This is a genomic window from Nostoc sp., assembly GCF_036916575.1.
Classification (GTDB): Bacteria; Cyanobacteriota; Cyanobacteriia; order Cyanobacteriales; family Nostocaceae; genus Nostoc.
Map to the genome: position 1 here is coordinate 1 of NZ_JBALGC010000075.1, position 57,124 is coordinate 57,124.

Sequence of the window (57,124 nt, forward strand, 5' to 3'; positions counted from 1 at the left end):
AACGGAGTTCTGAGGTGGATGAACGAGTATCAAAGACTCGTTAACGGAGTTCTGAGGTGGATGAACGAGTATCAAAGACTCGTTAACGGAGTTCTAAGGTGGATAAACGAGTATCAAAGACTCATTGTTGCATTCTCAAATATATCTCCTCTACCCCCCTGCCCCCCTGCTTCCCTGCTCCCCTGCTCCCCATCTCCCCCTCCTACTTCGCCGTGGGGCAGATAGTAGCAGCAACATCTACCCTTTTCGGTAGAATCTTTTGCTCCAGCATCCAGTCAGCAGTCTTCTGAAGTTTTGCAACATCATCAGCATTAGGTGTGGCAAGTAGCTGTGGCCCTTGATTCTCAGTTACCCGCTTGGCTACGGCTGGGGAGATTTTGATGTCCTTGACCAGAAATTCCGCTGATTTTGCCGTATTTGCATTCAACCAATCGTATTCCTCGCTTAAACCCCTGAAAGCTGCTTTTACCACTTCTGGAGATTTAGCCGCAGCCTGATTACGCACAAGCATTACACTGTAGGTGGGCGCTGGATGGGTTGTGGTGATTCTTCTAGCACCATGCTCTAATTCGGCAATTGAGATATAAGGTTCCCAAACTGCCCAAGCGTCCACAGTTCCTTGGTAGAGGGCGGGTGCAGCATCATTTGGAGCTAAGAAGACACGCTGAACTTTCTCTTTAGAAATGTTCTCTTTTTCCAATACTTTTAATAACAGGTACTTACCTGCACCAGCCTGATTGACAGCAACTTTTTTACCTACAAGGTCAGCAGGCTTACGGATAGGAGAATCGCCACGCACTACGATCGCACTGCTTAATGATTCAGGTCTGGGACGCTGGACAGCCCCAATGCAAAGCTCCTGACCGGCGGCGATCGCTGACAATCCGGGAATGTCTCCGCACCCACCTATATCAGCTTGATTAGCGCTAATTGCTTGGAGTAAGGTAGCACATCGGTCAAAGGGGCCAGCCCATTCAGCTTTGATATTTTGAGCCGCAAGCCTTTTTTCTAACTCTCCTCGTTGACGTGCAATTGGCACCACACCTCCCTTTTGGTATCCCAGGCGAATCAAACTGGTTTTCTCTTGAGTTTGGTTACTGACATTTTGGGCAGTGTTCGTATTTGCAGAGTTACTGGGAGCGCAGCCATAAATCGCCAAACCTAGCCAGGAACTAGCAACCAATAGGGCACTAAGGGACTGGACTAAGCGTTGTGGCAATAAAAATAAAAACTTTTTGAACTGATTCAACAACTTTTTTATTACTCCTTTTATTAAAGAAAAGATCAGAATGAGAGTCTAGAGATCAACTCCAAGACTCTCGTCTTTTCCGCTAATTAAGATTTTTTAAGAAATAAATCATCTAATTTTGTGGGGTGGTCTTCACAATCAGTAGTTGGATATTTTTTATTGGGAAGTCTTTTCGCTGTGATGTTGATTCTTGAATGTACGGCAAATCGGTCGAATAACCGTAGATAAACTACAAGCAGAAAGTATCACATCCAAATTTAAAAAGCAAGTCGATTCTCATAGTTCTCGATGGGAGCAACGCGAATATGGCAGATCACCCCGATCGCAAGATTACCTGCATCAAAAAAAGGACGTTCTTAATAACTAGAACTTACACACTGTACAAATCGACCATAATATGCATCACACAAAATGTACATTTCCGGTGCTGACTGCAACTCTGATTTGCTCGCATATTTACTGTTTTGGGTGTTAGACATGGCTCAAAAACCCAAGTTTGGTATAGTACATATGTATAGTTTTGACTTAAAAAAGCGCATTATCTTGAGAAATTTCGATTAATTACTTCGCTGTAGATTGATTACATCTTTGTTAAGCAAAGATAAGTTGCCAGCCAATCAGGAAAATTGCTATATCTGCAAAAATGTGGCTGATGTATCCAGGCCAGATTGAGCAATAAGTTAAGTAGCACCATGACCAAATCGCCCCTGCTAGGAACACGCCCAATGAGCATAATGTTGTCGCACGCCAGTCGAAGTAAGCTGCCAAACCAACAATGTGATGAATCGTAAAAAACAGTGCAGACAGTACTACAGCTAAAGGACTGGATACCAATATTTCACATTTGCGATAGACAAACCAACGCCAGACAAATTCCTCAAGTAAAGAGTTGACAAATATCCAGTACGCTGAACCTACTAAGTAAATCACAAAACTGCTCAATCCAACTTGCGTTGCTCTATCACGAACATATTCAACATCTATCCACTTTGGGCCTAGCAGCCAATAAACAATCAAGATGATGCATAGCATCAATAGCCCTAATCCGACTCCAGCTAACAAATCGCGTCCTTTAGGATATTGAACTTTTAAATTCTCTTTATCGACAAATAACAACCAAATAATGGGTAGTACCAACAACCAGATTTTAGATAATAAAGCTACTAAATGTCCTTTAGAGCCAGGGAGCATATACAGTTGAATTGCAATACCAATGCTCGCCACTGGCACAAGCAACAACAGAGCTAGTAGTGCATTTCGATTTGAGTTAAGTTTGAACATGCGAAAGTTTTATTGTATTTTGATGGTTTGAACTTTTACTATTACTTTTTATAGGCGAACTATAAAACCTTAGTATTGTAATCAGACTTGAATAAAGTGACACTTTGTACGTTGTCACAGAAATTTAATACTAAAATTAGTATGAAGTTGTGTGTAATATTCTATCGATAGCAGCATTTACAGCGTATTTCAGGTAAATGAAGTACACGGGTAGGGGCACAGCCATGTTCCCTACAATTATCTGTACCTCACCTTGGCGTAGCCCAAGGTAGAGAAGTTGCAATTTGCTGTATATAATGATTTTTTGTATCGATCTACTTACACATAATTAAAATGCACAACGTCTTGCAACGTTGTAAAGGATCTGGGATTTGAGGCGGACACAGCAAAATAAGCGCAACGCTATGCAAACAGGGAATTCAAAATGTACACAAAATAATGTATATCTAATTTGACGTGTATTGCTAAAATCGCGATTGCAGCATGTCAAAGCGGCTATGCACACACTTGGCAACACAACTCCATCATCGGGCTACATCTTAGCACTGGACTTAGGTACGACAGGCAACCGCGCCTTTGTGTTTAATGCAGACGGCAAGATTGTTGGGCAGGCATACAAAGAACTAACTCAGTATTATCCTCAGCCAGGATGGTTAGAGCATGATCCTCAACAAATTTGGCAGGATACCTGTTGGGTGATGCAAACTGCAATTGGGAATGCCCAGATTGCTCCATCAGCGATCGCAGCCTTGGGACTAACTGTGCAGCGTGAAACCTGCTTGATTTGGGACAAAACTACTGGAAAACCACTCCATAGAGCAATCGTCTGGCAAGATCGCCGCACTGCTCCCCTTTGCCACCAGTTGCAAGAGCAAGGCTATGCTGAAGAAATTTCCGATCGCACCGGCTTGATTATCGATGCCTACTTTTCTGCTACTAAACTTAGGTGGCTATTAGACCAATTTACTAATATTGACCTGAACAATGTCTTAGCAGGCACCATTGATAGCTGGGTGCTGTGGAACCTCACAGGTGGGAAAATCCATGCTACTGACCACAGCAACGCCAGTCGTACAATGTTAATGAATCTCAAAACCTGTGAGTGGGATGAGATTTTACTGGATCTGTTTCAAATTCCGGCTCATATTTTGCCCCAGATTCAGCCTAGTTTAGGAGTTTTTGGAGTTACTGATAAGACTTTGTTAGGCGCTAAAATTCCGATCACTGCCATCTTAGGGGATCAGCAAGCTGCTCTATTTGGTCATGGCTGCGATCGCCCTGGTTTGATGAAATGTACTTACGGTACTGGTAGCTTTTTGGTGGCTCATACAGGTGATCAAATTGTGCGATCGCCGCATCAACTCCTTTCCACAGTGGCATGGACACAAGGCAATACAAGGGAAACTATAGATGTAAGCTATGCTCTTGAAGGCAGTATGTTTACTAGTGGTGCTTGTATTCAATGGTTGCGCGATCGCCTGAAGCTGATTAAAACTGCTGCTGAAACTGAAGCGATGGCAAATCAGGTAAAAGATAATGGTGGAGTATACTTTGTGCCTGCATTTAGTGGACTGGGCGCACCTTATTGGGATATGAGTGCTAGGGGAGCCTTTTTCGGCATTACCGCCAGTGTACAACCAGAGCATCTAGTTCGCGCTGTACTGGAAGCGATCGCCTATCAAGTTCTGGAAGTCGTGCAAGCGATTAATGCATCTAACAGTATCCCTGTTGGTCAATTAACTGTAGATGGTGGTGCTTGCGAGAATAATTTCCTAATGCAGTTCCAGGCTGATGTGTTGGGTATTCCAGTTGAACGTCCAATAATGCGCGATACGACCGTTCAGGGTGCAGCATTTGCAGCAGGTTTAGCTGTAGGATTTTGGGAGAGCTATGAAGCATTGGTGCAGCAACGGCAAATTGAACGTGTGTTTGAGCCGAGGAACAATTCCCCATTCTCCAACTTTACTACTTGGCAAAAGGCAGTGAAACGCACTCTCGCTTGGACGGAATAGCCCTTCATCAAAAACCAGTTGAAGCGAAATATTCATAGCATGTTAATTGTTTTGCTCCATCATCAATGTATTTGGTTGTCTACAAATGTATTTTCCACTTTCAGATACTCAGTAAGCATGACTATCTGAAAGTGGAAAAATCTACGTTCTACTATTAGACCTTGAAGTTATGGTGTAAATGTAAACACGGTTCCTTGTCCAGAAGTGCCACCAGTAGAAGCGGTACCGTAAAATGCACCATTAGCAAGTTGAATTAGCGTAGACTCCGGTGTTGCCCCATTTGTGCCATTAAAACTAAACAACAAAGTGATGGTTCCTCCAGCCAACCGATAGACGGCTCCTTTATTATTTGCACCACCTGTAGAAGTTGTGCCATAGAAGTTACCGTCCTTTCCTTTTGTAACTGCGGCTGTGGGGTTGGCCCCATTGCTGCCATTAAAACTGGCAACTAAAACCGGTGTACCGCCACCGAGCGGAACCTTGAATATAGCTCCTTTATTACTGGTTCCACCCAGATAAGTTGTGCCATAGAGAAATCCATCAGATTCAGTTAATCCAGACCGGGGACTTTGCCCATTAGCACCACTAAAGCTGTATGAAGTTATTGCTCCTGCAGGAGTTAATTTGTATGCCACACCCTTATTACTTGCTCCACCTGCTGAGGCGGTGCCATAGTAGTTTTTGTCACTAGCTAATTGCAACCTTGCTAATGGAGTTGCTCCATTAATACCGTTGAAGTTAACTAAGACAGTAGGGACACCACCAGTCACCGGAATCTTGAATACAGTTCCTTTACTGTTGACCCCACCGGCAGAAGTTATCCCCACTAAGCTGCCATCGCTACCTGAAATCAATCGGCCTGCTGGGTTGGCTCCATTAGTGCCATTGAAATTTAAAAGAGTTGTCAGGGTTGTAAAAGTTGTTTTTCCCAACTTAAACAACGTACCGAGGTTGTTTGTACCACCTGTAAAGGTTGCACCATATAGATTGTCATCACTTGCCTGGAATAATCTAGCAACTGGGTTAGTTCCATTGGTTCCAGTGAAGTTAACTAGTGTAGTCAGAGTACTTAAAGTAGAACCAGTTAATTTGAATGCTGTTCCTTTATTTTGCGAACCACCTGCGGAAGTGGTTCCATAAAGATTGCCATCTTTCCCTGCAAACACACCTGCTCTTGGGGCCGCTCCATTAGTACCGTTGAAATTTACAACAGTCGTTAATGTTTGTGCAGAGGCTTGTTGTAAAGGCAATACTAATGGAGACGCCAACACAGCCAGAGAAGTTAAAATCAATACGCTATTTTTACTTTGACGTTGTTTGCACAGATTCATCTTGTTCACTTAACTCCTACAAAAATTTGCTCACACACAAATCCGAAATAAATCTCCAGCCTACCCTTCTGGTGAACGAGACCCTACGCGTAGCTTGCTTCCACGTTTGCGGAGCGTTCCGTAGGGAAGTGGTACGGGAACTGCTTTGCAGAACCTGGTTTCACTGTGGGTGTAGTCGGTTATTCGTTTTAATCAGGCTGGAGATTTATTTTTATGAATCTCCCTGAGACTGGGTATAGCGATTTTCGTATGGATGCAATACACTATGGGGCGCAAAACTTTGCACTCCTCAACAGATATGTATTCCATACAATTGAAAATAGCTACAATAGATTGACCGAACGGATTTTGTAACACGTGATCTCACAACTAATTTGTGACATCAGGTACTATAAATTCGTTATTTAAACCAGATTTTAGTGAGAACTCAGCAGGAATTTTGGTATAGTCTTGGTCAGAAAGAATTCAGAAATCCTCTGGCTGCCTATACCGCAACGGCTGTATTCACACTTAAGTTAATTGCTGAAAATGAGATCATTTATGATTTCGTTTAGTAACATAACATACTCATTATTTTTTAGATGTCGTGAGCAACACAAAAAATTTTAATTTAATTTTTAGATTTGCTATAGGAATTTGATTTGATTTTTGAAAAAACTAAGGGAGAATACCAGAGCGAACGCACGTAATTTGTATAATCCTTGCTGCATAAGGATATTTATGAAAAAATAGCCTCAATTATCAAACGCTCAAACCCATGCTATTAAAGGATTATTATCCTTTAGATGTAAATAATACTACTTAAAGATCAGGATGCTAAACGCATGATTACTAAACCTAAAGTTTTTATTGATGGGGAATCGGGAACCACAGGCTTACAGATTTACTCACGCCTCAGCCAACGGGATGACGTCGAGTTAGTTAGCATTGAGGCATCTAAACATAGAGATGCAACTGAGCGAGCCAAACTAATCAATGCCGTCGATGTTGTGATTCTCTGCCTACCTGATGACGCAGCCCGCGAAGCTGTTAGCTTAGTCAGTAGTAGTACGGTTAAGATCCTTGATGCTAGTAGTGCCCACCGCACAGCTAAAGGCTGGGTATATGGCTTTCCTGAACTAAATCCAGGACAGCGAGAGAAAATCGCCAGCGCCCAGTTTGTCAGCAATCCAGGCTGTTATCCTACAGGATTTTTAGCCTGTATCCGTCCGTTGATTGCCAAGGGACTCCTGAAGAGTAATTTTCCGATCACCGTTAATGCAGTATCAGGTTACTCTGGTGGCGGAAAGAATCTGATCAAACAGTACCATACCTTCCACGAACAGCAAGCTGGGGCAGAGTCGCTCTATCCTTATGGCATCTACGGTTTGCAGTTTGGGCATAAGCACGTTAAGGAAATGCATTACTTTTCGGGGTTAGCATCGCCGCCGCTGTTCGTACCAGCAGTGGGAGATTTTGAGCAGGGGATGCTGGTGCAGGTGCCTTTGCCGCTAGGGATTTTGGATAATCCACCATCAGGTGAGGTGATTTATCAAGCAATTGCTGACTACTACCAAAGTGAAAAGTTCGTGCAGGTTGCTCCATTCCAAGATTCTACTCTGCTGCGAGACGGAACGTTTCTAGATGCGATGTCTACGACGGGCTACGCCTACGCAATCAACGGCACTAATATTGTTCAGGTTTTTGTATTCGCCAATGACACTACCAAAGAAGCGTTGCTAGTTGCTCGTCTTGACAACTTGGGTAAGGGCGCATCGGGAGCCGCAATCCAAAACCTAAACATCATGCTCGGTTTTCCAGAAGAGTTGGGATTGTTATGAAAGAGCATTAGGCATAAAAAAAAGGGAGTATGACTTTTACTCCATGCTCAATGACTAATGGCTTGTGCTAGACAGCGATAACTATATATTAGTGCGTAAATTACTCATTTGAAAAAGCAAAAAGGCAAATTGAGAAAACAATCTGCCTTTTTGCTTGCTGAATCTACCGAAATGAGAAAGCATTCAAGCCTTTTGAGAAAGCAATATGCCTTTTTGCTTGCTGAATCTACCGAAATGAGAAAGCATTCAAGCATTTTGAGAAAGCAATATGCCTTTTTGCTTGCTGAATCTACCGAAATGAGAAAGCATTCAAGCCTTTTGAGAAAGCAATATGTCCTTTTGCTTGCTAAATTTACCGAAATGAGAAAGCAATATGCTTGAATGCTTATTGAAATCCAATACGCTTGGGTTAAAGCCAAGCGTATTGTATTGAAATCGACTTCAGCAAAATACAATAAAGGCATCAGGGGAAACTGCCGTTAAGAATTCAGCTTGGGAAACCGCAAGGGCATGGTGGGGTTATTGGCTGTGGTTAGCATAACTACTTATGCGAACCTAATATTATTGACTTAATAATTTTGGAACTTTCAGTACTTTTCTTAGGTGATTCTTTTTTCAGTTCCTCAAGCAATTGAATTACATAATGCTCAAAGCCTCTCTTTCGCTCTTCAACTGATTCAATCAAAGGTTTATCAAAAAGATTAATCACATACTTGCCTAGTTGAATACCTAAAGGTTTTAAATGTCCGCCCTCTAAAGATTTAAGAAACTCTTTGGGTGGTTTTTTTAGAGTTTTTCTAAACCATTCACAGGTTAATTTAGCAATATTATCAGACTGAAAACAGACTAAACCCATAATATTAAATAGCCCACTATCCTTGATTAAGTTCTTGGTTTCTTCAGGGGTTGGTTTTACACCCCAGCCAAGATTATCGATGATATCTGCTAAAAATTGCGGACGAATTGCACTAGCTGTATCGCTAATATCAGGTGCTAATAGGATAGAAACTTGCCCCTTAATAAAGATACTGTTAATTTTTATTTTTCGACCTACATAACTACAAATTAGGTTTTGAACTTCTACAATTTTTAGTTTCAGTTCTTCAACAAGAATGTTAATCTCTGCAATGACACTTTCTATCTGTGACTCATCTGAAGTATGAGATAGCAGATTCCGAATAAACTTTTGCCTATCTTGAGGATCATCTGGCAAAGCAGTAAATCCTTCTAACAGGGAGATATATTTACAGCCAAGGCTATGTCCAATCCAAGAAAAGTTTTTATCATCTAGATAAGCTTCATAATCATATCCTGCAACACTTGCCATCCTCACAAGCTCTGGCAGAATTTCATACTGCTCTCTCATGAGAAAACCCGCTTCTACATAATGGTTAAAACTAAAATTAAACGGCAGAAGAATAATCGTATATCCCTGCTCGAATAGAGATTGAAGCAAATAGCGATAGAAAAGCATGGGGCCAAAAGTACCAAAGAAAGCCCCTGCAATAAATTGAATTACCCCTTTAGGCTGTGGATGTAGAGCAACCCAACTGTGAGAAACGGGTTTAAATCTCAGTTTTAAATTTGCATTTACCATGACTTAGCAATGAGTGCATCTCATTTTGGTAGGTGTATACTTAATCTCCAAACTGAGGTTGCTGCTTTTCGGATTTTTTTAATTGAATCTGCGATCGCACCAACTCGCAAAGCATTAGGCAAGTCCTAAATAATTCCATATTTGGACGAGAAATGGCTCTCGTCGCTTACGCTCAAATATATCGGGTATTGAATGTGTACAGAAGGTAGCCAAATCACGAGATAGGTTTAATTGGATAATCGCTGGTTTTCCAGGTAATTCCAATAAAACTTTAGATTCTCCAGTCGCTAAGTCAAGAGACTTGATCTTGCCCTCTAGTCCACAAGAAAGTAAAATATTGCGCTGCCAGTCAAAAGCAATATCATAGGTTCTTGCCATTCGACTAGCGCGATCGCCAACAGTGATAACATCACTAGAAGAAGCGACGAAATTCAATGGAGGGATCTGGAATATGAACAAATTCTTTCCATCGTTCAATTTCTTCATCCTCGTCATCTTGAAGATATTCATAGCAAGTTGAAGCATTACTGATGTTAAAAAGTTTAGCAAAGCGATAAAACTGGCTAGCAGCTATAAACACTTGATCATCAGGCAATTCGTTGATATCAGCAGGGTTTGTACCTGCTTCTAATTGTTGCAATCTTTCTACGCTTTTTAGAGAAAGTTCTTCGCGTTTCTCTGGAGATGAAACTGCCAATACTTCAGCAATCTCTTCAATGGTTGTTTGATTGTTTGGTAGTTCAGATAGTAAATCAGCAAATACTTCGGGCTTGCCAGTTAATCTTGATTTTTCTTCTCTAGATATAGTCCCAAAATATTCTGGATCTGAACTATAGGCATTAATTAATTGATGACCTCTGTAATATTCGTAATAAAAAAAATCGTCATGATAAAGAATAAGATTAATCAAATGACCGGAAAATTGCTGTGCTATCACCGTAATAGCTGTAGGATTTTGCCCTCTTTCTGAAGAATAAACACTAATCCAACCATTAATACATGGAGAAATTAAAAATTTTAGTTTTTCTTGTGCAGCAAGCCTTTTTACGATCTCTACAATTTCTTCAGTGTCAGTTGAGCAAATGTGAATAGAACCGTAATAAGCGCCCATAGAAATTTTCAAAGATATGTGACTATTTGAGTGTACCCATCATTTTCACTTTAGCTAGCTAACTGATATCTTTACCAGATTGAGACGCTTCTTCAGCTTGTCGTCAGACATCGCTCGTCAAATTGTGGTAGGAAAATATGGTGGAGCGATGCCTACGACAGCAAGCTACGCAGTTAACTCAATCTCAGGTGAAGGGACTGAGTTTGTGATTACCCTACCAGTCAAAGTTAATTAGCGAATAGCCTGTTATTTCCTTGTTTCCACTTACAGCATTTCTTGCCTACTTTGTCAATATGGAAATCTTAGCACTGTCAGTTTGATAGGCTGCGGTTTTGGCAGCATTTTGAAGATATCGGCACAAGTCCAGTGAACTTTATCCGCTTCAGTTTAGCTAAAAGCTTTTTTGTAACATCAAATTTATCAGTAAATGAAGCCAAGCATTGCTCGATTTAGGCATTGTAGGCAGCGATTTGTGCATAATAAAGCTTGTACAATTGTCAAGGCGGTTTTTACTGCCAGAATACTTCTCAGGTGTAAGATTTATCGACAGCAAAATTTTTCTACTTTGTGTTTTTCCATCCTTCACTTGTGGCAAAAATGCCCCAAGCTAGGCGCTCATATCTTGCAATAGATAACTTTTACCCTTATGACTGGAGAGCAAAATCTTGGGAATAGAGCTACGCAGTTTCGTATTTCTCGACAGCCTGCAACCTCAACATGCAGCATATATGGGAACAGTAGCCCAAGGCTTCTTACCATTACCAGGGGATACATCACTGTGGATTGAAATCTCTCCTGGTATCGAAATTAATAAAATTACGGATATAGCCCTGAAATCTGCCTCTGTCCGTCCGGGAGTACAGATAGTTGAACGACTATACGGACTATTGGAAGTTCATTCTGGCTCCCAGGGCGAAACGCGAGCTGCTGGTCAAGCCATTTTGGCGGCATTGGGAGTCCGAAGAGAGGAATGTCTCAAACCGCGGGTTATTTCTAGCCAGATTATCCGCAACATCGATGCTTACCAAACACAACTTATTAATCGCACACGCCGGGGACAGCTACTACTAGCAGGACAAACGCTGTATGTATTAGAAGTTGAGCCTGCTGCTTACGCCGCACTGGCTGCGAATGAAGCTGAGAAAGCAGCGGCGATTAACATTCTTGAGGTTCTAGCTGTAGGTAGTTTTGGACGGCTTTACTTAGGTGGACAAGAACAAGATATTCTAGCAGGTGCGGCAGGAGCGTTAGCGGCGATTGAAAGTGTAGCTGGTCGGGCAAATCCTCTGGGTGGGCGTCAGGAGTAAAGGAGAGAAAATGGCAAATCGAGAGCATCTAGCTTTACTGAAAGCAGGTGCAGTTACATGGATTGAGTGGAGAAAGAAAAATCCTGAGATTGAACCAGACCTCAGCGCCGCAAACCTGCAAGGGGATAACCTCAGAGGCGCAAACCTCCAGGGGGTAAACTTGAGCAAGGTGGATTTGGGTAATGCTTTACTGGTGCGAGCAAATCTCAGTGGTGCTGACCTGAGTAGTGCCAACCTCTACAAAGCCTTCCTCGTTGAAGCTAACCTGAGTGATGCTAACTTAAGTGTTGCTAACTTGAGTGGTGCTATACTTACGCAGGCAGATTTGAGTCATGCCAATTTGATTGGAGCTGACTTGAGTGAGGCGAATCTTAGAGGCGCTGCGATCGCTGATGCTAATCTAATTGGAACTGACTTAAGAGGCGCTAACTTGAGAGATGCCGATTTAGGTGCAGCGAAGTTAATACGGACTAATCTCTCTTTTGCCAACCTTACTGAAGCTAACTTGATTACGGCTGACCTTAGAGAAGCATGTTTGTACGAGGCGGAAATGTTGGGGGCTTATCTTTATAAAACTAACCTTTACAAAGCTAATCTGAACAAGGCTCACCTCAGTGGTGCTTACCTGCTGCGGGCTAACCTAAGTGAAGCTGATTTGAGTCAAGCTGATTTGAGTTGGACTAACCTTAGAGGCGCGAATTTGGCAGGGGCGAATCTCAGAGGAGCTAACCTTAGAGGAGCTGACCTTAGGTTAGCTCACCTCGGCGGCGTAAATCTTCAGGAGGCAATTATGCCTGACGCTTCAAAGCACAATTAGTTTATAAAAAAAAGTAATTGACGTTTAGATTCATTTTCTGGAAGACCTGGAAACGCACAACTCCAATGCTGTTTCACTTGATTCAAACAAAAATGTTTGAAATTACGGTAGTGATTTTGATGAAAAGCGATGAGAATTGTCATTATTTCACTTAAACACAAGCATTTAGCACGAACACGTTTTATTCCTCCATGATTGAACAGTTTTTTGTGCCATTGTGCTTCAAACGCTTTACAGAAATCATCTACATGACAGAACAAAGCATCTAAACTAAACATAGGACAGGTTGCTGGATTTGTTGTTATTTACAGCTTACTACCTGTCCTTTTCTTTATCCCGAACTCAGGTTAATTAGGTTCATTAAGCTTGAATTTAGCACCATGCTTTTTGGGGCATCCTTTCCTAGAATAAGCTTTAGTACTTAAAATAAGCATATAAAATTTCTGTAAAGCTTAAGTGTTATTAAGCTAAAAAATGCTCTGGATAATCTATCAATTTAACTTATGTTTTTTCAAATGTATGTTTGTAACATAAAACTCTGTTTTTTGCAATTAAAAATACATTTTGAAATATAAGTTAACTACAATCCTGTATTCATCTGAAACATTTTGCATATTTTACCAAAAAAATAGTATTTTATAAGAAATAATTCATGAAAGTTTATAAAAACTTTTAACACTATCAAAAATCATAAATTTTACATTTTTAAGATTTGGTAAAGAATTTGACGTAACCTTTCGCTCATGATAATTAAATAATTACAGGTGAGTTTAAAAATATGAGGAAAACAAATAATTAAAAAAAATAAATTTTGACCCAATTACTTACGATTTGGATAATCAACTAACCAAATCAATAATTAGTATTTTCAAATATACTTTGGCTGCTGGTTATAAGGACACAACAGCATATATTTTTGTATTCGACAATAGACTATTTACAAGTTATTACCCATTCATTATTTCAGGCCGTAATCTCTAAAGATTTTTCCCTTATCAAGAAGATTTCCCAACAAAATCACCTAACTATTTTATGAACAAAATAATGAATAGCACTAAATCATCCAAGCCAGAACAGCGCAGATTTATCGGTAATTTACCTTTAAAAAGGTGCTTTTTTGCTGCCAAGATTCTATTATTTGCAATAATCATATTAAATTATGGCACTACTGGAGTAAATGCTGCACCTGAAGCCCTGCGTTCTGATATTAAGATTCGCAATATTCTCAATACGTTATCGGTTTCTCCTTCTGTTCGGATTGCAAAAGATCCACGAAACAATATCCTCTATTACCTCAAACGAAATGGTGAGATTTATCAAGTCAATTTAGCCTCCTCTACTAAGACACTTGTCTACAACTCTAGTAATCATAATCTAGCTGAGACTGAAGGTATGGCCATTGGTCCTAACGGTACAATTTATTTGGTTGGCAATGCAGACCTTGTGAATGACCAGACCAAAGGAATTATTGTTAAAGGCGTAATTAATTCGAGTACAGGAAAGCGCATCTGGTCTATCTTAGCTCAGAGTGCAGGCTATCCCAAAAGCAAAACAGCCTATGACCATCGCTTCAACGGCGTGGTTGTTAGCCCGGATGGTAACTTTATCTATGTAAATAGCGGTTCTCGTACCGATCACGGTGAGGTTCAGTCTGATGATGGTAAATATCCCAATACTCGCGAAGTAGGATTAACCGCCTGTATACTCCGCCTCCCTAGTAATGGCAATAATCTCTTTCTTGTAAACAATCGAGCAACCTTAAAGACAGCTGGCTATATTTTTGCAGAAGGAACACGTAATACTTTTGATATGGCTTTTGCACCCAATGGGGATTTATTTGGCACAGAAAATGGCCCCGATCGCGACATGTCAGAAGAATTAAATTGGCTACGTCTAGATGGTAATTACGGCTTTCCCTGGCGTATTGGTGGGACAGACAACCCACAACAATTCCCCAATTATAATCCTGCCAAAGACCGTTTATTAAACCCAAAATTTGGCGCAGTTCAAAAGGGCTACTTTCGTAACGATCCAACCTTTCCTATTCGGCCTGGAAACTTAATTGAACCAATTCCTAATTTTGGCCCGGACGCAGACAGTTACCGTGATCCTGTAGATGGCAAAGTCAAAGATGCAAGTGTTCTGGGGCAAAGTGTGAGCACTTTTACATCACACCGTTCTCCTTTGGGCTTAGTTTTTGATACAAAAGGAGTAATGAGTCCAGAATTCAACCAAGATGGATTCATGTTGAGTTGGACACCAGGCGACCCCACTGGCGAAACACTAGCAGGTCCTTTTAAAGATGCCGGCCAAGACCTACTGCATTTAAAGTTAACTAAAGTGGGAACTACCAACTATAAACTTAACGCCACCCGCATTGTCAAAGGTTTTAGTAATCCCATTGATTCTGAGATTATCGGCAATAAGATTTATGTTCTGGAATATGGTGGAAATGAAGGAATTTGGGAAATCACTATGCCCACTAAATAAAGCACAATACGCTTGGGTTAAGAAAATTCTTCAGTGTAGGGAGGCAGGGGAAGAAAAATAGGCTTATCCCAAGCGTATTGAGATAAAGCAGACTGGATATTTTTGGATTACTTAGTCGAAATTCCAGTCATTTGAAGGCATGGCTAAAACTTCAGGAAATTTTGAACATTTTCAATAAACTCAATGGCTGCACTTCTAATTGCCTTTTGGGCGTCAGGCTTGGTGAAACAAGGGGCTTAAGCCCCTTGTTCTATGCAACTTCACAGGTAATCGCATCTAAACCATCTCGATTGAAATCAGTGTAATTAAAATATCTGCAAATATTAAAGTACTTTAAAACTAACTTGCCATATCGTGGTAAAGATTCGTCCTTATCAATTAAATGATTTAGAAGACACCGTTCATCTGTGGTATTGAACTTGGCATCAGACATTTCCTGACATTCAACATCCACAACCGTATTTCACATGGAAAGTTCGATTTCGTGATGACCTTGCTGCACGCGGGGATGTTTGGCTGGCTGAAGTTGAAAATCAAATTGTAGGTTTTCTCGTAGTCATTAAAGAGAAACAATGGTTGAGCCAGCTGTTTGTAGATACAACGTACCAAAATCAGGGTATCGGTTCAACACTACTTGATAAAGCTAAAGCAATTTGTCCCCAAGGTCTAGGGCTTGACACATTACAAGCGAATATACGAGCTTGTGCATTTTACGAACACCACGGTTTTAAAGTGGGCAAGCTATCAACAAACAAAATCAACGGTCAACCGAATGTGGAATATTACTGGATGCCTGAGTAATATCATGTCCGCTTGACTACTTATTTAAACCCGAAGAACCCCAAAGAGCCAAAGCTACGCTTTGTCTCCCCTCCCGAAGAGCGGGGAGGGGATTAAGGGGAGCCAGTGCAGTCTTCTCCCAAAGGGAGAGGCTAGCGCCTTCTCTACAAGACACTACGTGAACGCGGAGCGTCTCGTAGAGAAGGGGTCTCCCCAAGTGGAGCATCTGGCGTGTGGGGTGCAATGACTGTGGGAATCATAACTAATTACCCGGACTTGATATAAGATGTTTGACTAAACGCGTCATTTTGTCCAGATAACACCCATACAGTCCTAGAAAGGGGAGGAATGCAACCAACAAAATGAGCGCCTTGCTGGCATGGTCGAATCGAATCATGTTTGATTCCTGCACTCCGATACTTTTATGATTCCTGTTTTGTATGCTGGCCCCAAGGTTCACGAGCGAAGATCCGGTGTACCATCGGCTCAAAGAAAGTCAGCGGCAAAGTATCATAGTTTGGATCAAATGATTCTTGATCCCACTTATGGCAGAACTCAGCGGTGCGGTCAAAGTAAGGATGACCTCGAAACTTTTCTCGCGCATGGCGATCGCCTCCTGTATGATGCCAGAAATAATAGCCTTGGAAAATCCCATGATGTTCAACTATCCAATGGGTAGCTGGACTCACATAAGGTTTGAGGATGGCTGCTGCTAGCTGTGCGTGATTTACTGGTGCTAGTAAATCACCAATATCATGCAGCAACGCAGCCACCACGACCTCTTCTTCTGCCTCATCCCAAAAAGCCCGTGTTGCCGTTTGTAGCGAATGCTGATAACGATCAATCAGATTTCCTGGATAACTCTCTTGTAAGCCAACTAAAAGTGTTAGTGCGTGATCGGCAACCTGATTCAACAAAGGCTTAGAGTGTTCCCGTAACAGCAGATAATCCTCTTTTGTTCCATCTGCCATTCTTGTATAGGTGGCAATAGATCTTTTTGTAGATGATGACATTACATTCCTCCTGGTGTAAACCTCAAAATTCTCTGTTTATCCAATGCGAGTTATTTTTTGTAACTTAGTACAGCATTTAATTAATTTGTAGCGAATTAAATTTGGCAATACCTTACAATGTCAATGCATCTTGATGCAATGCCAATGCGTCCCCCGACAATGCCAATGCTTCGCCCGACAATACCAATGCATCTTGATGCAATGTTAATGCGTCCCCCGACAATACCAATGCATCTTTATACAATGTTAATGCGTCCCCCTGCATTAAAAACGCTACGCTTTTACGCAAAAGTGTACTCAGTTAAGTGATCTGGGTTAAACTTTGAATTTTCCCCTTGCTTAGCAGGAAAGAGGGCTAGGGGGTTAGGTCACTTGATGATTTATTCCAGATGAGGTGAAAAATAAGCCAGTACTAGATATTGCTATGGGCAACTGGTAGAGGCGGTTGGCTACTGATGTCCTAAGATAGGATGCGGTGTGTAAGGTTCTTTAAGGAATTTGCGTTCTTCATCGGAAAGCTTCAAATCCACAGCCTCCACTGCTTCTTTAAGATGCTCTATTTTACTAGCACCAACAATCGGAGCCGTCACACCCGGTTGATGCAACAACCAAGCTAAGGCAATTTGTGTTGGTTTAACACCGCGTTTTTGGGCTAACTCTACGACGCGATCAACTATTTGGAAATCCGAATCTTGATAGTAGAGATTGTGAGCAAATTCATCGGTTTTCGCCCGTAGTGTTTCGCCATAGCTTTGTTTGCTGCGATTCCCTGCTAGAAAGCCCCGCGCCAGAGGACTCCAGGGAATGATCCCAATTCCTTGATCTAGAGATAAAGGTATCACCTCTCTCTCTTCTTCTCGATAAACTAAGTTGTAATGGTTTTGAATAGATACAAAGCGAGTCCAACCGTGTTTGTCAGCCGTGTAAAGGGCTTTGGCGAATTGCCATGCGTAAACACTTGAGATACCCAAGTAACGAACTTTACCTGATTTGACTACATCATGTAGTGCCTCTAGGGTTTCCTCAATTGGTGTTTCATAGTCCCAACGGTGAATTTGGTACAAATCGACGTAATCTGTCTGTAAACGTTGTAATGAGGCATCAATGCTATCAAAAATATGTTTGCGAGACAGTCCCCGGTCATTAGGGCCATCACCGATTTTACTAAAGACTTTGGTAGCAATGACGACCTGATCTCTTTTGGCAAAATCCTTAAGCGCCCGTCCCAGGATTTCTTCGCTGACACCTAAGGAGTAAACATCGGCGGTGTCAAAGAAGTTTATCCCCAATTCCAAAGCTATTTTAATAAACGGGCGACTTTCTTCTTCTTCCAATACCCATTCTCGCCATTTTCGAGAACCATAAGTCATAGTACCCAAAACCAGGCGTGATACTTTCAGTCCACTTTTTCCGAGATTTACGTATGTCGTCATACTGTTTGCTCTACTTTTTGATAACGTTGTGAAAGTTCTGAAGCAAGTTGAGAGGCTCGATGTGCTTCATCAATGTGTCCTAGCTGGCTGTAAGTATTAGCTAATTCCCGCTGAATCACTGGAATATTGCCACGGGCCGTATTGCGCTTTTCCAGGACATTCAAGGCTTTGTGATACTGCCGATCGCGAATCAGTGCATCAAGATAAATTTGCTCAAATAAATCTCGTTGAGCATGAGATCCACCTGTGGAGTATAAATCGGGTAACACTGGCTCTAGTTGAGCGATCACCTTCTCCCAATCCCCACGAGCATGAGCAATCATCCCCCTAGCAGCCGGTACTGCCACCTCTACCCAAGTCCGACGCGCATAGGGTAAGACTTTCTCTCCATGAGTTTGCATACTCTCTAACATCTGTGCCGCCCAGTCATCTTTGCCGCCCCGCACAAGTGCATAAATATATTGCAAATCCAGGAAAGCAAGGACGTGTTCGTGTAGCCGTGGTTGCAGGTAAGCAGCAAGTTCCTGCCAGCGCGAACCGACATCTACACCGCGTAACTCCAGCCGCAACAATAATGCGATCGCATTAATCTGCTCGCGTCCATTGTCTTTTTTGGCACGTCCCCAAATGCGCGTATCATATATTTCTAGTACTTTAGCAAAATTTTCAATATCCAAGTAGTAAAGAGATGTGTGCCACCAAAGGTGTCCATAAAAAGCCGAGCTACCATATTCCCAAGTATCGCTAAGACTCTCCATTAAGCTAATCCCCTCTTTTAGGCGTCCTTGAGTTTCTAAAACATGGGCAACTGCATGGTGTGCCCAACGGTTATCTCGTTTCAGGGCGATCGCTTGTCGCCCATATTCTTCTGCTTCCTCTAAACGATGACACTCTTCTAACCCGAAGGCTAGCATCCCATACATATAAGGGTTGTCACGATTCGCAGGGAAAACTTTTTCGGCAATTCGCAACATTCCCTGACTGTTACCAGAATTTCTATAGTGGTATTGGCACAGATGAACTGAGGCTAAATCGCGGGGAAATGATTCAGCGATCGCTTCATGGTGAGCGATCGCTTGAGCAATGTCTCGGTTTGCCCAAGCTTCAATTGCGGCGAGATAAAGTTTTTCGCGATCATTGGCTTTTTTCAGGTTTGCTTTCGCCACATTCAGATAAGATGTTGCTTCGGTTAAGGCAACAGAGCCACCAGCAAACAGATAAAAGGCGGCAACTTGAGCATTAGCAATTGCACAAGCCGGATCAGCCTCAACTGCTTTGAGAACAACTTGGCCATTGTTACCAACACACAGTAATTGATCAACAAAGCTATCGATGGCATTTACCGCTGCTGATGAGTCGGTAGTAATTTCGAGTCCAGATAAATCTTTTACCATTGGTTTGGCAGAGCATTGCACTGCTACAAACATTACTTTGCAAAAGCTAGGCTATAAACTACTGTATCTCAATCGCGTTAACGGAGTTAAAAATGATTAGATTAAGAATTTCGTACAAAATATACTGTCATAGCGATCGCTTTTCTCAAAATTAAGCAGTTTAGGAGTTGCGATCGCCTTTGAAAACACCAAGATACACAACTACTTTTGTTGATACAGCGTATTGCAGGTAAATGAAGTACACGGGTAGGGGCACAGCCATGTTCCCTACGATAATCTGTACCTCACCTTGGCGTAGCCCAAGGTAGAGAAGTTGCAATCTGCTGTATTAGTTTTTTCCAGAAGTTATTTTTTCACCTTCATAAGCGAGAGCCTGATCACCTGCTACAGCAAATGTCTGGGCGAGTTCAATTAGGTGTTGTCGCTCTTGATCATCAAAAATACCAGCTGGAGGAGGCATCCGTTTCTCTTTGATTTGGCGCACAGTTTCGTGCCGTAAAGAGAGTGCAGATTGGGATGACTCAGAATTAATAAGGGATTCTGCTTACTGGCGTTGTCAGGACTATGGCGTGTTGCCACGATTCAAGAATCGCTATGTTAGCCGTACTTTCTTCCAGTCAGACTGCTAAAGCTCTGTAAGTATATCGACTTTACGTATTTTTAGATGTTAAATCAGACTTTCTCACAAACGGTGATGAAAATAAATTTTTATGCCCTCGTTATGGGCGAACCGTCCGTGGGGGTCTAGCTTGAAAAGACCTTGTTTTTTGCTGCTAGCTGTGTGATACTTTCGTTGAATTTAGAAAATTACATAAATCTCTTACAAGAGGAAAAAAATGATGATATTCAAGAGATTTAGAACGTGGGGTTTCTTGATTGGATTAGCACTATTGACGTTTGTATTTGTCGCTTGTGCTTCCAGTAATCAAACAGCTTCACAAGCACCAGAAAAAATAACAATTGCCTATCAACCTGGAATTAATTACGCTAATTTACTGATTGTCAAGCAGCAGCAAATTTTAGAAAAACAATTTCCAAAGACACAATTTGAATGGAAAGAATTATCAAATGGAGCAGCTATTAGGGATGGAATTATCGCTAATCAAATACAAGTTGGTGCAAGTGGCCCTGGAGCGTTTCTCATTGGTTGGGATAAAGGCGTGGGCTGGAAAATCTTAACTTCACTTAACTATAGTGAGTTTTGGCTAATCACGAAAAACCCCAATATCAAAAGTCTCAAAGATTTTAAGCCAGGAATGAAAATTGGTTTACCATCTTTAGATGGGGTACAGGCAATTGTACTGCGGAAGGTGGCACAAAAAGACTTAGGGAATCCCACAGCACTCGATCAGAACCTGCAAGTAATTGCTCACCCTTTAGGGTTGCAGTCTCTGTTAAACGGTCAAATTGATGCACATTTTACAACGCCTCCTTTTGAATTTCAGGAAGTTGAAAAAGGTGGTAGGGTAATTATTAAAAGTTCTGATATTTTTGGTAAGACTAGCATAGCAAGTCTATTTGCGACTGAAAAATTTTACAATCGATATCCGGAGTTTGGTAAAGCTTTGTATACTGCAATTGTAGATGCTACTAAACTGATAAATCAAAAACCTAATGAAGCGGCCAAAATCCTCTCAAAGATGGATAGTGGAAAAGTCTCACAGGAGCAATATAAAAAATGGCTCACAAATCAGGCAGTGGCATACGGAATTGAGCCAAAAGCCTTCCTCAAATGTGGAGCATTTATGCATGAAATCGGTATGTTAAACAAGCAGCCAAAATCGATTGATGAATTGATTTTACCACCGCTTAAAGGTGTTGGGGGAGATTAAATTGATGGTTAATTTAGAATCGTTAATAGTAGCAAAAAATGTACACGTTAGCTACAGCGAAGGTAAGAAGAAATTTCTGGCTGTGGAAAATGTTAGCTTTGCTGTCAAACCAGGAGAAAAGTTTGTAATTATTGGGCCATCGGGTTGTGGAAAGAGTACGCTGTTAAAGGCGATCGCTGGTTTTGAGTCTATCAGTAGCGGAGAATTACTGATGGCAGGTAAACACATCTCTGTTCCTAGCCCAGATCGGATCGTTGTCTTTCAGGATTTTGAACAACTCCTACCTTGGCAGACTGTGCTGCAAAATGTTGTTTATGCCCTTGAGACTACAGGTAAAGCTGCTGGTAAAGTTGCCATTGCTGAAGCTATAAGATATCTCGACTTGGTGGGAGTCTCAGCAGCGATCAATAAGTATCCCCATCAGTTATCAGGAGGGATGAAACAACGGGTAGCGATCGCTCGTGCTTTGGCTGTAAAACCTCAAGTTCTCTTGATGGATGAACCTTTCGGCGCTTTGGATGCGTTGACGCGGACTCAACTGCAATATGAACTCAATACTATTTGGCAGAATACAGGGTTGACAATTATTTTAATCACCCATTCCATACAAGAAGCTGTTTACCTGGGACATCGAGTTTTAGTGATGACAGCAGTACCTGGAACTGTCAAAGAAATTGTTGATACCGCACAGATTAATGACATCAACACTAAAAAGTTTGTCGAAGTCGCTGCCTATTTAGAAAGTTTACTGGGCAATGATTCCCGTCGTGAGGCTTTTCGAGTATGAAATTTGTGAGAACAACAGCAAATTCCAATAAATTTGAGAAGTTATATACTTCACTCAAAGCCAGTAGTACTTTCAGGCGCGGAGCAATTTTTTGCGGTCTATTGATTTTTTGGCAATTGTATGTATGGGTTACCCAAGTTCCCGCCTTACTGATTCCTGGCCCAATAGCAGTCCTAGAAGTACTGTGGCAAGACTTATTGAGTCAAAAACTGCTGCAAGCAACACTCAGTACTTTGTCCGTGTTATGCATTGGTATGGTCTTGGGTGTGATTGTGGGTACGGCTTTAGCAGCTTTCGCCAAAGTTTCTCGTTTTGGTCAAGATTTGCTAATTGTAATGAGTTCGATGCTGAATCCCTTACCTGCGATCGCTATTTTACCCCTAGTGATCATTTGGTTTGGGTTCACTTCTGTTTCTATAATCGTAGTTACTGCCCATGCTACAACTTGGCCTATTGCCCTAAATACAGAAATGGGACTCAGTACAATCAACCCAACGGTTCTGATGGTGGGGAAAAACCTCGGTCTAGATGGTTTCAGGCTGATTCGAGAAATTATGCTTCCTGCTGCATTACCTCACATCTTAACAGGCTTGAGAACTGCTTGGGCTTTCGGTTGGCGCACCGTGATTGCATCTGAGTTAGTCTTTGGCTCAGGGGGTGCTACTAGCGGTTTGGGATGGCAGATTAATAACAGTCGCTACTTCCTGCAAACTGATCGCGTATTTGCCGGATTAGTGGTGATTGCAATTTTGGGTTTAGCTGTCGATTATATTTTTCGATTAATTGAAATTAAAACAGTGCAAAAATGGGGTATGAAACGTAGTTAAACTTGAGTTTTGATGAAGTTTCAAAGGCAATTGTTGTTGAAAGGTCGAGTTGAGAGAATTAGGCGTAGGCGTAGCCCGTCGTAGCAAAAAGTCGAGCCAGTGCGCCCTTGTGGTTTCCCAACTTGTTCGCTCTTAGCGTTCTCGCAGGGTAGCAACTGGCGTCGGAGCGGCGGCTTTTGCCGATAGCGCAGCCTCTTCTCTACGAGAGGCTACGCCAACGAGTCCGCGTTCGCGTAGCGTCTCGTAGAGAGCGTCTGCCTGCGGCAACGCCAAAGGCAAACTGAACTTTTCAAGACAGACATCGCTTCCAGACAAGATCCAATAAAAGCGGATTTAGCCTTTACTTGACTGTGGAAGTAAGCCCAACTCTGCGTAAATTGGATGCACTATCTTTATGATTTGGGGTAGTTGTCTACTAAAGAAATATGCTCCTAAAATACAACAAATACCGCCAAATAATAAAGCATTGGTAACACCCAGATGACCTGCTAATGCTCCAAAAAATAAATTACCAAAAGGCAAGATTCCTAAGAAACCAGTTGTAAATATACTAGTTACTCTACCTCTTTTATGTTCATCAAGAATAATGGATTGCATAAAGTTATTAATAGAAGCCAGAGTTAGAGTATTATTCATGCCGATGATAAACATGAATACTAGACAAATCTCTAAATTGGTTGAGCGAGAAAAAACTATTAAACCTAAACCGAGAATTGCGGCAGAACTTGCTATAATCTTTCCCAATCCTATGACATTCTTTCTGGAAATCAGATAAATATCTGAAATTATAGAACCAAGTGCCGAAGCTATCATCAAAAAGCCCATAGTTTCAGCGTTACCTTTCAAAACTTCTTGAGCAAAAATAGGCACTAAATTGACATGGGTCATTCCCATAAAACAGATAACGAATTGTAACAGCAATAAAAATTTAATCGGCAAAAATTCATATGCGTAAACAAACCCTTCTTTGAGATTTTGCCAAATTTTGGATTTTTGAGTAGATGAATTATTTATAATTGGGTTGACTTTGAGAGTTAAGATTGCAGATACAAAGGGTAGATAACTAATACTATCTACTAAAAAACAGGAAGCTGCACCAGACCTAGCAATCAGTAAACCTGCAATCATTGGACTAACAAACTTCGCTGTATTAATCAAGAATGAATGGGAAGCCATCGCACTATAAGTATCTGATTTTTTATCTAAAAGTCTAGGAATAATTACCTGACGTGCTGGCAGATCGAAAGCTTTTACTATACCCTGAAGCGTGCCAATGACAATAATCCATGCAACATTGATGTTATCGCTAAGAGTTAGAAAGGTTAAAGTAGAAGATAGCACAATAGATACTAGCTGAGTAGTTAATAGGACATATCGTAAGTTCCAGCGATCTAGCAAGACTCCTACCAAAGGAGTAATAATCAAGCCCATAGCTTGATTTGTAAATCCAGCCACACCCACTAATACAGCTGAATTAGTTAATTGATAAACTAGCCATACCAACGCAATTTGAGTCATCCAAGACCAAAAAAAGATAAGCTTTCTCCGATAACGAAACAAGAGAAATTCACTGATTTAAGCGCAGACGGAAGCTCAAAATAAACAACCTTTAATTTGTATTTTTGGAAGTTTTCTCTATTACTTGGTAGCATGAGCGTTTCCCCGTTTGAAAATTGTTGCAGCCCTGTTTTGTCAAAATAGACTTAACTTGAAAATATGAACTAGTGGTTCGTAGTGAGCAATTTATCGCTCAATTTTGAGGGCTAGAGCTACTGACTACAAACTTTTGTAACCCCTCAAAATTAATCAGACAGACTAGTAGAGCCTAAAAGTTTTCATTTTTCCTTAGTTGGTTATATTCGCGTTGCGTTCACTCTGTTCATGGTGCTTTTTCCTTTAACCCATTACGTTTGGATAAAATAATTTGCACGGACGAAGACATTAGTAGAGACATTGCATTACAACGTCTCTACTAATTTTTTTGATGAAGTTTTAGTAGACTTGCATATCACTAGCCCTGAAAGAGTATTAGTAAAGCTTAATGTTAGTAAAACAGAAAGTTTGTATACTTAGTATTGAAGCAAAAAAATAGCGGCACTATGACTAGAGTACGTATCATACCATGTCTGGTCAAATACCCACAACCCCTACCGCCAAGCAGCAAGGGTTTGAGGTGGTTGATGCTCAATTAAGCACAGGTAACATCACAGCCAAGCTCGGTCGTATTGAACAGGCCAGAGTTTATCGTGTCCTAACTGTTTGGCTGCCAGATGCGACCAGTAAGGATTGCGGAGTAGTTCACGTCCCAACAATACTATATCGGCTGCTTCTTTGCGAATAATCTCGTCAGCTTGCTCAGGAGATGTAATTAAGCCTACGGCTCCTGTATGAATATCGGCTTCGCGGCGGATGCGTTCGGCAAACTGAGTCTGATAACCAGGTTTAACTGGTATATTGATGCCCGGTATAATGCCGCCCGATGAACTATCGATGAGATCAACTCCTAGAGACTTAAGTTTGTCACTTAAAGCGATACTTTGCTCAATGTCCCAGCCATTGTCTACCCAATCGGTGGCGGAGATGCGTACCCAGAGTGGATGTGTCTGCGGCCAAACCTCTCGGACTGCTTGAACTACTTCTCTGAGGAGACGAGTCCGATTTTCAAAGCTGCCACCATAATCATCTTGCCGTTGGTTAGAAAGGGGTGAGAGAAACTGGTGCAGTAGGTAACCGTGAGCAGCATGGATTTCCACTATCTTGAAACCAGCTTGCAGAGAACGTTTGGCAGCTTGGGTAAAGGTGTCAATAACTTGTTGAATTCCCTCAAGACTGAGGGCTTCTGGAACTGGGCTATCTTTGCTAAAAGCGATCGCACTACTCGAAACCAAGGGACGCCAGCCTTCCTGAGATTCATCCAGGACTTTCCCTCCTTTACTTGGTTTGGCAGTACTAGCTTTTCTACCTGCATGAGCAAGTTGAATACCTGCAACAGCGCCAAAGTTATGAATTAATCCTACAGTTTTGGCCAAAGTTTCTATGTGTGCATCTGACCAGATTCCCAAATCTTGCGGGCTAATGCGCCCACGCGGCTCTACAGCTGCTGCTTCTGTTAGCACTATACCTGCACCGCCAACTGCGCGAGAAGCTAGATGAATAACGTGCCAATCATTAGCATATCCATTTGTACTGGAATATTGACACATCGGTGAAACGGCAATGCGGTTGCGAAAAGTAACTTCACGAATCTTGAATGGTTCAAACAGATGTGCCATTGGAATTGATTCCTTCTCTTGTTAGGTAAAAAAAATTGGGCATAGATTTGCAGCATGAACTCAAATTTGCATTAAACGGCTGGAGATTTTCTCTTACGTACACTGAAATGAGCGATAAACGCCACAGCCAACAAAAAGAATCCCAAGCCACAAACGCCGTTCCACTGCCACAATCCCCAGGTATAAGTACCAAGAAAAGAGCCAAGTGCGCCACCAGTGTAGTTAGTAACCATGTACACCGTATTCAAACGGCTCTCAGCATTTGGAACTAAGTTGTAGACGCGGATTTGGTTTAAAACGTAACCAGTGTGCATTCCCAAGTCAAGAATAAGCATCCCTAATATAAGACCCATCAAATGAGTTCCACCAGCTATCCAAAGGATGACAAAAGCTGATAGAGATAGTAGCGTGAAGGAGGCAGGAGGCAAAAGGTAGAAATTTATCTGTTCCTCTCAATCCCATCTAATTCCAAGCCACCAAATCATTCGCGCAGCGTCTGCCAGAGAAGATTTTGGTAGGGGACTTAAACCGCAAGCTTGTTAGCGTAGTTTACCGCCGTAGGCATCGCAGCAGTTCTTGCTCAGGGTAGGAGGCAGGAGGAATACTGCCCTCAGCAAGGACTGCTTTTCTTGTTAAATACTTGTTGAATGACTAGAATCCTGATCAGGACTTGGATGAATAGGCTGCTCATCAGGCTTTTGGGTCTGCAATTCCCAGATATCGCGTTTTCCTAGTTCTTGATCCACTAATAACTGTAGATGATCTGGTAATTTATTGTTTTGCCAGATTGACCAAATTTCTCCACAAAATAATTCTTTTTCAACTTGTCCAAAAAGCATTGCTTTATTCTCCAGTCATGTCACAATTTAAGTTTAGTAACTCCTAATTTAGGAGAGACGAAGTAGCAAAATTTTCATCCTTCATTCTTTCACCACCTTTAAAATACAGGTACTATTCGCCCCTGATACTGGTTGTTAATAAAATCTCTAACTTGTGGATCGTTAAGCAGCTTGTTTAGCTTCTGAATTTTGGGTTCATTTTCTCGACCCTGTAATGTGACTAATGCCAGCACATACTTTTTATCCTTAGCTGTCTCCTGTCCCATAGATTGCGGTGTTATTCCTGCTAGAGCAACAATTTGAGCCGAGAAAACAATGAAGTCTACATCATTAATAGCTCGAACTACTTGGACTCCTTCTACTTCCTTGATTCGCAAGTTTTTGGGATTCTCGGCTATGTCTCTTTAAGTTACAAATTCTTTGGTATTTTTCTTAAGTTTTATTAACCCATTACTTGCCAGTAATCTCAGTCCTCGGTCATTATTAATCACATCATTGACAATTGTGACAGTGGCATTTTGGGGAACCTCATTCACCGATTTGAGCCGTTTTGAGAAAAGACCGAGTGTGCTTAAGGAAACTAGATTTAATGGGATTAAATTGATTTTGAGTTTTTTAACAGCATTATTCATGAAAGGTCTGTGTTGAAAAAAATTGGCATCGATTACTTTGTCTCTTAAGGCTGTATTCGGTTGTATCCAGTCATTAAAAGTAACAACTTTTACTTCTAATCCTTCCTGAGGTGCCAGCTTGGTATTTACAAACTTCAAAATATCTTCAGATATGATTCCCGTCACTCCGACTTGAATAACTTCTTTTTGTGCAGTTGCTTGGGCTGTATTTGAAGATACTTGAGCTTGTTGTTGGCTACAGCTAGCAAAGAATATGGAGACACTAAATGAGGTTAAGGCTTGCAGGAAAAATCGGCAGTTAATTTTTAGATGTTGTATATTCATTAGCAATATTCTTGGTTAAACTTAAACGAATCGTAAAAAAGAGGCAGTGCGGTCTTCTCCAAAAGGGAGAGGCTAGCGCCTGCCGCGTAGGATGCCCGTTCGCGGAGCGTTTGGTAGAGAAGGGCTGTAGGGGGTTTCCACGCCACTTGCTTCACTTGGGGAGACCCCAAGACTGCAGTGGCTCCCCATGAGCGACTGCCGTCGCAAAGGACACAGAGAGAAAATTCAATAGTTTACGAATCCTGGCAAAATGGCGATTTATCGTTTTCGCATCCGTTGCGCCAGTAAATCGCCTAAAAACTGTACGATTTGCACTAGGGCAATCAGAACCACAATCGTAGAAATCATGACGCCAACATCGAATCGTTGGTAGCCGTATTGAATTGCCAAATTACCTAAGCCGCCGCCACCAACAGCCCCAGCCATTGCTGAAGAGTTCAGTAGACTCACAACCAGAATTGTCATACCCAACAACAGGGATGGTAAAGCCTCTGGAATCAATACTTTGAGGACGATTTGCCAATGGTTGCAACCCATTGCTTGGGCGGCTTCTATTAGTCCTTTATCAACTTCGAGAATGCTGGTTTCAGCGATGCGGCCGAAAAACGGGATGGCGGCGAGAGTTAGGGGAACCAGCGCCGCTGTGCTACCAATGGAAGTACCGACGATCAATCGCGTCAGTGGTGTCAAGACAACTAACAAAATAATAAAGGGAAACGATCGCCCAGTATTAACGATCGCACCCAACGCTTTATCCACCTGTGGAAAATCTAGCAGGTTCCCTGGTCCTGTCATCACTAAGATTAAGCCCAAAGGCAAACCTAAAAGTATCGCTACTACTACTGATATACTCACCATGTAAAAAGTTTCACCAGTAGCCAGCCATAAACTTTGCAGCAATTCTTGCGCTTGCATCAATGCACCTCCACTTTCAACTCTGATTTGGGTAAATATTTCAAGCCTTGGGTTACTTTTAATCCTTCTAGTTTGATGTGAAACTGACCAACGCGGCACTCGCTTACTGTTTCGACACTATGGGCTTTTCTAATTGATTGACACTACGAATTAAGCTACTTTTTCCTGCATTACTTTGTCCTAAACCTGGTTTAAAAAACTGCTGTGCCACTAATTACCTGCTATTGGGCAATTTATTTATATACTACGGCAAATCTATAGAATTAAAGTAGTATTAACTATAAGATTTGTATAGATGAGGATAAAAAACAAGGGACTATTTCACTACTGGCACTGTTTGCGTCTTCAGGGTAATTGACTTTTTGGCTCAATGCACCTCCACTTCAAACTCTGATTCGTGTAAATATTTCAAAGCTTGAGTTACCTTTGATCCTTCTAGTTCAATGTGAAAATGACCAACGCAGCGATCGCCTACGGTTTCGACGCTACCGCTGAGGATATTAATATCAACATCAAAACGACGTGCTAAAGTGGCGAAAATGGGCTGAGTGGCTTGTTCTTTAGCAAAGGCAATCGTTGCTAGCACCGCGCCAGGACGTGCTATATGTCCATTCCAACGCGGGAAAACTTCTTGGGCCAAAAGCGATGTCTGTCTTGAAAAGTTCTGATGCCTGCGGCGGGCTGCGCCAACAGCGGAAGCCGCCGCTCCGACGCCAGTTGAAGAGCGAACAAGTCGGGAAACCGCAAGGGCGCACTGGCTCGACTTTTCGCTACGACGGGCTATGCCTACGCCCCAAAATTAACATTCATTGATGATGTCCTCACTAGCACCCTATTGGCGTAATACACTGAAAGTAAGAAGTGGGATAGTTGACTGTGAAATTATCAACACTACAAGGACAACCAGCAAGTATTCTCGGTTTGGCAGGGCAACAGTCGATGGATGCTGTAACTGTTGCATTTGCATTTGAGGCGGCAATCAATTACTTTTTCTTTTACAATTTAGAATCTGAAAACTTTTTGGATGGATTAAAACTTCTGTTGGCTGTAAAGCGTGAGCAGGTCTTAGTCGCAACGGGGAGTGAAGACCGAGATATAAGCTCTTTACGTCATTATCTCGACTCTGTGCGCCATCACCTAGATGTCGATAGGGTGGACGTATTCTTTGCTGAATATGTCTCTTTTGCTGACGACATGACCCAGGTTCAGGTGTTGCTTGATGAACTTTGTTCATGGAAAGATAAAGGACTTGTGCGCTACGTGGGAGTTACCACACACAATCGAGCCATAGCTTCAGAAATGATAGAGCGTCATCAGTGTGATGTGTTGATGCACCGTTACAATATGGCACATCGTCAGGCTGAACAAAACGTTTTACCTGCTGCTCAAAAAGCTGGTATTCCCGTGGTGGCATTCACTTGCACGCGCTGGGTAACTCTTCTTAAAGGACATCCCAACTGGAAAAAAGAACCACCCACAGCAGCAGATTGTTACCGCTATGTGCTGCATCATCCAGGGATATCTCTGGCACTTACTGCCCCAAAAACTAGGCAACAATTAGAGGCAAACCTCTCTGTTTTGCACGCGCCTCAACTCCAAGCGCAAGAAATAGCCAATTGGCGGAAATATGGGAACTTAATTTATGGAACTGGGCAAGATACGTTTGATACTCAGTGGATTTGAGGACGGGTTGAAAGCGTATACAAAGACCGCTGGTTGCGATGGCGTACCCGCCCACCGTAGGTGATCGCCATCAGGCGGCTTTAAAGTAGCATCGCAATTTTCTATTCAGTTTTCATCAATACTTCCAACTGTGCCAACAACTTCTCTACTTTATCTTTTTTTTAGGATCATCCTATACTTTAGCTTTCTTGAAGCGTTGGAACGTATCATCAACGCGGTCTTTTATGGATGCTGATTCTGGTTGAGATGACGAATTCGATTGAGCAGCAAGCTCAATTTCTTTAATCTTGCGCTTGATTTGGTTCAATGAGAAATTATAGGCGATCGCATCTTCTAGGAGTTGTTTTCGTGTTGACTCATCTTTAACTCCTGCGAACAACTTGTTGAGTTTTATATTTAGTTATTGAATTTATTTCATCAGTCTCTCTGCTTTTCTAAAAAGTTTTACTTCACTCTCTTGAGTAGAAGCTTTATCTAAGTCAGCCTCTACTTTTGCTAACTCTTCTTTCTTGGCTGCTATACGTTTTTTGTAATGTTCAATTTCCACATTTTAAACAGCTTCCTGTGAGGATATTTTTGAAGTATTTTCTGATCGTCGTTCTGTAGGGAAGGATTGACTCACGGGATCAAACTGAACAGGGACATCCTTAAATAACTGTCCTCCCTGGTTATACTCCCAACGCAGATATAACACAGGACGATACCACTGATTACCTTCAATCCCCATTGCACTCTGTCCTCGCCGTAGTGCGATCGCCAAACTAGATGATGACATGCTCAATGAACTTTACGGTGCAGCAGGAAAAAGGGTTTGAGCCTTGTTTACTTTTCTTTACACAGTTGGGTTTTATTCTGCCAACTTACTTACTCAACGAGGTTATGGCAGAAACCATCCTTTTGCTAGAGAAATTCGCATGGAGGAAGTGGAGGTGGTGATTTGCCCGGAAGAGTTGGGATTTGAAATTGCGATCGCTAATATAGCAATCGAAGTATAGGAGGAATTAATGCTGATCGCATCGCACTTTTCTCCGTTATCCCGGAAAATAAAAAATCCGACATAAAGACACAAAGCTACAACCCAGAGGGATTGGTACAGCAAACCGTCAAAGCCATTAAACAAGCAGTCCCAGATATTGTTGTCATTACCGATGTTGCCCTTGACCCTTTCACCACTCATGATCACGATGGTTTAGTTGATCAAAAAAAGTTGACTCGTTCGTATTTTGTGAAAAACGTCAGGATAATATATCTATTGAGTATTCCTCACTAGTTTCACTGCGAGAAAAAACCAACAACCAGCAGAGGCAAGAGTATTAGGACAGACATAATCAAAACGAGGGTTGCCGACTCGATTTTAATGTAGTTCTTTTCTGGATCGCGCATTTGGCACTCTCTCGAACAAAAAGTATATGAAATTAGCCTAAAGGATGTTTATTCCTTTTTCAAAGCCCAATCAGGTTGAAAAATGTAAATTTTTTAGGGATTCCAGCCCATTCAACTTGCAGATTTTTAATTCTAGCAATTTTATCCCCTCATCAGCTTATTTTTTCCAAGGTAGTTTAGTCCCCATTTCAGTCAATGCAGAAAAGATGAGATAGAGAATGAGTAACCCAGCACCCGCAAAAAAAGCTAGTAAATCGTTATCCATAAGTGCTATTTGCTAAAACTTCGCTAATCATAGCGGAATCAACTAATATTTAGCATTTTTCTGAGCTTGCAATCTTTGGTCTTCTGGATGCATGTACCAGCCATACCAGTGACGAACTGTTAGCCAAACGGCTGAAAGAAAACCCGCTAAACTAAGGGTTAGTCCACTGAACGGTACTAATAATCCAAAGATGGGTAATACTGCTCCAGTAATTGTGGCGACGATCGCAGCCAGGGAAGCACTGCGGCTGGCTCCCAATCCCCATGTCAAAATTAGTAAGATGATGGAAATTAAAGTCCAAGCCAACTGAGCATTTATAACGCGAGCCAGATAGGTCAAAGTCAACAGACAAGCAAAGAAAATACTAGCAGCGATCGCTATATTTTTAAAATTCATTGGCAGTGACAAATATAACAATAATATCCACCACAGAAATATTGCTGGTGCTAGCAATAAAAGACGCGGAATTACCCCCGTGTGACGAATAGGTTCGGTATTGGTAAAGACTCCAAATGGATTTTTTACTGAAACATTATCATCAAATTTCCAAGTAAATCGCGTACTGCGTCCGTCAACTTTAATCTCATTAGGTACAATACCACTGGCAAAATCAGCCGGAGCAAAGTTGGCAGTTGCTGTGAGGCAAAAGTTGGAAAGCAACTGTCCCGTTGCACTATAAACCCAGCGCGGCCCTCCTTGAGCCTCATAGGTGACTCGAAAGGTGGTTTCTTCTCCTGGTTGTAAGCTAAAGGGAAAATTATAATCACCGGTATTGGTTGGTTGTAGCCTAGTCCCGTCACGCTCGATTTTGTATCTAGCAAGCAGCGTGTAACCGTTGGGTGGCGGTGCTTCAAAGAAAAAATTATTAATATCCTTGAGTTGGTTAATTACTTTATAGTCAGCAGTATAATTTACCTGATAAATTGAACTGCGACCTGGAACATCTACGCTTTGGTCAAGCTTGACTTGAATTTGCGAACCAGCCAGCATTAAGAAGCGGTTGATCTCTCGTGTCTGGTTTACCTTAACTATCTTGCCATTGACTTGAGTGGTATAGGAGTATGGCTCTCGAATAGAGTAGCGCACTTGGGGCGCAAACTGTTCGAGCTTCTCACCTGCAACAGTTTGAGCCACTTGAGCCACTTTTGCTTGTTCCCAGTGGTGATAGCGATTGCTCAAAGTTGAACACAGAAAAAATCCCGGCACTAACAGAACTAATACCAGAGTTAAATGCTGTAATCCTCGCAGCAGTTGAGAATAACCAACAGCCCATTCGCCAATGAATATTAGTTGTTCCGGCTGGCTTCGACGCAGAGAAAAACTCACCAGAGCGATCGCAACTCCCAAAGCTATAACCAAAAATACTAATAACAGTGAAGCTTTGAGCGCCTGGGTTCCAAATTGGACAAGCTCAATCGGATGCGTCAAATCGGGTAATCCGGGAATACCTTGAGCAGAAGATGACATTGGCAGATTTTTGCAGAATTTGGAGAACCAGACTGATAAAATCTCTCAAAGGTTTCTGGAAAAATGTTTTATTTAATACGCAGATAGTTGAAATAAGTGCTGCGTAGGCGTAGCCAGCCGTAGGCATCGCTCTGACTCGGAATTGCTCAACTGCAATTTGGTATAAACATCAAAAACCCGGTCTTCATGACCGGGCTTTTGAGCGGAAACAATGGGGCTATATTCCCCGAAGGTTAGTTATAGAGGTTCAGTATAATTTTGATACTCTGATATGTACTACCACCCCGTTGTTATCGATTCCGGAAAATTCGCGAAGAATTTTTGAGTAATCTTTTTTTATCTGCCAAAATACAGCAACCTTACTGGTAGCATCAGCGTATAGGATTAAGAAATATTAATTTTCCGGCTTTTGCTGATGAATAATGCATTTGGTAGCTGGCAAGAATGGCTAACAGTATTCGTCTATCTAGGTTTCACCGTCTTTATTGTCTGGCGCGTGTTTACCGCCGAGAAGAATTAAAAAAGCTGCATATCATCTCACCAGGGTCTTTTTGCTCAAAGGGCAAAACAGTCCCACCTCGTTGAACCTTGACTCGTTCACGACAATTGTAGACCTCGGTGGGTCTTTTTACTCCATCCACACTAACGGTTGCCCTGTATTCCCAATAATTTTTAGCACTTCGGTTGATACTAAGAATGCAAATCTGGTGGCGTAGCCCGTCGTAGACATCGTAATTGCGGCATACAGATGCAAAAGCCGGATGTGCTACGGTGAAAAACAGTATCAATAACAACGCAAGTATTACGTATTTAATCCTGTTCATAAAAAATTATTTGACATTATATTATTTGGAGCAGCAGCTAAAAAGCTCACAATACCATAGGTGTTATTTTTCGCTAAAGTTTACTAACGGGACTTAAACATTTTTTCGGGACAAACAAGCCTCAAACCCTTACAGGGTAAGGGGAATACACCAAATACTCAAAAATGACCCAAACCCAGATATATCAATCAACTAAGCCTAACGATGTCAAAGTCTTTCTGTATATAGATTTGAGGCTCTTTTTTGGGTGTTTTTTGTCTAAGTCCCACTAAGGAAGTAGGAGAATCGGCAACAAAAGCAGTTGTTACTAGTTGGGTATCAATTTTTCTCATGGATTTTTTCCTCTCTCTACTGCTGTTTGAACAGCCTGAATTTTGAACCCAAGCAAGTATTGAAAAAGATTCCTGACTTCTTAAAACAGTCAGGAATTTGAGCCAAAAAGAAATCTTTAGGTAAGCAATATTGGTTCTGAAGCGTTGGCGCAACCCGCACTTCGGCAAAGCTACTTCTCTGCGAAAGGCTGCGCCCTAAGTGTAGCTATGCCGCAGGCTTTACGACTGCGCTCAGTACAAGTCAGTGACCACCGCAAGTATCGCTAGCTTTTTTGGGTATACTTCATAACGTTAGCGGAATTTGGGAATATATTAACTTGTAAATTAGCGCACCCAAAGCTAAACCTCCCAATGAAAAGATAGACGCAGTTAAAAAGGCTAGCCCTTCCCTAAGACTTGCTCTTTGAAAGTCTATCCTGACTAATATAGTCGCTGAAATGATCAGTAAGGTATCAAGAAATACCCCAAACCAGGCAATCATAATAAAAAACAAGAAAGCTGCTAAGACGGCAACGCCGAAAGTCCTGGTATTTGATTTAAGCAAAACACTGTAGGAATACGTCATTTTCGACCAAGGAGCAGTCAACGTTACTATTAAAAGCAAGATAGCAACTACAGTTACTAGCCACACAAACAGAGGAGCATGTGTTTCAGATATTACCCAGCCCAATGTACTGTAACTAAGCAGTACTAACGCTAGGGACATCCAAGGAACTCTTTTCAAAATTGACATGAGTTGATATTCCTAGTACAGGGTCAAGGTATTATTCCATTACTGAATGTTATAACTCACCGTTCGCACCCATAGGATTTGACTAAGAAGAATTGGCTCAATTGTCTCGTCGCGATGAAATTGAAGTTACGCCTGATTTGGTCGAGAAGGATAACGACGGCTGGTATCCAAAATTAAGGATGCACTAATATTTGAGACTGAGGCGGAAATTTTTCACAAACCGTGATTTTAAACGAGCTAAGGCGCAGTTAGAGGCTGAGGAGAATTCGATATGGAAACCAGATTTTAATAAAGGGCAGCTATTGCCAGGAAGTTATCAGTTATCAGTGGGGAGTCAGAGTTTGAGACTTTGTGTAGATTCTCAATAAAAACAGCTATTTCACTGTGATGCCTGCGGTGGTCACTGACTTGTACTGAGCGCGGTCGTAAAGCCTGCGGCATAGCTACGTTTAGGGCGGGACGCTCCACGAATGTGGAAGCAAGCTAGCAAGAGCGTTTCGTAGAGAAGTGCGGGCTGTGACGCTCGGTCGCGCAGCGTGCCGTAGGCAAGACTCGCTACCGCTTCGCTAACGCTATCGGTGTCGCACTATTAAATCGGTGATTTATACCCCTAATTTTTAGCACCTAACTTTGGAGCACTGCTTCTTTATACTACTTTTTTTAAGTTTGCAGTGTTTAAAAACACAATATATTTGTGATCTATAACACACACTTACTAATTTAGACAACTATATGATTTCAACTACATGGACGTACAGCAAGAATACATTTGACAACAGACATTCCGCACCCTCAACTGTCACAATCGGTTTTTCGCATTTTCATTCAGATTTGATGTTGTATTTAATACAAAAATCATCAAATCAGGATTGCGATCGCCTACGGCGGGGCGTAGCCCATCGGGCATCGACAAAACCCCAAAATCTGAAAATTCGTAATGTAACACTTTAGGATGCGGAATGTGGGTTACAACTTGATGTTCATCTAATTTCTGTTAACTCCAGGGATACTACAGTTATGCTTCATTGTCTGATTGAGCAGAAATTGTCAAAGCATACCTGAAAGGATTTCTCACAATTGAAGAGGCTGGGGTAGAAGGCAGAAAGCTGGAAGTATCAATTAAAACTTTAGTTGTAGGTCATTGCCTACTCCTATAACAAAATTGTGTCGAGATGCGTAAGCTAATCGTCATTCATTTTTGTGGACTGATTCGCTTGTAGTAACGACTTCAGCCCTAGTTTTATGCAACTTAAATGCTCATTAGCTTAAAAGCAGACACAAGGCATCCTTGCTTTAATCCCATGCTTTTAAACACGAGAACATAGCTGCCTTCTGAATGCATTTTTCATCAAAATACAACCTAATAGCATGAGTAGAATCCATATGAACTTTAAACAATTTGGTGTGTTAGTGTCTATATCTACAATTTTCGGAATGAACCTTATTGCCAACAAGGCTTTGGCTCAAGAATCGCCTAGTATTACTTTCGGAGATGCGATTGCGGCTGGTGGATGTAAGATTGTAGATCAGCAAGTTGGAGAGGACGGTAGAACATTATCGCTTATATTAGATAAATTTAGCGCATTCAACGGTCAGCGTAATAGGTGTATTATACGTATTAATACTATTATTCCAAGTGGTTTCAATATCCAAGAGTTAAATGTACTGTACCAAGGAAGTGTTGGTGTTGGTCCAACCAGTAAAGGTCCAAATTTCAGCAGAAGCTACACCTTTAGTGCTGGTAACCTTGGTCAAGTCGTAGCTACCCCTCAAACGACCAAGTTTAAAGAAGACGATCCTCTTTTTCAGGTGCAAGATAATCTTGACGTGATATCTGCTTCATGTGGTGGACAAGGACAATTGGGTCTTAATTTGATTGAACAATCCTACCCAGGAAGTAATATTATTGTTGATACAACCGATGTCAATGCTGGGAAAGTAATATTGAGTCTAGACCTAATTCCTTGCTCTTAACAAAACAGAATATATTTGGCAGAATTCAGTTGGGTATTCTGACCGAAAAAGCGGATGAATGAATTGTGAAATACCGCACCCAATTCCAAATTTGGTAGTTATTAATGAGTAGTGTGTCTAAATCCCCTACTCATTGATTCTACCAGATGTATTCTTCTTTAAGATTCCAAATTTATCTAAATGGAGAGTGGTTATGTTGAGATTAAGTAATGCACGTAATCTTTTCATGTTCATATGCTTGTTTGCTTCATATTGTTATGATGCCAATTCATCTAGCATTGCTGCTCCAATAGGAAATCAGCCACAAATTTCTGTTAGTAATGGATGTAAAATAAATTACAATCCGCAAACAAGTGAGTTGAAACTTAGCTCTAAATTAGCTGTAAACGCACAATTGTCAAGGGCTAGATGTATCATTAGAATTAATACTTCTACTCAAAAGCAATATAGGCTCGTGCCTTTAGCTTTCAAAGGTCAAGTAAAGAAAGCACCAGCACTAGTAGCTATCTCATCATTTGTAATTGGCGATCAACCAACTCGCGTCTTATATACAAGTCCGTCAAATGCAAGTTTTCTTAATTTTGATTTGACCAAGCAAATACTTCCAACTAATTACACAACTCAAGGAAAAAGTATTATAGGCGTTAATTTAGTATTAACAACGAGCGGAGGAGAATTAGAGTTGACAGATGTAAGGTTTACACTTCAACAAAAATAATATATCGCTTATCGTAGCCAAACTTTTCACTGCACAAGACTTTTGACCAAAAAATCATGATTAATAGCATTGTGTTAGAAAAGAAAGGCTTTAACTCTCTCAGGACTTACGCAAAAAGGTATTGAAAGCCTTGATTTACCGTAGGGTATTGCCCCTACATTTCGTACTTGATGCGTAAGTCCTACCTCTGACTATATGAGATTTAAAAGTTAGTTGAAATTTTTAGTTGGCGAGAGTGATGCAAGATGCAAGAGCGTTAGGAAATCAGGGCGGCCGCATCATGTCAATAAGACGACTCTGTTCTCAATAGACTCCAAAATAATCTCATTAATTTTTGCTTATTGACAAATATTTTAGCGTAGGCGCAGCCCGTCATAGACATCGCATTGAGTCTTGGAAAGTAAATCAAACGATAAATCTTGATTTTTTTGTTGGTTCCTAATCTTGGTTGTGATCAAGAGTAATTTAAATGCGTTTGCCCTGGTTAGGGAATGACAAAAAATAAATTATCCAAAATTATTTTTACATTTGTAGGGCAGCTAGACCTTGTGCCCCTACGTTCGCGGAGCGTCCCGCAGGGATGCGATGTTTTTTAATTGTAAGTCCCTTTAGGGAGATTATTATAACTGTTGACTAATAGCTAAACAATCATTTTCTGTCCACCAAGCGTAGATGGGCGTGTCGCGGTCTGGTAAAGCGCCAAAAGTATTAGGTTGTAGCACATTTATGCTAATGCCATTTGTTAATTCCACAACATAATTAACGTGTGTGCCCAAATACATAACATTGACAAGCCGTCCTTCAAAGCAGTTAGCTGGCAAATTGGGTGGATAAAGCGAAAGCTGTATTTTTTCTGGGCGCACGCTTACTACCACAGCTTGTGATAATTCAGATGGTGTATCTTCAGCGCGGCTAATGATAATTGAGAGTCCGGTTTTTGTGGAAATTTTAATATTAGAGGAGTCTACCACTACGATTTCACCGCTGAATAAATTAGTATCGCCAATAAAATCAGCAACAAAAGATGTGCAGGGACGTTCGTAAATTTGGCTGGGAGTGCCAACTTGTTCAATTTTGCCTTGGTTCATCACGGCAATGCGATCGCTCAAAGACAATGCTTCTTCTTGGTCATGTGTTACCATCACAAAGGTCAATCTCAAGTCTTTGTGTAAATTTGATAACTCAACCTGCATTTCCTTACGCAGTTTTAAATCTAACGCCCCTAAAGGTTCATCCAATAGTACGACGGTGGGACGGTTAACTAGGGCCCTTGCTAAAGCAACTCGCTGCTGTTGACCACCAGAAAGTTGATTGGGAAAGCGCGATCGCAAACTTTCCATTTTCACGAGTTTTAAAGCTTCTTCAACTCTAGCTTCAATTTGCGATTTGCGTATTTTTTTTAACCTCAGTCCGAAAGCAATGTTATCCCAGACATTCAAGTGGTTAAATAGAGCGTAACTTTGAAATACAGTATTGACGGGTCGGCGGTAAGGCGGCACATTAGTCATTGACTGACCCTGAATCAATACCTTGCCAGCGTCAGCGATTTCAAACCCTGCAATTAAGCGCAATGTTGTTGTTTTACCACAACCAGAGGGGCCTAAAATACTAAAAAATTCTCCTTGTTTGACATCCAAGTCGATTCCATTTACTGCTGGTTCTTGGTTAAAAAACTTGAAGACATTACGCAGTTCAACATCAAGTGGCTGAAAAGTTGTTATCCCCCTTTGATTCTGCATGACAATTTGAGCCATAATCCTTAGTAGAATGCCGTGATCTTACGTGATGTCAGTAGTCTATTGGGCAGACTAGATTTGACACTTTGGTTTATTGTATCCCCCAAAAACAATAGTTCAAGAATATACTCGCCCAATTCTTTCATACCCATTACTGGGAATGAACTTATAGTTACTATATATACTTATACAAGCATTTTGACATTCTTTGATTCAGCTAACATGCATTCAGATTGCATATTAGCAATTGCTAAAAGGCTTGCTAGGATTACGTTTATTCATTTTGAATTTTGAATTGTTTATGTCTTTATTCCCGTCGCTTGGCAGCAAAAAAGATACACGTACAGTGGGACGTGGTTTGCAATCAATATTTTTAATCGTATTTACCCTATTAATGACGACTGGTATTGGGGCACGTTTGGCATATTTGCAAATTGTTGAAGGGCCAAAACTCCGGGAACGAGCCGAAGCAAACCGAATTCGGATGATTCTCAAACAACCAGAACGGGGCAATATTTTTGACCGAAATGGCAAACTTTTAGCCAGTACTCGCTATCCTAGCTCTGTATACTTATGGCCGATGGCACATACTAAGCCTTCCTGGTCTGTAGTCGGCCCGCGTTTAGCGCAAATTCTCAACATTCCGCAAGATGAGATGGAAAAAAAATTAGAACAAGCAGGTGCTAATTCTTCTTCACTCATCCGAGTTGCTCGTGATCTAAATGAAGCACAAATTACGGCATTAAAGGAGTATAAAAATGAACTCCCGGAAGTGGAAATCAATACCGATTCTGTGCGTTATTATCCCCACGGCAAGGAATTGGCGCATGTACTAGGTTATACGCGGGAGTTGACCGCCGACCAGTTAAAAGACAAGAAGCAGGAAGGTTATCGGCTAGGAGATGTAATCGGTCAGATGGGGGTGGAAAAGGCTTATGAGAAAATACTGCGGGGCGAATGGGGCGGTCAGCGGGTGGAAGTAGATGGTGCAGGTAGACCAATCCGGGTTTTGGGGGAAAAACAGGCAAAAGCTGGTAACGATTTGCACCTGACTATAGATTTAGATGTGCAAAAGGCAGCCGAAAAAGCTTTGGGAAATCACCGAGGTGCGATCGCCGCACTTGATCCGAAGAATGGTGCTGTTTTAGCAATGGTATCTTACCCCACCTTTGACCCAAATATCTTCTCCAAACAAAAACTCTCCCAGAAAGATTGGGAAAGCGTGCAAGGTAAAGATCATCCCTTGATCAATCGTGCCCTGAGTGCCTTTCCACCCGCCAGTACCTTCAAAATTGTCACTACCACAGCTGGACTCGAATCAGGTCAATTCTCGCCTGACTCAGTATTACAAACCTTTGGTTCCCTGACTGTTGGGGGGATGACTTTTGGAGAGTGGAACCACGCCGGATTCGGGCCATTAGGATTTCCCAGAGCGATCGCTATGAGTAGCGATACTTTTTTCTATCAAGTTGGTAGAAAAGTTGGTGGCCCAACTTTAATCGAATGGAGTCGCAAATACGGGTTTGGTCAAAAAACTGGCATTGAATTTCCCAACGAAGAATCAAAAGGCTTGGTTCCAGATGAAACATGGAAGCAGAAAGTTTTGAAGACGCCTTGGACTATAGGCGATACCATTAATATGTCAATTGGTCAAGGTGCTTTACAAGTAACACCCCTGCAATCGGCAATTATGTTTTCTGTCCCTGCTAATGGTGGGTATCGAGTTCAGCCGCATTTGCTCAAAGACAACGAAGAAGCAAAAAGTTGGCGAGAATCTTTAAATATGAAGCCAGAAACCATCAAAGTTCTCCGTGAGGGACTGCGGAAGGTGGTGAGTGAGGGTACAGGTAAGCGCTTGGACGTGCCGACAATTGCTCCAGCGTCTGGGAAGAGTGGCACTGCTGAAGCTGGTATTGGTCGCCCAAATCATACTTGGTTTGGTGCTTATGCCCCGAGTAATAAGCCGGAAATTGTGGTTGTGGCTTTTGGGGAAAATACTGGCGAACATGGCGGTACTGTTTGTGGACCGATGGTTTTACAAGTGCTGGAAGCTTATTTTCAGCATAGGTATCCAGGTAAGTATCAAAAACCGCAGCCTGAGCCATCAGAAGCTAAAACTCAGAATTCAGGACATGTGACTGGAGACTAGTACCGCAAGGCGGAAGTCAAAAGTCAAAAGTATTATGGAATAAGCTCTTTACGGCTTTTCAATGGTCTGCTTATTTACGCCGTGCTGTACTAGGAGAAGGAAGAATTAAAATAATTCGTAATACTCGCTAAAGGCGAGAAGCAAGCTACGTAATTCGTAATTAAGTTTTATAACGAGGATAAAGATAAGAGCCACAAAACTTGCCGTGACTGAGCGTTCGCCAAACGTCTTGTTAGTTGCTATGCAACTTAAACCCACAGAATTAGTTAAAAATACATTTTGAATTTGGAATTATTTTGTCTGGACATCGCCAAACAAAAATGAGGTGAATTGTGATTGACGACTATATTCGAGCCACAATAACTAAAAACCAGATTCCTGGACTTTCTGTTGCAGTGGTGCAGTCAGGTGAACCTGTTTTAGTTAAGGGCTATGGACTGGCGAATGTTGAACACTCTGTTGCAGCGACTGAACACACAGTTTATGAAATTGCGTCTGTCGGTAAAACTTTTACCGCTACAGTCACAATGATGCTGGTGGAGCAAGGGATAATTTCGCTAGAAGAAGCGATCGCAGACTATCTCGATCATCTACCCTTAACGTGGCAAAATGTCACAATCGAGCATATTCTGTCTCATCAGTCTGGAATTCCTAGCTATACCGATGCCCCAAACTACTGGGAAATTACTCATCTTGATTTATCTAAATCTGAAATTTTGGCTCTAGTTACTCACCTACCCCTCAAATTCCAACCAGGTGAGTTTAGCGCCTATGACAATACAGGCTACTATCTACTGGGTTTGATCCTAGAAAAGGTAACTGGACAATGTTATGGAGATTTGTTGCGCGATCGCATTTTTGCTCCTTTGGAAATGAATGCAACCGTAATGAATGATCCCAAAGACATTGTGCCGCACCGGGCTGCTGGCTATCGGTTGCCAAACAGCAAACTTGTTAACAAACCCTACTACAGTCCCTCAGTCACTTATTCTGCTGGAGGTCAACTCTCCAGTGTGAAAGATATGGTGAAGTGGGAACAGGCGCTTTGTAGTGCGACTCTGCTAAAGCAATCAACCCTGGATAAAATGTGGACTCCTCATTTTCCCAATCAGGGCGATGATTGGGAAAAGTTGAGATATGTTGCAGGTTTAGGTTGGTGGGTATTTAATTATGGCGATCGCCGAGTAGTTGGTCATAATGGTTCGATATTAGGATTCGCAAGTAACATTACCCGCTTTATTGATGACAAAATTACCGTGATTTTACTTTGCAATCTAGATAAAATTTCCCGACCAGATGCGATCGCTAAAAAAATTGCTGAATACTACTGTCCAGTTCTTACGGAAGTGGTACTTCAGCCTCCACTAGGAAAGAGAGGATAAAACCAATGACTCCTGACCGAATAATTTGTAAGAATTACGAATTATTTTGTCTCCTGTCTCCTATGGCGATATCTTAGCGGGTTTCAAATTTCTGGCTTTGTAGAAGGTTTCTAAACTATCGCGATCGCCTACAAAACGCCAGTGCCAAGGCTCATAACTCACACCTTGAACATTATCTTTAGGAAATGACATTTCAAAGCTAAAACGCGCTGCATTTGCTTGCAGCCATTGATAAGCCTTGGTATGGTCAAAATTAGGTTGGACATCAGTTGCTGGTACTGCTCCGTCTCCAATATCCACAGCATAACCTGTGTGATGTTCGCTATGACCAGGAGGAGCGCTGAGGGCAGCTCGTTCTGCTGGCGTCTGATTTCGCTGGGCACCGACAGCAAAAAACAACTGCTCCTGATCTTTAACTGAGCGAAAGCCAGAAATTGGTACTAAAATTACACCTGCACTCCGCGCTGCTGCTACCATCTCCTCAAACTTTTGGGCAGCAGCTTTTCGCATTCTAATTCTAATGCCCCTATTTGCGGAGATGGTTACAAGTTGTGATTCAGGGGCTTCTGGGTATGGAAAATGACCTAACACATTATCGCTAGAATTATTAGGTGCTGCGGTCGTTGCAGGAGCAGAAGTAGCTGGTAAAGGTTGAGAATCGGCGGTTTTTTTGGGTGCTGTGACGAAAAACAAAAAACCGCTAATTAAAGCCAGCAGGACAAATCCCGCTACTCCCGCAATCAGCACAATTCGGGGTTGCAACCACATTTTAGGTGTTGCATCAGGGGTATCGCGTACAGCCACTGGAATATCATCACCAAGGTCATTGGATGAGTTTTGCGGTTTTCCAGAAAACCCTGCCTTATTCAAGGGTAAACTCCTGTTTTTGTGGGATAACCATAACAGATTTTGCACTGGACAAAAGTAGACGGAACAGGTAGCATTTTACATCTGTGGTTCTTAGGCGCAATCTTGACAAACCTTTTAGAACTATACGTCAAGCTAGGAGGATTAGTCCTGGTAGATTTTATACTGGGACGCAAACTACCTGTGACAGTTCCTACACGTTTGGGACAGTTTCTTTTTTGGGTGAGAGTACCCATAAGCATAGTATCGTTTTTGCGTCAATCTAGCTTGTCGGGACAAATTTGGATTGCACCTGCGTAGACGTAGCCCGTCGTAGACATCGCTTACCTCGCCATTTTACTAGGAGCATTTTTAGCTTGGTTAGGAATTAAAGCACAAGCCTATTTTAAAAATACCGTCCCTCAACCACCAACTCAGGCTAGCTTGATATTAGCAGCAATGTTGGGTAATACAGGTTATCTTTGTTTTCCGATTATCTTAGCAATGGTAGGCAAGGAATACTTTGCTTGGGCGCTATTTTACGATTTGCTAGGTTCATTCCCAGGAACTTATGGCTTGGGTGTGTTACTAGCAGCGCGTTTTGGCGGTGGTGTGCTCTATAGGTAAGTTCTTTCTGCGCGATTCCTTAGCATTATTAGAGCGTGGCGAAGGAATTGATGCATATCAGTTAAACTTCTACTGGATGCTGCCCATAATATGGCAAAGCCTCTGACCAATTAGGACACTTGCCCTCTTGCCAATCGAGATTAGCTAGTTCTAAAATACTCGTCACTGTCGCTGCTAACCCAGATTGAGCTTGAATCAGCTGATAATCAGTGTTCCAATTAGCTAAAGTTTCTTGCCATGCTTCTGGTGTCAACACTCTATCTGGCAAACACACTTTTAATTTAGAAGTATCTGACTCAAATTGATAAATAGCAGCAAAAATTTGACCTCGTTGTGCTGGCATTTCCACAGCAAAAGTTTTTAGATTTTGACTTTTATCTGCTTCTGACCAAGCTACAGCAGCCAAAGTTGAAATCGCAAATACAGGAATATCTAACTGTTGCCCTAAAGTGCGAGCAGTGACAACGCCAATCCGAGTTCCAGTAAAGCCACCAGGGCCTTTTGCAACTGCGATAAAGGACAAATCTGCCCAAGTTTGCGGTTTGATAAATTCAATTAAATATTGATGCACTAAACTAGATAAATCACGCCCTAAATTCCAAATTTGAGCGCGAGTATCGCCTGCAAAGTTACTAATTGCTAGACCTAATTCGGGAGTGCTGGTATGCAATGCTAAAGCGTATTTTTTGGTTGTGAGGTGTTTTAGTTCCGTTATCAAAGTTATTTAAAATATCTATTTTTCTAAAGTTAACGTGATTTATTCAAGCATATAACATAGCAGTTATTAATTGAATCGATTACACTTTTTTCTTATGTTATGGACAGAATTCTCAGGGTAAACGTTTTGCTATTTCAACAAAATCAGAACGCGTAGGCTAGCAAGAACCGCAGGCATCGCAAATCTTCGCTTACTGTTCACTTTATCTGTGCAATCCTTGCTAGGATGGGGGATTTGGATTACCGCCTTGCTGTCTCAGTAGATAGTCCAAAACTCGGTCAATTCGCTCCAAGGCAGCACCCGTGGTGAGTTGAAACTCCTGAAACTGAGATTTTTGTTCGTCAAAGTTTCGGTCAAGCTTTAGCATGAGTGCTTCTAATCGCTCAGTTCGTGCCTTTGTTTCCTCTGTCTCATTGCCTGCCTTTGTAAATATACGTTGCGTGTGAGTGATAAAACTATCAACCTTATCAGAAAGTTGGTCAACCTTTCCCCCTACCTGGTCAACACGTCCCCCTAGTTGATCAAGGTGAGATTGGGTACGGTCTTGTTTTATGGTCAACTCATCAAGCCGCCTGTTTGCTGATTCGGCATAGCTAGCAGTAGACACTAGCAATCGTTTAACAGTTTCGAGTTCATCTTCTACATAGTCTAGTCGCTGTGCGTTGGTCATGCTGTTTTCTCTTGGCTGGCTTCTTTATCTTCTGCGATCGCTTTGTTGACATCTCGTTCGTATACCATGAATTCGTGAGCGTTGATGGACAAAATCTCATTACAGCAGAAATCATGTATTTGAACCACATCTGTCGTAAGGGCACAGCAATGCTGTGCCCCTAGCGCGTGGTCTATTTACCTGAAAATAGCTGTAAGATACACCAATCATTTTCTATCAAGTCGGCACTAATTCACCAGGACGCAACTTCGACCACTTACCCGTTTCCCGCTTAAAGCTCAGACAACCAACAACATCCCATTCCATTTCAATTACATCCTCCTTAGTCCGAATGTTGACATTGATAGAAGGTTCATTCGGATCAAAATTTGGTGTTTCGGTTAAGTGAGGCTGTTGGTGCTGCCCTTCTACGGCATGATAGGTCAAACAGCGGTCTACATAGTGGCAGTTCACGCAAATACACATAATAGAACCAACTCCAGGGGCCTTTATTGTTAATCTAACTTAAGCGCAACTGTTATTCATGAGTTGCTGGGTTGATTTTTATTACAATGCATAAATCAGTTCTTTCTACCCTAGCTCCGGAAAATTGGCCTTTTAGTTTAGAATTGCTGCCACAACCCGCTTACATGGTAGGTGGCGCTGTCCGAGATGCTATCCTTGGCAGAACTCGCGAATATCTGGATCTAGATTTTGTTATACCATCTAAGGCGGTAAACGTAGCCAGAGCGATCGCTCGTCATTATAAAGCTGGTTTTGTGTTACTCGATGCAGAACGACAAATTGCCCGTGTGGTTTTTCCCCACGCTACAGCTGATTTTGCCCAACAGGAAGGAAATAGTTTAGAAGTTGATTTGCACAGACGGGATTTTACAGTAAATGCGATCGCCTATAATCCTCATACACAAGAAATTATCGATCCTCTGCAAGGTTATCTAGACTTACAACAGGGCATTTTGCGAATGGTATCACCCGCGAACTTAGAAGATGACCCTTTGCGGTTAATGCGAGGTTATCGCCAAGCCGCCCAACTAGGTTTTACTATTGAGCCAGCTACCCAAGCCGCAATTCGTTCTTTGGCATCACATATCAGCAAAGTTGCAACCGAACGAGTTAGGGTAGAAATTGGCTACCTACTCAGCAATTCTCAAGGTACTCCTTGGATCACAAGTGCTTGGGAAGATGGTTTACTTGCCCCTTTCTTCAAAAACGCCACTCGTGAAAGCTTGCTGAAACTAGCAGCTGTTGACAATGCAGCTGCCTTACTTACCCAAAATTGGCAACAATTAGGGGCACAATTGCAAGAATATGTCCGCGATAGTATCAAAACCACTTGGTTAGGTATTGCCAAACTTGCTTGTCTTGTCAACCCAGATCCGGAATTAGCAGAAATAGAGCTTCACGAATTAACTTATAGTCGTGCCGAAATCCGGGGTGTAACCACTGCTCTGAAACTGTTACCGCAGTTTCAAGTAGTTAATATGTCCTTGCGAGAACAATACTTTTTGTTCCATGACGCAGATATTGTGTTTCCCGCTACGGCAGTGCTAACTGTAGCACTTGATAATTTGGTAGAGGCGATGTCTGGTGACAAGCCACTACACACAGCAGTCGCTACAACAGAGGAAACCAAAGCAAGACGTTGCCAAGTCTTGGCACCTTTGATCAACCGCTACTTGAACCCTGATGATCTGGTCGCTCATCCCACTCCACTGGTGAGTGGGAAGGAGTTGATTATAGCATTAGATATTCCAGCTTCGCCAATGATTGGCCAACTGTTGACAGAAATTGCCGTAGCACAAGCTCAGGGAAAAGTTTCAACACCAACAGAGGCGATCGCATTTGCACGTCAGTTATTTGAGGGTCTTTCTGCCTAGCTTTTCTTGGACAAGATTAATTGCTTATGAATGGACAGCCTTTAATTTTGGTTGTAGAACAGAGTCTACATGATTTAGAGCTATTTAATTCTCATCTAAGAATATTAAATTTTTCATGCATTTGTACCAAAAAAAGGGTGAGGGCTGTGATATTGACACAAATTCATCAACCAGATTTAATCCTGCTAGATATGATGCTATCTGATTTGAGTGCGAACCGAGTCCTTGATTACCTCAAACACGACTCAAAAACTGCTACTATCCCAATCATTGCAGTAACACCTCTAGCAATGACACAAGATGATAAATGCACTATAGCAATCCTATTTGATTTCGTTCAAATTCGTGGTGTCCAGCTCCCCGACTTTTTTAAGAAGTCGGGGAGCTAACTTTTCACGAATGATTTAGGATTGCTATATGCTCAAAGTATTTGATGATTGCGTTACTAAAGCTTATGATTTTAATCAAATAGAAGTAGTAATCATTCGCTACATCACTCAGCTAAATTTTTGACATTTTCATTGGGAATAGATTCGTGATTAAAAATCTGAGGTAATTGATTAAAAACCACAATAATCCCAGTCCGACCTGTTGCTAAATTTGTGTTGGTCATGAGTTCGAGGACAGGTTGACCAATAATTTTCTCAATTAAAATTTTCAATTCTGGTTTAATTATTTTCTCTAAATAGAATCGTACTTGTTCAGCTAAACTTTTATAACCTCCCTTCAGTAGAGTTTGTTCAGCTGGGGTCACAGAGTTTTCTAGAGAAATCACAATTTCAGTATCAAAAAAGTGGCAAATGATTTGGCTAGGATATTTACCTATTCTATCATTATAGAATTTGATGATCTGCTGTGATATTTCTATTTCTAATTGTCCAATATGAGGTTCTATCATTAGCAGTTACAATGTAAAATTTATCGTTCGAGTCACGGAGTCGAAGTATTCAATATTATAGTAGATGATCAGTAAAGAGTCCGATAAAATCAATATTGTATGTGAAGTTAGTGTATCAATGTGATGTATTTGCTATGGATTTATTAGAAAAAATTCCCAAATTTGACGAAGTAAAGTCAGTAAACCACAAACTTTTGAAAACCAACGTAAAAACATGGGTTTCAGGCATCAGGAATCAGGAGTATTGACCATTGGTTTTAGAGGGTTCTTCAAGCGAACGCTTGAAGGTAACTATAGGTATCGTCTCAAATGCTTAACAAAACGTTGTTTTGTGATATCTCTAACTTTTGCTGAAATGTCCACATGGTAAAGCTTCTAAAAAACTTTTTGTTTTACTGAAAGTTGTTAATCAAGGATTTGTGCAGTATTAGGTTAATTGCTGTATGTGATGATAATTTGTTGATGGGTAATCAACTTATTTTGTGCCAAACAAGCGATCGCAGCCAAATCACCAGGATATGAAATAAGAACAATATGCTTGGAAACGTCGTTTTGCTTTGCCATAGTCATTAATTTTTTGTGATGTTTTTGGGAGTTTTTAGTCACTAGGGATCTGTCAACTACCTATAATCAGTTTTTATTTTTAAAGTTTGCCATCCTAATGACCAACCACTTATAACTCTAGATGTCGAGTCTGGTATTAGTTGTATTACTGAATACAATAAATCACACAGTAAATTCATAATTAGCAATTAATCATCGCAAATTTAAAGATGACTTTAAAAATGATTTAATAGATATATTTTGTGAGAAAGTTAATACAAAGGTATATTCACTGATCTCAAATTCATGGATTCTTTATCTATCAATTCCTTACTTGAAGAGTTGAAAAACCCGGATGCCACAGTCCGCGAAAACGCAACCAGAAAAATCTGGCGGATCTGGTTTCAGCAAAAGGGAATTTATGGGCTGGAAATAATTGACCGCAGTCAAAAATTATTGGATGCAGGTGAAATTACTGAAGCCGAAAAAGTTCTGACGGCACTAATTAAAGACCAGCCAGATTTTGCGGAAGCCTGGAATCGCCGTGCTTTCCTCTATTACAGTATTGGTGATTATCAAAAATCTCTGGCAGATTGTCAGATAGTTGTGCAGATAAATCCAATACATTTTGGGGCACTTCACGGCATGGGTTTGTGTTATGCGGCACTAGGAGAGTATGGTCAAGCTATCCAAGCTTTTCAACGTGCTTTAGAAATTCAGCCCTATTCGCTAGTGAATCAAAAATTGATTCTAGAATGTACATTTAGATTTAGCTACAACGGCAGATAAAAAAGAGCATTATACTATTTTATGAATCCGTCATCACCCTCATCAACAGTAATTCATTGCCTTAGTCGCCGCAACTTTATTCAATACGGTTCTATCTGGATTGGTAGTAGCGTTATTGCTGCTTGTACTAACAGCAACCAACCCTCAACTAGCAATTCTCGGTTGGATAAAGTTACCTTTGGTACAAACTGGATAGCAGAAGCAGAACATGGCGGATTTTACCAGGCGATCGCCACGGGTATCTACAAAGACTACGGTTTAGATGTCACTATCAAAATGGGTGGTCCCCAGGTTGCCAGTGGTACTCAATTGTTGATGGGGGGTGCGGTAGATTTCTTCATGGGTTATGGCATTGATGCCGTGAATGCTGTAGCACAAGGTATTCCCAAAATTACAGTTGCAGCAATTTTCCAGAAAGACCCTTGGTGTCTTATTGCACATCCAAACCCAGCAATTAAAACCCTTGCCAACCTCAAAGACAAACCAATTTATGTCTCTGCTTCTGCTAACATTACCTATTGGCCTTTACTCAAAACAAAGTACGGTTTCACCGATGATCAAAAGCGTCCCTACAACTTTAATCCTGCTCCTTTCCTGATTGACAAAAACTCAGCCCAACAAGGTTATATTACGTCTGAACCCTTTGCTATTGAAAAACAGGGCGGTTTTCAGCCAGTGGTATTTTTATTAGCAGATTTTGGTTATCAACCATATGCAACTACTATTGAAACAAAAAAAGAAGTAGTAGAAAAAAATCCCGAATTAGTGCAGCGATTTGTTGATGCCTCAATTAAAGGTTGGTATAGCTACCTGGAAAATCCGCAACCAGGGAATCAGCTAATTAAAAAAAATAATCCAGAAATAACGGATGAGCAACTTGTCTATAGCATTCAAAAGCTAAAAGAATATGGAATTATCCTTTCTGATGCAGCAGAAAAACAAGGCATTGGGGCGATGAGTGATCAAAGGTGGACATTACTGTTTGAGAGCATGGTTAATACTAAAATTTCCAAATCCAACGTTAATTATAAGGACGCATACACCTTGCAATTTGTAAATAAAGGAGTGGACTATTACAAGAAGTAAACGACTGATTGAACCAATGAGGTTAGCAGATCCAGAGTCCCTGATCAAATGGACTTCTAAAAGTGTTGTAAAACTTGCTGCACTCAATCTTGGGGAGCACAGAATTTAGAATTCAAAGCTTCTCAAGAACAGGAAAGAAGAATGGAAGTGAGGTTTTCCAGATAAGAGTGAAAAGTCAGCTTTAATTACTGACTATAGCGGCGACAACTTAAGCTGTGTCTATTTAACTCTTAACGAATCTCCACTCTAGTACCTTGATGGGAGCTTCTTGTAGTGCTTGAGTTAGTTGGGTGCTGCTCTCAAATTTCACCTGGGAGAGGTCGCAAGCTTCGACGTTGACTGTAAATTTATCGTTCTGGAAGGGCCAGGGTTTGACAACAACCAAGTTATCACTACGCTGCATAATGTCATAGCGCTGACCTTCAGGGCCTTGAGCGCGATGATAAATAACTTCCCAACCATTTGGCGTAGCGTTAACAATCACAAATCAATCTCCTGATTCTTAATTTTGATTTGGAGTTAAATTAATTTCTGAATTCAGAAACATCGCAGCAGATATTGAAGAGGCGATCGCTCAAACTTTTTCAGTATAACTGAATATTTATAGCTATAGCTATTTTCAATTGAGTGTAATAGCCAAGTACTTAGCTGAAATTCCCGACTTTTTTAATAAGTCGGGAATCTTTTTGTTCACGAAATGTAGCTAAATAGCCCAACAATTCCTAAATAAGGTAGGCAAGTAACCCAAAAGATGATTAGAAGTTTTCAAGAATCTGTCAAAAATCTCTTTACTTCAAATCAACCTATACTCTAACTGCAACCTATACAATTAAGAGTGACTTTCTAGGGGATTAGCAATGTATTTGAATGTGGGCTCAGAATTCCAAGGGCCACGTTCATCTTTACCATCACCATTAGTTGATAGGTTGTAGTAGAGAGCAACAGTTTCATCTGGCTTAATATTACCAAAGAATGGATCTGTCAACTTACCCAGTGAATCTAGAGCTTTCATAAACATCTGGGTATGAGAAATTTCTCGTGTTAACAGATGGACTAAAGTCTCTTGAGTTCCTTTGTCAGTTGCTAACTTGATTAATGATTCGTAAGTCTGACGAGCGCCAGCTTCCGCTGCAAGATTAGCTCTTAAATCACGCACTACATCTCCACCCTCATTCAAGTAACTTGCAGTCCAAGCATTACCTTGACTATCTAGAAAATGAGGCCCAACCCCTCGAATCGCAAAGAGAGTACTCTTATAAGCCTCTGTTTGATCCACATTTTTGGTATGACCTTCGATTAGTTTGCCAACCATTTCTAAATGGCCGAATTCCTCGATCGCAATGTCTTGGAGCATGTCTTTAATTCCAGCATTTTCGACATGGAATGATTGAACCCAATATTGAAGTGCTGCGCTAAGTTCTCCAGTAGCTCCGCCAAATTGCTCTAAAAGTAACTGAGCAAAACGAGGGTTCGGTTCACTAATGTTAACTGCATGAATAGGGTCTTTCTTGTGAAAAAACATAGATTTACACTTCCCAAAATTATGATGTTACAAAAAGGAGCGGCCATTTTCTTGTCTCCTAGTATTTTTCCAGACTAAGCTAATTTGATGTTTGATAGCTTCTCAAACTGGTGAACTAGAAGACTGATAAAATACAGTAGTGATGTCAGTGTTGATAACTGCTAATCAGCGATTAGGCATTGCTGCCTCTTCTGATTAATTCCTATAGATAAATAGCAACTATTGCGCCGAGCACAGCCACTAAAATACCAGGAAGAGTTAAACCAGCGCCAGCCGCAGTAATTTGCAGAATTCTTGATTTGTAGCAAGGTAAACAGACTTCCACCAATGAAAGCACCAATGATACCCAAAATCATTGTGGAGAGAATTTCACCGCCTTGATAGCTAGGAGAAATAGCTTTAGCGTAGGTGTAGCCCGCCGTTGGCGTACCACTTCGTGGAAGCAAGCTACGCGCAGCGTGTCGCAGACAAGCCTCTGGTAGAGAAAGCATCGCACCTGCTAAAAGTCCTAAAACTACCCAAGCAATAATACTCATAACTGTCTCAACAATCTCTGTTATCTCTAAGTTATCAACTCTGACTCACAATTCTTTCTACCACATGGGATAAATGGTAAATCCAAAAGTTAGATAAAAAACTTTACATCAATATTTTGATGAAAATTTGCATTTTTTTATTTCTCAAGATAAAAATAATAAACGAAAGTTTTTCTCAATAAATTAGCAATTATTGACTACATCAGTCTAGACCTTATTTTCTGTAAAAATAGACACTGAAAAATTAATTAACTTGTTATATCTATCTTAAGGAAGGTGTAAAAATATTATCTAACTTTTTGGAGATGCGATGCGTCAAAATCTGACTCATAAAAACTTTTGACGGTTTCGCTAGCATTCATTATTGATTATTTTTAATTACAGATAAATAATCAACCAAGATTTTGGCGAAATTTTTGTTTCAAATATTGATTATTTTTAATTACAGATAAATAATCAACCAAGATTTTGGCGAAATTTTTGTTTCAAATATGGATGATCTGCCTAAATTGTAACGGGGGATGAGTTAAAATAATTATTTTAATAATTGCAACATATTAGCTCCCCTCAACCGTTATTTTCAAGCTAGATTGAGGGGAGAATATCTATCTTACCAACATTTGCAAAAGTGATATCAAATGGCACGTGAGAATTTTGTCTCTCGCGTTTTTGTGTGAGTATCAAATATGACGGCAATATTTCTGACTAATAATCTACCGATATCTGTAATCTGGATGTGATTTTTTGATAAACTAACCAAACCATCAGCTTCTAACGGCTGCAACACCTCTAATTCCTCACAGAAATATTCATCAAAATTGATATGATATTTGTTTTCAATATCTTGTTTTTGCAATTGAAAGTGAGACATAATGCCCATGATCACATCCCGTCTGATGATGTCATTCTGAGTAAGCTTAATACCTTTACTAACAGGTAAAGCACCCGCTGCAAGTGTCTGATAATAATCCTTTAATTCCTTGTGGTTTTGAGCATAAGCATCTTCTAGCATACTGATGGATGTAGCACCAAAGCCAAAAAGTTCTGTCTGAGCGTGGGTAGTGTAGCCCTGGAAATTGCGTTTGAGAGTGCGATTTCGTTGAGCGATCGCTAGTTCGTCATTAGTTTTGGCAAAATGATCCATCCCAATAAATAGATATTGGTTATTCGTCAATTCTTCAATGGTCATTTTCAGAATCTCTAACTTTTCCTCTGCTGGGGGTAGCGCCTCTTGAGGAATATTTTTTTGCGTCGGTTTGAGCCACGGTACATAGGCAAAGTTAAAGACAACAATTCGGTCAGGATCTAACTCAATAGTCTTTTTCAGCGTCTCCCGAAATGTCTCGCGGGTTTGATAAGGTAAACCATAAATTAGGTCTACATTTACACTTTGAAACTTAGCTTCTTTGATCCAACTCATGACATCAAATAGCATTTCTTCTGGCTGGACACGATTAATAGCTACTTGAACTTGGCGATTAAAATCTTGAATGCCAAAACTAATGCGGTTAAACCCAATCTGTCTCAAAAAGAAAATGTAGTTTTTATCGATATAGCGAGGATTAATTTCAATTGAGATTTCTGCTTGTGGATCGATGTTGAAATAGCGATTGATGTTTTTCCATAAAAATTCTACTTGGTAACGATCCAAGTAATTAGGAGTACCACCTCCCCAGTGGATTTGCAGCACTTTTCTGTCTGGATCGATTAAAGCTGCGGTGTTTTTGATGTCTTGAACCAAAGACTCCAGGTAAGGTTTAGCAATATTCTTATTGTTGGAAATTACCGTGTTACACCCACAGAAGTAGCAAGCACTTTGGCAAAAGGGGATGTGGAAATATAAAGAAAGAGGGGTTTTGCGTTGATTCGAGGCTGTGATCGCGGCCTTAAAATCAGTTTCAGTGAATGTTTCGCTTAACTCTGTAGCAGGCGGGTAACTGGTGTATCTGGGTGCGCGAGTGTCGTACTTTTGAATCAGATCCAGATCAAATTTGACACTAGGTAATACAAAAACCATTGAGTTGCTTTCCAATGAATGTGTGAGGGGAAGGGGAGTAGGGAGTGGTGGAGATGAGGAAATTAGAATAACTCCTAACTCTTAACTCTTAACTTAATTAGGCGCAGCTATTTCGGTGCTACCTGAATACTGGGAACGAGTGAGGTTATTAAACAGGACTTGACCGAGTACTTTGATTAAACTTCCCTCTAACTCCTGAGCCATCTGTAAATTGAACCGAAAGACATTATTAGCTTCAGCAACAATCCGTTCTGCTGTTATATCATCAATGGATAATGCATTTAATGCCTGACGATACTTATCCTTAAATGCCTTTTTGTCAGGAATTTGCTCAAAATTGTAAAAGCATGCGCCTTCGTAGCCAGAAAGCTTCAGGGCTGACTGAGCAACTTCTTATAGCATTTGACCCCCAGAAAGATCGCCCATGTAGCGAGTGTAGGCATGACCTAGCAATAAAGCTGGTTCGCACAGAGGTTATGCGAGGAATTCTGGAATCCCTTGGGGTGTCCAGCAAAAACCTCTTCTGGTGTCCACCCAAAATACCGAAGGGGTGAGAAACTAGGTAGGAGCGTTCGCATTTGCTATTTCGGCGAACTCATTTGCTATTTCGGCGTTCGCATTTGCTATTTCGGGGTTCGCATTTGCTATTTCGGGGTTCGCATTTGTTATTTCGGCGAACTCATTTGCTATTTCGGGGTTCGCATTTGTTATTTCGGCGAACTCATTTGCTATTTCGGCGAACTCATTTGTTATTTCGGCGAACTCATTTGCTATTTCGGCGACTGGGTTGTTTGAGTGGCTGTGAAATGATCTGCCGATTACTTGCAGCTTGCTTTTGTCTCAAATCATCACAAATTGCTTGTAAGTCGTAGTTGAAAGCCTTTGCATGTTCTTCTCGTATTCTATAAATCTCTTCAATAATTTCATCTTTCCACATATCTACTCTCCCATTAGTTCGTAGGGTGTACAAAGGGTTGGCAACTCGTATCCGGCATCAAGACTGATTTGGGCTAGCTTTTTCTGGATTTGAGCATTAGCAATATGCTTACAGTTCCACGTTAACAGATAGTCCAATCCGTAAACTGTAGCCGCCGCAATATGAAGCGCATCGTCAGCGGCTTTCGGTGGAAGGCTACTTTTTGCGATAAATTGTGCTGCTAAATTTTGAACAGCTTCACTTACTTCAAGCAAAGGAAAATCACGCACTATTTCAAGTCGCTTTGTTGCTATCTCTGTATCGCCTCGTGCTACTTCATCCAAAACCACTTGAGAAATGTAGAGCATAA

62 protein-coding genes and 7 pseudogenes (1 of these 69 cut by a window edge) are annotated in these 57,124 nt (G+C 41.2%); 27 read left to right on the forward strand and 42 right to left on the reverse strand.

The window, feature by feature from the left end; all coding sequences use genetic code 11:
- Positions 1–202: 202 nt before the first annotated feature.
- On the reverse strand, positions 203–1,252 hold the full coding sequence (locus V7L29_RS15425) for an aliphatic sulfonate ABC transporter substrate-binding protein (protein ID WP_334736037.1): 1,050 nt from the start codon (positions 1,250–1,252) through the stop codon (positions 203–205).
- Between the two features lie 187 nt (positions 1,253–1,439).
- Between V7L29_RS15425 and V7L29_RS15430 the strand changes: the two genes are divergently transcribed.
- Positions 1,440–1,616, forward strand: coding sequence for a hypothetical protein (locus tag V7L29_RS15430; protein WP_334736038.1), 177 nt, complete (start codon positions 1,440–1,442; stop codon positions 1,614–1,616).
- A 224-nt stretch (positions 1,617–1,840) separates the two neighbouring features.
- Here V7L29_RS15430 and V7L29_RS15435 read toward each other — a convergent pair whose 3' ends face one another.
- Positions 1,841–2,530, reverse strand: coding sequence for a CPBP family intramembrane glutamic endopeptidase (locus tag V7L29_RS15435; RefSeq protein ID WP_334689438.1), 690 nt, complete (start codon positions 2,528–2,530; stop codon positions 1,841–1,843).
- Positions 2,531–3,027: 497 nt separating this feature from the next.
- On the opposite strand from V7L29_RS15435, the gene glpK reads away from it, so the two are divergent.
- A complete protein-coding gene (glpK, locus tag V7L29_RS15440) occupies positions 3,028–4,542 on the forward strand; it encodes a glycerol kinase GlpK (protein WP_334736039.1) in 1,515 nt (504 codons plus the stop codon).
- Positions 4,543–4,709: 167 nt separating this feature from the next.
- On the opposite strand, the gene V7L29_RS15445 is transcribed toward glpK, so the two are convergent.
- Positions 4,710–5,873 (reverse strand): choice-of-anchor tandem repeat GloVer-containing protein, encoded by a 1,164-nt coding sequence (locus tag V7L29_RS15445; RefSeq protein ID WP_334736040.1) that lies wholly within the window; start codon positions 5,871–5,873, stop codon positions 4,710–4,712.
- An 827-nt stretch (positions 5,874–6,700) separates the two neighbouring features.
- On the opposite strand from V7L29_RS15445, the gene argC reads away from it, so the two are divergent.
- Positions 6,701–7,693, forward strand: coding sequence for an N-acetyl-gamma-glutamyl-phosphate reductase (gene argC, locus V7L29_RS15450; RefSeq protein WP_334736088.1), 993 nt, complete (start codon positions 6,701–6,703; stop codon positions 7,691–7,693).
- Between the two features lie 108 nt (positions 7,694–7,801).
- Positions 7,802–8,074 (forward strand): hypothetical protein, encoded by a 273-nt coding sequence (locus V7L29_RS15455; RefSeq protein ID WP_334736041.1) that lies wholly within the window; start codon positions 7,802–7,804, stop codon positions 8,072–8,074.
- A gap of 160 nt (positions 8,075–8,234) precedes the next feature.
- On the opposite strand, the gene V7L29_RS15460 is transcribed toward V7L29_RS15455, so the two are convergent.
- The 3 genes from V7L29_RS15460 to V7L29_RS15470 form a co-directional block, all read right to left on the reverse strand.
- Complete coding sequence (locus V7L29_RS15460; protein ID WP_334689441.1) at positions 8,235–9,290, reverse strand: DUF1350 family protein; 1,056 nt, start codon at positions 9,288–9,290, stop codon at positions 8,235–8,237.
- A 114-nt stretch (positions 9,291–9,404) separates the two neighbouring features.
- A complete protein-coding gene (locus V7L29_RS15465; RefSeq protein WP_334689442.1) occupies positions 9,405–9,725 on the reverse strand; it encodes a hypothetical protein in 321 nt (106 codons plus the stop codon).
- Positions 9,703–10,413 (reverse strand): hypothetical protein, encoded by a 711-nt coding sequence (locus V7L29_RS15470; protein WP_334736042.1) that lies wholly within the window; start codon positions 10,411–10,413, stop codon positions 9,703–9,705. Before V7L29_RS15470 ends, V7L29_RS15465 begins: the two co-directional genes overlap by 23 nt.
- A gap of 67 nt (positions 10,414–10,480) precedes the next feature.
- On the opposite strand from V7L29_RS15470, the gene V7L29_RS15475 reads away from it, so the two are divergent.
- From V7L29_RS15475 to V7L29_RS15485, 3 genes are all read left to right on the forward strand, one after another.
- Positions 10,481–10,636 carry a hypothetical protein gene (locus V7L29_RS15475; protein ID WP_334689444.1) on the forward strand — a complete coding sequence of 52 codons (156 nt, stop codon included), beginning with the start codon at positions 10,481–10,483 and terminating at the stop codon, positions 10,634–10,636.
- Positions 10,637–11,066: 430 nt separating this feature from the next.
- The gene (locus V7L29_RS15480) at positions 11,067–11,708 is read left to right on the forward strand and encodes a hypothetical protein (protein ID WP_334689445.1); all 642 of its coding nucleotides are present in this window, start codon (positions 11,067–11,069) and stop codon (positions 11,706–11,708) included.
- 10 nt (positions 11,709–11,718) lie between these two features.
- Positions 11,719–12,525 (forward strand): pentapeptide repeat-containing protein, encoded by an 807-nt coding sequence (locus V7L29_RS15485; RefSeq protein ID WP_334689446.1) that lies wholly within the window; start codon positions 11,719–11,721, stop codon positions 12,523–12,525.
- Positions 12,526–12,563: 38 nt separating this feature from the next.
- Here the strand turns inward: V7L29_RS15485 and V7L29_RS15490 are convergent.
- Positions 12,564–12,803, reverse strand: a pseudogene (locus V7L29_RS15490) (IS982 family transposase); the annotation flags it as partial.
- Between the two features lie 766 nt (positions 12,804–13,569).
- Here V7L29_RS15490 and V7L29_RS15495 point away from each other — a divergent pair.
- A complete protein-coding gene (locus tag V7L29_RS15495; protein WP_334736043.1) occupies positions 13,570–15,015 on the forward strand; it encodes a PQQ-dependent sugar dehydrogenase in 1,446 nt (481 codons plus the stop codon).
- Between the two features lie 250 nt (positions 15,016–15,265).
- Here the strand turns inward: V7L29_RS15495 and V7L29_RS15500 are convergent, their stop codons facing one another.
- Positions 15,266–15,469 carry a hypothetical protein gene (locus V7L29_RS15500; RefSeq protein ID WP_334736044.1) on the reverse strand — a complete coding sequence of 68 codons (204 nt, stop codon included), beginning with the start codon at positions 15,467–15,469 and terminating at the stop codon, positions 15,266–15,268.
- On the opposite strand from V7L29_RS15500, the gene V7L29_RS15505 reads away from it, so the two are divergent.
- The gene (locus V7L29_RS15505; RefSeq protein ID WP_334736089.1) at positions 15,457–15,816 is read left to right on the forward strand and encodes a GNAT family N-acetyltransferase; all 360 of its coding nucleotides are present in this window, start codon (positions 15,457–15,459) and stop codon (positions 15,814–15,816) included. The genes V7L29_RS15500 and V7L29_RS15505 overlap by 13 nt on opposite strands.
- 401 nt (positions 15,817–16,217) lie before the next feature.
- Here the strand turns inward: V7L29_RS15505 and V7L29_RS15510 are convergent, their stop codons facing one another.
- From V7L29_RS15510 to V7L29_RS15530, 5 genes are all read right to left on the reverse strand, one after another.
- Positions 16,218–16,808 carry an HD domain-containing protein gene (locus tag V7L29_RS15510; protein WP_334736045.1) on the reverse strand — a complete coding sequence of 197 codons (591 nt, stop codon included), beginning with the start codon at positions 16,806–16,808 and terminating at the stop codon, positions 16,218–16,220.
- A 449-nt stretch (positions 16,809–17,257) separates the two neighbouring features.
- Positions 17,258–18,241: an aldo/keto reductase gene (locus V7L29_RS15515; RefSeq protein ID WP_334736046.1), complete on the reverse strand. Its 984-nt coding sequence runs from the start codon at positions 18,239–18,241 to the stop codon at positions 17,258–17,260.
- Positions 18,238–19,668, reverse strand: a complete 1,431-nt coding sequence (locus V7L29_RS15520; protein ID WP_334736047.1) for a tetratricopeptide repeat protein — start codon at positions 19,666–19,668, stop codon at positions 18,238–18,240. The genes V7L29_RS15515 and V7L29_RS15520 overlap by 4 nt, the downstream gene beginning before the upstream one ends.
- Before the next feature lie 127 nt (positions 19,669–19,795).
- Positions 19,796–19,954 (reverse strand): hypothetical protein, encoded by a 159-nt coding sequence (locus V7L29_RS15525; protein ID WP_334736048.1) that lies wholly within the window; start codon positions 19,952–19,954, stop codon positions 19,796–19,798.
- Between the two features lie 9 nt (positions 19,955–19,963).
- Complete coding sequence (locus tag V7L29_RS15530; RefSeq protein ID WP_334688209.1) at positions 19,964–20,095, reverse strand: hypothetical protein; 132 nt, start codon at positions 20,093–20,095, stop codon at positions 19,964–19,966.
- Between the two features lie 430 nt (positions 20,096–20,525).
- Between V7L29_RS15530 and V7L29_RS15535 the strand changes: the two genes are divergently transcribed.
- The 3 genes from V7L29_RS15535 to V7L29_RS15545 are packed head-to-tail and all read left to right on the forward strand — an operon-like array spanning position 20,526 to position 23,081.
- On the forward strand, positions 20,526–21,467 hold the full coding sequence (locus V7L29_RS15535) for an ABC transporter substrate-binding protein (RefSeq protein ID WP_334736049.1): 942 nt from the start codon (positions 20,526–20,528) through the stop codon (positions 21,465–21,467).
- A 4-nt stretch (positions 21,468–21,471) separates the two neighbouring features.
- Positions 21,472–22,254 carry an ABC transporter ATP-binding protein gene (locus tag V7L29_RS15540; protein ID WP_334736050.1) on the forward strand — a complete coding sequence of 261 codons (783 nt, stop codon included), beginning with the start codon at positions 21,472–21,474 and terminating at the stop codon, positions 22,252–22,254.
- A gap of 5 nt (positions 22,255–22,259) precedes the next feature.
- Positions 22,260–23,081: an ABC transporter permease gene (locus V7L29_RS15545; protein ID WP_334736051.1), complete on the forward strand. Its 822-nt coding sequence runs from the start codon at positions 22,260–22,262 to the stop codon at positions 23,079–23,081.
- A gap of 132 nt (positions 23,082–23,213) precedes the next feature.
- Here V7L29_RS15545 and V7L29_RS15550 read toward each other — a convergent pair whose 3' ends face one another.
- The 8 genes and pseudogenes from V7L29_RS15550 to V7L29_RS15585 form a co-directional block, all read right to left on the reverse strand.
- Positions 23,214–23,396: a hypothetical protein gene (locus tag V7L29_RS15550; RefSeq protein ID WP_334736052.1), complete on the reverse strand. Its 183-nt coding sequence runs from the start codon at positions 23,394–23,396 to the stop codon at positions 23,214–23,216.
- A gap of 18 nt (positions 23,397–23,414) precedes the next feature.
- Positions 23,415–24,599: an MFS transporter gene (locus tag V7L29_RS15555; protein WP_334736053.1), complete on the reverse strand. Its 1,185-nt coding sequence runs from the start codon at positions 24,597–24,599 to the stop codon at positions 23,415–23,417.
- Between the two features lie 686 nt (positions 24,600–25,285).
- Complete coding sequence (gene namA, locus V7L29_RS15560; RefSeq protein WP_334736054.1) at positions 25,286–26,353, reverse strand: NADPH dehydrogenase NamA; 1,068 nt, start codon at positions 26,351–26,353, stop codon at positions 25,286–25,288.
- A gap of 71 nt (positions 26,354–26,424) precedes the next feature.
- Positions 26,425–26,706, reverse strand: coding sequence for a hypothetical protein (locus V7L29_RS15565; RefSeq protein WP_334736055.1), 282 nt, complete (start codon positions 26,704–26,706; stop codon positions 26,425–26,427).
- A 279-nt stretch (positions 26,707–26,985) separates the two neighbouring features.
- Positions 26,986–27,192: a hypothetical protein gene (locus V7L29_RS15570; RefSeq protein WP_334691968.1), complete on the reverse strand. Its 207-nt coding sequence runs from the start codon at positions 27,190–27,192 to the stop codon at positions 26,986–26,988.
- Positions 27,193–27,290: 98 nt separating this feature from the next.
- Positions 27,291–28,148, reverse strand: a pseudogene (locus V7L29_RS15575) (MetQ/NlpA family ABC transporter substrate-binding protein).
- Positions 28,149–28,406: 258 nt separating this feature from the next.
- A complete protein-coding gene (locus V7L29_RS15580; RefSeq protein WP_334736056.1) occupies positions 28,407–29,063 on the reverse strand; it encodes a methionine ABC transporter permease in 657 nt (218 codons plus the stop codon).
- Positions 29,064–29,430: 367 nt separating this feature from the next.
- Entirely contained in the window at positions 29,431–29,703 is a 273-nt protein-coding gene (locus V7L29_RS15585) for an NIL domain-containing protein (protein ID WP_334736057.1), read from the reverse strand.
- A gap of 5 nt (positions 29,704–29,708) precedes the next feature.
- Between V7L29_RS15585 and V7L29_RS15590 the strand changes: the two genes are divergently transcribed.
- Both V7L29_RS15590 and V7L29_RS15595 read left to right on the forward strand, forming a co-directional pair.
- Entirely contained in the window at positions 29,709–29,876 is a 168-nt protein-coding gene (locus tag V7L29_RS15590; RefSeq protein ID WP_334736058.1) for a hypothetical protein, read from the forward strand.
- A gap of 63 nt (positions 29,877–29,939) precedes the next feature.
- Positions 29,940–30,746: an aldo/keto reductase gene (locus V7L29_RS15595; protein ID WP_334736059.1), complete on the forward strand. Its 807-nt coding sequence runs from the start codon at positions 29,940–29,942 to the stop codon at positions 30,744–30,746.
- A 172-nt stretch (positions 30,747–30,918) separates the two neighbouring features.
- Here V7L29_RS15595 and V7L29_RS15600 read toward each other — a convergent pair whose 3' ends face one another.
- Genes V7L29_RS15600 through V7L29_RS15610 form a run of 3 tightly spaced genes read right to left on the reverse strand, consistent with a single transcriptional unit; the run spans position 30,919 to position 31,521 of the window.
- On the reverse strand, positions 30,919–31,125 hold the full coding sequence (locus V7L29_RS15600) for a hypothetical protein (protein WP_334691972.1): 207 nt from the start codon (positions 31,123–31,125) through the stop codon (positions 30,919–30,921).
- 30 nt (positions 31,126–31,155) lie between these two features.
- Positions 31,156–31,293: a hypothetical protein gene (locus V7L29_RS15605; protein ID WP_334691973.1), complete on the reverse strand. Its 138-nt coding sequence runs from the start codon at positions 31,291–31,293 to the stop codon at positions 31,156–31,158.
- 3 nt (positions 31,294–31,296) lie between these two features.
- Positions 31,297–31,521, reverse strand: a complete 225-nt coding sequence (locus V7L29_RS15610) for a hypothetical protein (RefSeq protein WP_334691974.1) — start codon at positions 31,519–31,521, stop codon at positions 31,297–31,299.
- Positions 31,522–31,660: 139 nt separating this feature from the next.
- Here V7L29_RS15610 and V7L29_RS15615 point away from each other — a divergent pair, with 139 nt between their 5' ends.
- Both V7L29_RS15615 and V7L29_RS15620 read left to right on the forward strand, forming a co-directional pair.
- Positions 31,661–31,741: a hypothetical protein gene (locus V7L29_RS15615; RefSeq protein WP_334692013.1), complete on the forward strand. Its 81-nt coding sequence runs from the start codon at positions 31,661–31,663 to the stop codon at positions 31,739–31,741.
- A gap of 2 nt (positions 31,742–31,743) precedes the next feature.
- A pseudogene (locus tag V7L29_RS15620) lies at positions 31,744–31,947 on the forward strand (porphobilinogen synthase); the annotation flags it as partial.
- Positions 31,948–32,436: 489 nt separating this feature from the next.
- Here V7L29_RS15620 and V7L29_RS15625 read toward each other — a convergent pair.
- Together V7L29_RS15625 and V7L29_RS15630 are read right to left on the reverse strand one after the other, a co-directional pair.
- Entirely contained in the window at positions 32,437–33,861 is a 1,425-nt protein-coding gene (locus V7L29_RS15625; protein WP_334736060.1) for a hypothetical protein, read from the reverse strand.
- Positions 33,862–34,361: 500 nt separating this feature from the next.
- On the reverse strand, positions 34,362–34,685 hold the full coding sequence (locus V7L29_RS15630) for a hypothetical protein (RefSeq protein ID WP_334691976.1): 324 nt from the start codon (positions 34,683–34,685) through the stop codon (positions 34,362–34,364).
- Between the two features lie 243 nt (positions 34,686–34,928).
- Between V7L29_RS15630 and V7L29_RS15635 the strand changes: the two genes are divergently transcribed.
- Complete coding sequence (locus tag V7L29_RS15635) at positions 34,929–35,063, forward strand: ABC transporter permease (RefSeq protein ID WP_334691977.1); 135 nt, start codon at positions 34,929–34,931, stop codon at positions 35,061–35,063.
- A gap of 237 nt (positions 35,064–35,300) precedes the next feature.
- On the opposite strand, the gene V7L29_RS15640 is transcribed toward V7L29_RS15635, so the two are convergent.
- Positions 35,301–35,750: a hypothetical protein gene (locus tag V7L29_RS15640; protein WP_334691978.1), complete on the reverse strand. Its 450-nt coding sequence runs from the start codon at positions 35,748–35,750 to the stop codon at positions 35,301–35,303.
- 732 nt (positions 35,751–36,482) lie between these two features.
- On the opposite strand from V7L29_RS15640, the gene V7L29_RS15645 reads away from it, so the two are divergent.
- The 3 genes from V7L29_RS15645 (at position 36,483) to V7L29_RS15655 (ending at position 38,442) form a co-directional block, all read left to right on the forward strand.
- Entirely contained in the window at positions 36,483–36,701 is a 219-nt protein-coding gene (locus V7L29_RS15645; RefSeq protein ID WP_334736061.1) for a hypothetical protein, read from the forward strand.
- 432 nt (positions 36,702–37,133) lie between these two features.
- Complete coding sequence (locus V7L29_RS15650) at positions 37,134–37,724, forward strand: DUF4360 domain-containing protein (protein ID WP_334736062.1); 591 nt, start codon at positions 37,134–37,136, stop codon at positions 37,722–37,724.
- A gap of 193 nt (positions 37,725–37,917) precedes the next feature.
- Positions 37,918–38,442 (forward strand): hypothetical protein, encoded by a 525-nt coding sequence (locus tag V7L29_RS15655; RefSeq protein ID WP_334736063.1) that lies wholly within the window; start codon positions 37,918–37,920, stop codon positions 38,440–38,442.
- A 620-nt stretch (positions 38,443–39,062) separates the two neighbouring features.
- On the opposite strand, the gene V7L29_RS15660 is transcribed toward V7L29_RS15655, so the two are convergent.
- Positions 39,063–40,196: an ABC transporter ATP-binding protein gene (locus tag V7L29_RS15660; RefSeq protein WP_334736064.1), complete on the reverse strand. Its 1,134-nt coding sequence runs from the start codon at positions 40,194–40,196 to the stop codon at positions 39,063–39,065.
- Between the two features lie 283 nt (positions 40,197–40,479).
- Here V7L29_RS15660 and mrdA point away from each other — a divergent pair, with 283 nt between their 5' ends.
- Both mrdA and V7L29_RS15670 read left to right on the forward strand, forming a co-directional pair.
- A complete protein-coding gene (gene mrdA / locus V7L29_RS15665; protein WP_334691982.1) occupies positions 40,480–42,327 on the forward strand; it encodes a penicillin-binding protein 2 in 1,848 nt (615 codons plus the stop codon).
- A 332-nt stretch (positions 42,328–42,659) separates the two neighbouring features.
- A complete protein-coding gene (locus tag V7L29_RS15670; RefSeq protein ID WP_334736065.1) occupies positions 42,660–43,709 on the forward strand; it encodes a serine hydrolase domain-containing protein in 1,050 nt (349 codons plus the stop codon).
- A gap of 60 nt (positions 43,710–43,769) precedes the next feature.
- On the opposite strand, the gene V7L29_RS15675 is transcribed toward V7L29_RS15670, so the two are convergent.
- Positions 43,770–44,579 (reverse strand): M15 family metallopeptidase, encoded by an 810-nt coding sequence (locus V7L29_RS15675; RefSeq protein ID WP_334736066.1) that lies wholly within the window; start codon positions 44,577–44,579, stop codon positions 43,770–43,772.
- A gap of 102 nt (positions 44,580–44,681) precedes the next feature.
- On the opposite strand from V7L29_RS15675, the pseudogene V7L29_RS15680 reads away from it, so the two are divergent.
- Positions 44,682–45,170: pseudogene (locus V7L29_RS15680) on the forward strand (AEC family transporter); the annotation flags it as partial.
- A gap of 73 nt (positions 45,171–45,243) precedes the next feature.
- Here V7L29_RS15680 and tsaB read toward each other — a convergent pair.
- The 4 genes from tsaB to V7L29_RS15700 form a co-directional block, all read right to left on the reverse strand.
- Positions 45,244–45,900: a tRNA (adenosine(37)-N6)-threonylcarbamoyltransferase complex dimerization subunit type 1 TsaB gene (tsaB, locus tag V7L29_RS15685; protein WP_334736067.1), complete on the reverse strand. Its 657-nt coding sequence runs from the start codon at positions 45,898–45,900 to the stop codon at positions 45,244–45,246.
- Between the two features lie 220 nt (positions 45,901–46,120).
- Positions 46,121–46,570, reverse strand: coding sequence for a 6-aminohexanoate hydrolase (locus V7L29_RS15690; RefSeq protein WP_334736068.1), 450 nt, complete (start codon positions 46,568–46,570; stop codon positions 46,121–46,123).
- Positions 46,567–46,698, reverse strand: a complete 132-nt coding sequence (locus V7L29_RS15695) for a hypothetical protein (RefSeq protein ID WP_334691990.1) — start codon at positions 46,696–46,698, stop codon at positions 46,567–46,569. The genes V7L29_RS15690 and V7L29_RS15695 overlap by 4 nt, the downstream gene beginning before the upstream one ends.
- Before the next feature lie 88 nt (positions 46,699–46,786).
- Positions 46,787–47,035, reverse strand: coding sequence for a Ycf34 family protein (locus V7L29_RS15700; protein ID WP_334691991.1), 249 nt, complete (start codon positions 47,033–47,035; stop codon positions 46,787–46,789).
- A gap of 86 nt (positions 47,036–47,121) precedes the next feature.
- Between V7L29_RS15700 and V7L29_RS15705 the strand changes: the two genes are divergently transcribed.
- Both V7L29_RS15705 and V7L29_RS15710 read left to right on the forward strand, forming a co-directional pair.
- A complete protein-coding gene (locus tag V7L29_RS15705) occupies positions 47,122–48,447 on the forward strand; it encodes a CCA tRNA nucleotidyltransferase (RefSeq protein WP_334691992.1) in 1,326 nt (441 codons plus the stop codon).
- Positions 48,448–48,593: 146 nt separating this feature from the next.
- Positions 48,594–48,836: a hypothetical protein gene (locus V7L29_RS15710; RefSeq protein ID WP_334736069.1), complete on the forward strand. Its 243-nt coding sequence runs from the start codon at positions 48,594–48,596 to the stop codon at positions 48,834–48,836.
- 104 nt (positions 48,837–48,940) lie between these two features.
- On the opposite strand, the gene V7L29_RS15715 is transcribed toward V7L29_RS15710, so the two are convergent.
- Both V7L29_RS15715 and V7L29_RS15720 read right to left on the reverse strand, forming a co-directional pair.
- Positions 48,941–49,345: a DUF2294 domain-containing protein gene (locus V7L29_RS15715; RefSeq protein WP_334691994.1), complete on the reverse strand. Its 405-nt coding sequence runs from the start codon at positions 49,343–49,345 to the stop codon at positions 48,941–48,943.
- Positions 49,346–49,777: 432 nt separating this feature from the next.
- Positions 49,778–49,909: a hypothetical protein gene (locus tag V7L29_RS15720; RefSeq protein ID WP_334691995.1), complete on the reverse strand. Its 132-nt coding sequence runs from the start codon at positions 49,907–49,909 to the stop codon at positions 49,778–49,780.
- A 285-nt stretch (positions 49,910–50,194) separates the two neighbouring features.
- Here V7L29_RS15720 and V7L29_RS15725 point away from each other — a divergent pair, with 285 nt between their 5' ends.
- Both V7L29_RS15725 and V7L29_RS15730 read left to right on the forward strand, forming a co-directional pair.
- Positions 50,195–50,677, forward strand: a complete 483-nt coding sequence (locus V7L29_RS15725) for a tetratricopeptide repeat protein (protein ID WP_334691996.1) — start codon at positions 50,195–50,197, stop codon at positions 50,675–50,677.
- A gap of 21 nt (positions 50,678–50,698) precedes the next feature.
- Positions 50,699–51,763 (forward strand): ABC transporter substrate-binding protein, encoded by a 1,065-nt coding sequence (locus V7L29_RS15730; RefSeq protein WP_334736070.1) that lies wholly within the window; start codon positions 50,699–50,701, stop codon positions 51,761–51,763.
- 223 nt (positions 51,764–51,986) lie between these two features.
- On the opposite strand, the pseudogene V7L29_RS15735 reads toward V7L29_RS15730, so the two are convergent.
- The 7 genes and pseudogenes from V7L29_RS15735 to V7L29_RS15765 all read right to left on the reverse strand — a co-directional run.
- A pseudogene (locus V7L29_RS15735) lies at positions 51,987–52,199 on the reverse strand (DUF3891 family protein); the annotation flags it as partial.
- A 393-nt stretch (positions 52,200–52,592) separates the two neighbouring features.
- Entirely contained in the window at positions 52,593–53,285 is a 693-nt protein-coding gene (locus V7L29_RS15740; protein ID WP_334691998.1) for a manganese catalase family protein, read from the reverse strand.
- A 202-nt stretch (positions 53,286–53,487) separates the two neighbouring features.
- Positions 53,488–53,821, reverse strand: a pseudogene (locus V7L29_RS15745) (GlsB/YeaQ/YmgE family stress response membrane protein).
- 634 nt (positions 53,822–54,455) lie between these two features.
- The gene (gene hemN / locus V7L29_RS15750; RefSeq protein WP_334736071.1) at positions 54,456–55,838 is read right to left on the reverse strand and encodes an oxygen-independent coproporphyrinogen III oxidase; all 1,383 of its coding nucleotides are present in this window, start codon (positions 55,836–55,838) and stop codon (positions 54,456–54,458) included.
- Positions 55,839–55,931: 93 nt separating this feature from the next.
- Positions 55,932–56,300: pseudogene (locus V7L29_RS15755) on the reverse strand (biliverdin-producing heme oxygenase); the annotation flags it as partial.
- 301 nt (positions 56,301–56,601) lie between these two features.
- Entirely contained in the window at positions 56,602–56,775 is a 174-nt protein-coding gene (locus tag V7L29_RS15760; RefSeq protein ID WP_334736072.1) for a hypothetical protein, read from the reverse strand.
- A gap of 2 nt (positions 56,776–56,777) precedes the next feature.
- Positions 56,778–57,124, reverse strand: the 3' portion of a protein-coding gene (locus tag V7L29_RS15765) for a type II toxin-antitoxin system VapC family toxin (RefSeq protein ID WP_292719512.1). It continues 127 nt past the right edge of the window; 347 of the gene's 474 nt are visible here — the last part of the coding sequence; its start codon lies beyond the right edge, outside the window; it ends in the stop codon at positions 56,778–56,780.

Coding starts and splice junctions, on each gene's coding strand:
- V7L29_RS15435 (WP_334689438.1), bottom strand. CDS start 2,530: ATGTTCAAACTTAACTCAAATCGAAATGCACTACTAGCTCTGTTGTTG.
- glpK (WP_334736039.1), top strand. CDS start 3,028: ATGCACACACTTGGCAACACAACTCCATCATCGGGCTACATCTTAGCA.
- V7L29_RS15445 (WP_334736040.1), bottom strand. CDS start 5,873: ATGAATCTGTGCAAACAACGTCAAAGTAAAAATAGCGTATTGATTTTA.
- V7L29_RS15460 (WP_334689441.1), bottom strand. CDS start 9,290: ATGGTAAATGCAAATTTAAAACTGAGATTTAAACCCGTTTCTCACAGT.
- V7L29_RS15485 (WP_334689446.1), top strand. CDS start 11,719: ATGGCAAATCGAGAGCATCTAGCTTTACTGAAAGCAGGTGCAGTTACA.
- V7L29_RS15495 (WP_334736043.1), top strand. CDS start 13,570: ATGAATAGCACTAAATCATCCAAGCCAGAACAGCGCAGATTTATCGGT.
- V7L29_RS15510 (WP_334736045.1), bottom strand. CDS start 16,808: ATGTCATCATCTACAAAAAGATCTATTGCCACCTATACAAGAATGGCA.
- V7L29_RS15515 (WP_334736046.1), bottom strand. CDS start 18,241: ATGACGACATACGTAAATCTCGGAAAAAGTGGACTGAAAGTATCACGC.
- V7L29_RS15520 (WP_334736047.1), bottom strand. CDS start 19,668: ATGTTTGTAGCAGTGCAATGCTCTGCCAAACCAATGGTAAAAGATTTA.
- V7L29_RS15530 (WP_334688209.1), bottom strand. CDS start 20,095: ATGCCTCCTCCAGCTGGTATTTTTGATGATCAAGAGCGACAACACCTA.
- V7L29_RS15540 (WP_334736050.1), top strand. CDS start 21,472: ATGGTTAATTTAGAATCGTTAATAGTAGCAAAAAATGTACACGTTAGC.
- V7L29_RS15555 (WP_334736053.1), bottom strand. CDS start 24,599: ATGACTCAAATTGCGTTGGTATGGCTAGTTTATCAATTAACTAATTCA.
- namA (WP_334736054.1), bottom strand. CDS start 26,353: ATGGCACATCTGTTTGAACCATTCAAGATTCGTGAAGTTACTTTTCGC.
- V7L29_RS15565 (WP_334736055.1), bottom strand. CDS start 26,706: ATGGGTCTTATATTAGGGATGCTTATTCTTGACTTGGGAATGCACACT.
- V7L29_RS15570 (WP_334691968.1), bottom strand. CDS start 27,192: ATGCTTTTTGGACAAGTTGAAAAAGAATTATTTTGTGGAGAAATTTGG.
- V7L29_RS15580 (WP_334736056.1), bottom strand. CDS start 29,063: ATGCAAGCGCAAGAATTGCTGCAAAGTTTATGGCTGGCTACTGGTGAA.
- V7L29_RS15590 (WP_334736058.1), top strand. CDS start 29,709: ATGTCTGTCTTGAAAAGTTCTGATGCCTGCGGCGGGCTGCGCCAACAG.
- V7L29_RS15610 (WP_334691974.1), bottom strand. CDS start 31,521: ATGTCATCATCTAGTTTGGCGATCGCACTACGGCGAGGACAGAGTGCA.
- V7L29_RS15615 (WP_334692013.1), top strand. CDS start 31,661: ATGGAGGAAGTGGAGGTGGTGATTTGCCCGGAAGAGTTGGGATTTGAA.
- V7L29_RS15625 (WP_334736060.1), bottom strand. CDS start 33,861: ATGTCATCTTCTGCTCAAGGTATTCCCGGATTACCCGATTTGACGCAT.
- V7L29_RS15630 (WP_334691976.1), bottom strand. CDS start 34,685: ATGAACAGGATTAAATACGTAATACTTGCGTTGTTATTGATACTGTTT.
- V7L29_RS15640 (WP_334691978.1), bottom strand. CDS start 35,750: ATGTCAATTTTGAAAAGAGTTCCTTGGATGTCCCTAGCGTTAGTACTG.
- V7L29_RS15645 (WP_334736061.1), top strand. CDS start 36,483: ATGATTTCAACTACATGGACGTACAGCAAGAATACATTTGACAACAGA.
- V7L29_RS15650 (WP_334736062.1), top strand. CDS start 37,134: ATGAACTTTAAACAATTTGGTGTGTTAGTGTCTATATCTACAATTTTC.
- V7L29_RS15655 (WP_334736063.1), top strand. CDS start 37,918: ATGTTGAGATTAAGTAATGCACGTAATCTTTTCATGTTCATATGCTTG.
- V7L29_RS15660 (WP_334736064.1), bottom strand. CDS start 40,196: ATGGCTCAAATTGTCATGCAGAATCAAAGGGGGATAACAACTTTTCAG.
- mrdA (WP_334691982.1), top strand. CDS start 40,480: ATGTCTTTATTCCCGTCGCTTGGCAGCAAAAAAGATACACGTACAGTG.
- V7L29_RS15690 (WP_334736068.1), bottom strand. CDS start 46,570: ATGACCAACGCACAGCGACTAGACTATGTAGAAGATGAACTCGAAACT.
- V7L29_RS15700 (WP_334691991.1), bottom strand. CDS start 47,035: ATGTGTATTTGCGTGAACTGCCACTATGTAGACCGCTGTTTGACCTAT.
- V7L29_RS15705 (WP_334691992.1), top strand. CDS start 47,122: ATGCATAAATCAGTTCTTTCTACCCTAGCTCCGGAAAATTGGCCTTTT.
- V7L29_RS15715 (WP_334691994.1), bottom strand. CDS start 49,345: ATGATAGAACCTCATATTGGACAATTAGAAATAGAAATATCACAGCAG.
- V7L29_RS15720 (WP_334691995.1), bottom strand. CDS start 49,909: ATGGCAAAGCAAAACGACGTTTCCAAGCATATTGTTCTTATTTCATAT.
- V7L29_RS15725 (WP_334691996.1), top strand. CDS start 50,195: ATGGATTCTTTATCTATCAATTCCTTACTTGAAGAGTTGAAAAACCCG.
- V7L29_RS15730 (WP_334736070.1), top strand. CDS start 50,699: ATGAATCCGTCATCACCCTCATCAACAGTAATTCATTGCCTTAGTCGC.
- V7L29_RS15740 (WP_334691998.1), bottom strand. CDS start 53,285: ATGTTTTTTCACAAGAAAGACCCTATTCATGCAGTTAACATTAGTGAA.
- hemN (WP_334736071.1), bottom strand. CDS start 55,838: ATGGTTTTTGTATTACCTAGTGTCAAATTTGATCTGGATCTGATTCAA.
- V7L29_RS15760 (WP_334736072.1), bottom strand. CDS start 56,775: ATGTGGAAAGATGAAATTATTGAAGAGATTTATAGAATACGAGAAGAA.